The organism is Mesorhizobium sp. M7A.F.Ca.MR.245.00.0.0 (assembly GCF_003997415.1).
Taxonomy (GTDB): domain Bacteria; phylum Pseudomonadota; class Alphaproteobacteria; order Rhizobiales; family Rhizobiaceae; genus Mesorhizobium.
In genome coordinates, this window is sequence record NZ_RZTE01000017.1 from 1 (window position 1) to 45,366 (window position 45,366).

The 45,366-nt window shown below is 64.2% G+C and carries 38 protein-coding genes and 2 pseudogenes; 32 read left to right on the plus strand and 8 right to left on the minus strand.

Annotation, left to right across the window (positions count from 1 at the left end; genetic code table 11):
- From EOB80_RS18185 to EOB80_RS18270, 18 genes and pseudogenes are all read left to right on the plus strand, one after another.
- Nucleotides 1–216 (plus strand): annotated as a pseudogene (locus tag EOB80_RS18185) (UDP-N-acetylmuramoylalanyl-D-glutamyl-2, 6-diaminopimelate--D-alanyl-D-alanine ligase); the annotation flags it as partial.
- 19 nt (nt 217–235) lie between these two features.
- Entirely contained in the window at nt 236–1,318 is a 1,083-nt protein-coding gene (mraY, locus tag EOB80_RS18190; RefSeq protein WP_013530954.1) for a phospho-N-acetylmuramoyl-pentapeptide-transferase, read from the plus strand.
- 8 nt (nt 1,319–1,326) lie between these two features.
- Nucleotides 1,327–2,727, plus strand: a complete 1,401-nt coding sequence (gene murD, locus EOB80_RS18195; RefSeq protein ID WP_127328873.1) for a UDP-N-acetylmuramoyl-L-alanine--D-glutamate ligase — start codon at nt 1,327–1,329, stop codon at nt 2,725–2,727.
- Nucleotides 2,727–3,878, plus strand: a complete 1,152-nt coding sequence (gene ftsW, locus EOB80_RS18200) for a putative lipid II flippase FtsW (protein WP_127270939.1) — start codon at nt 2,727–2,729, stop codon at nt 3,876–3,878. The genes murD and ftsW overlap by 1 nt, the downstream gene beginning before the upstream one ends.
- Before the next feature lies 1 nt (nt 3,879).
- Complete coding sequence (gene murG / locus EOB80_RS18205) at nt 3,880–5,007, plus strand: undecaprenyldiphospho-muramoylpentapeptide beta-N-acetylglucosaminyltransferase (protein WP_127328874.1); 1,128 nt, start codon at nt 3,880–3,882, stop codon at nt 5,005–5,007.
- Nucleotides 5,004–6,410, plus strand: coding sequence for a UDP-N-acetylmuramate--L-alanine ligase (murC, locus tag EOB80_RS18210; protein WP_023813140.1), 1,407 nt, complete (start codon nt 5,004–5,006; stop codon nt 6,408–6,410). The genes murG and murC overlap by 4 nt, the downstream gene beginning before the upstream one ends.
- A complete protein-coding gene (gene murB, locus EOB80_RS18215; RefSeq protein WP_127328875.1) occupies nt 6,407–7,372 on the plus strand; it encodes a UDP-N-acetylmuramate dehydrogenase in 966 nt (321 codons plus the stop codon). The genes murC and murB overlap by 4 nt, the downstream gene beginning before the upstream one ends.
- A 313-nt stretch (nt 7,373–7,685) precedes the next feature.
- Nucleotides 7,686–8,612, plus strand: a complete 927-nt coding sequence (locus tag EOB80_RS18220) for a D-alanine--D-alanine ligase (RefSeq protein ID WP_127328876.1) — start codon at nt 7,686–7,688, stop codon at nt 8,610–8,612.
- Complete coding sequence (locus EOB80_RS18225) at nt 8,600–9,541, plus strand: cell division protein FtsQ/DivIB (protein ID WP_127328877.1); 942 nt, start codon at nt 8,600–8,602, stop codon at nt 9,539–9,541. Before EOB80_RS18220 ends, EOB80_RS18225 begins: the two co-directional genes overlap by 13 nt.
- Complete coding sequence (ftsA, locus tag EOB80_RS18230) at nt 9,538–10,845, plus strand: cell division protein FtsA (RefSeq protein ID WP_127328878.1); 1,308 nt, start codon at nt 9,538–9,540, stop codon at nt 10,843–10,845. Before EOB80_RS18225 ends, ftsA begins: the two co-directional genes overlap by 4 nt.
- 67 nt (nt 10,846–10,912) lie before the next feature.
- Nucleotides 10,913–12,600, plus strand: a pseudogene (gene ftsZ, locus EOB80_RS18235) (cell division protein FtsZ).
- A 281-nt stretch (nt 12,601–12,881) separates the two neighbouring features.
- Nucleotides 12,882–13,832: a UDP-3-O-acyl-N-acetylglucosamine deacetylase gene (gene lpxC / locus EOB80_RS18240; protein ID WP_023813134.1), complete on the plus strand. Its 951-nt coding sequence runs from the start codon at nt 12,882–12,884 to the stop codon at nt 13,830–13,832.
- 263 nt (nt 13,833–14,095) lie between these two features.
- Nucleotides 14,096–14,965, plus strand: coding sequence for an outer membrane protein assembly factor BamD (locus EOB80_RS18245; protein ID WP_127328879.1), 870 nt, complete (start codon nt 14,096–14,098; stop codon nt 14,963–14,965).
- 118 nt (nt 14,966–15,083) lie between these two features.
- Nucleotides 15,084–16,757: a DNA repair protein RecN gene (recN, locus tag EOB80_RS18250; RefSeq protein WP_127328880.1), complete on the plus strand. Its 1,674-nt coding sequence runs from the start codon at nt 15,084–15,086 to the stop codon at nt 16,755–16,757.
- A gap of 111 nt (nt 16,758–16,868) precedes the next feature.
- A complete protein-coding gene (ligA, locus tag EOB80_RS18255) occupies nt 16,869–19,073 on the plus strand; it encodes an NAD-dependent DNA ligase LigA (RefSeq protein ID WP_127328881.1) in 2,205 nt (734 codons plus the stop codon).
- Nucleotides 19,073–19,762: a TIGR02453 family protein gene (locus EOB80_RS18260; protein ID WP_127328964.1), complete on the plus strand. Its 690-nt coding sequence runs from the start codon at nt 19,073–19,075 to the stop codon at nt 19,760–19,762. The genes ligA and EOB80_RS18260 overlap by 1 nt, the downstream gene beginning before the upstream one ends.
- A gap of 115 nt (nt 19,763–19,877) precedes the next feature.
- Nucleotides 19,878–20,606, plus strand: a complete 729-nt coding sequence (locus EOB80_RS18265; RefSeq protein ID WP_127328882.1) for an AzlC family ABC transporter permease — start codon at nt 19,878–19,880, stop codon at nt 20,604–20,606.
- Nucleotides 20,603–20,899 (plus strand): AzlD family protein, encoded by a 297-nt coding sequence (locus tag EOB80_RS18270; protein WP_127296001.1) that lies wholly within the window; start codon nt 20,603–20,605, stop codon nt 20,897–20,899. The genes EOB80_RS18265 and EOB80_RS18270 overlap by 4 nt, the downstream gene beginning before the upstream one ends.
- Before the next feature lie 94 nt (nt 20,900–20,993).
- Here the strand turns inward: EOB80_RS18270 and EOB80_RS18275 are convergent, their stop codons facing one another.
- From EOB80_RS18275 to EOB80_RS18285, 3 genes are all read right to left on the minus strand, one after another.
- Entirely contained in the window at nt 20,994–22,838 is a 1,845-nt protein-coding gene (locus EOB80_RS18275) for an aminopeptidase P family protein (protein ID WP_127328883.1), read from the minus strand.
- Between the two features lie 138 nt (nt 22,839–22,976).
- Nucleotides 22,977–23,849, minus strand: a complete 873-nt coding sequence (locus EOB80_RS18280; RefSeq protein ID WP_127328884.1) for a 50S ribosomal protein L11 methyltransferase — start codon at nt 23,847–23,849, stop codon at nt 22,977–22,979.
- A 10-nt stretch (nt 23,850–23,859) separates the two neighbouring features.
- Nucleotides 23,860–24,438 (minus strand): SCO family protein, encoded by a 579-nt coding sequence (locus EOB80_RS18285; RefSeq protein ID WP_127328885.1) that lies wholly within the window; start codon nt 24,436–24,438, stop codon nt 23,860–23,862.
- Between the two features lie 188 nt (nt 24,439–24,626).
- Between EOB80_RS18285 and EOB80_RS18290 the strand changes: the two genes are divergently transcribed.
- From EOB80_RS18290 to EOB80_RS18300, 3 genes are all read left to right on the plus strand, one after another.
- Nucleotides 24,627–25,145 (plus strand): CreA family protein, encoded by a 519-nt coding sequence (locus EOB80_RS18290; RefSeq protein ID WP_127269254.1) that lies wholly within the window; start codon nt 24,627–24,629, stop codon nt 25,143–25,145.
- A 126-nt stretch (nt 25,146–25,271) separates the two neighbouring features.
- Nucleotides 25,272–25,913, plus strand: coding sequence for a DapH/DapD/GlmU-related protein (locus EOB80_RS18295; protein WP_127328886.1), 642 nt, complete (start codon nt 25,272–25,274; stop codon nt 25,911–25,913).
- 303 nt (nt 25,914–26,216) lie between these two features.
- Nucleotides 26,217–26,642, plus strand: a complete 426-nt coding sequence (locus tag EOB80_RS18300; protein ID WP_127320442.1) for a low affinity iron permease family protein — start codon at nt 26,217–26,219, stop codon at nt 26,640–26,642.
- 3 nt (nt 26,643–26,645) lie between these two features.
- Here EOB80_RS18300 and EOB80_RS18305 read toward each other — a convergent pair whose 3' ends face one another.
- A complete protein-coding gene (locus EOB80_RS18305) occupies nt 26,646–27,512 on the minus strand; it encodes an SDR family NAD(P)-dependent oxidoreductase (protein ID WP_127328887.1) in 867 nt (288 codons plus the stop codon).
- A gap of 188 nt (nt 27,513–27,700) precedes the next feature.
- Between EOB80_RS18305 and EOB80_RS18310 the strand changes: the two genes are divergently transcribed.
- Together EOB80_RS18310 and EOB80_RS18315 are read left to right on the plus strand one after the other, a co-directional pair.
- A complete protein-coding gene (locus EOB80_RS18310; RefSeq protein ID WP_127320440.1) occupies nt 27,701–27,985 on the plus strand; it encodes a hypothetical protein in 285 nt (94 codons plus the stop codon).
- Nucleotides 27,986–28,246: 261 nt separating this feature from the next.
- A complete protein-coding gene (locus tag EOB80_RS18315; protein WP_127328888.1) occupies nt 28,247–28,645 on the plus strand; it encodes an SH3 domain-containing protein in 399 nt (132 codons plus the stop codon).
- An 84-nt stretch (nt 28,646–28,729) separates the two neighbouring features.
- On the opposite strand, the gene EOB80_RS18320 is transcribed toward EOB80_RS18315, so the two are convergent.
- Nucleotides 28,730–30,232 (minus strand): MATE family efflux transporter, encoded by a 1,503-nt coding sequence (locus tag EOB80_RS18320; protein ID WP_245466375.1) that lies wholly within the window; start codon nt 30,230–30,232, stop codon nt 28,730–28,732.
- Between the two features lie 143 nt (nt 30,233–30,375).
- Here EOB80_RS18320 and EOB80_RS18325 point away from each other — a divergent pair, with 143 nt between their 5' ends.
- Nucleotides 30,376–31,161 (plus strand): L,D-transpeptidase, encoded by a 786-nt coding sequence (locus tag EOB80_RS18325; RefSeq protein ID WP_127328889.1) that lies wholly within the window; start codon nt 30,376–30,378, stop codon nt 31,159–31,161.
- A gap of 85 nt (nt 31,162–31,246) precedes the next feature.
- Here EOB80_RS18325 and EOB80_RS18330 read toward each other — a convergent pair whose 3' ends face one another.
- Nucleotides 31,247–32,731 (minus strand): esterase-like activity of phytase family protein, encoded by a 1,485-nt coding sequence (locus EOB80_RS18330; RefSeq protein WP_127328890.1) that lies wholly within the window; start codon nt 32,729–32,731, stop codon nt 31,247–31,249.
- 244 nt (nt 32,732–32,975) lie between these two features.
- On the opposite strand from EOB80_RS18330, the gene EOB80_RS18335 reads away from it, so the two are divergent.
- Nucleotides 32,976–35,387: an FAD-dependent oxidoreductase gene (locus tag EOB80_RS18335; RefSeq protein ID WP_127328891.1), complete on the plus strand. Its 2,412-nt coding sequence runs from the start codon at nt 32,976–32,978 to the stop codon at nt 35,385–35,387.
- Nucleotides 35,388–35,399: 12 nt separating this feature from the next.
- The gene (locus tag EOB80_RS18340; RefSeq protein WP_127270069.1) at nt 35,400–36,953 is read left to right on the plus strand and encodes a trimethylamine methyltransferase family protein; all 1,554 of its coding nucleotides are present in this window, start codon (nt 35,400–35,402) and stop codon (nt 36,951–36,953) included.
- A gap of 142 nt (nt 36,954–37,095) precedes the next feature.
- Here EOB80_RS18340 and EOB80_RS18345 read toward each other — a convergent pair whose 3' ends face one another.
- Entirely contained in the window at nt 37,096–38,121 is a 1,026-nt protein-coding gene (locus EOB80_RS18345) for a LacI family DNA-binding transcriptional regulator (RefSeq protein ID WP_127328892.1), read from the minus strand.
- Between the two features lie 197 nt (nt 38,122–38,318).
- Between EOB80_RS18345 and EOB80_RS18350 the strand changes: the two genes are divergently transcribed.
- The 6 genes from EOB80_RS18350 to EOB80_RS35880 all read left to right on the plus strand — a co-directional run bounded on the left by EOB80_RS18350 (nt 38,319) and on the right by EOB80_RS35880 (nt 43,302).
- The gene (locus tag EOB80_RS18350) at nt 38,319–39,350 is read left to right on the plus strand and encodes a Gfo/Idh/MocA family oxidoreductase (protein WP_127328893.1); all 1,032 of its coding nucleotides are present in this window, start codon (nt 38,319–38,321) and stop codon (nt 39,348–39,350) included.
- Nucleotides 39,347–40,255 carry a sugar phosphate isomerase/epimerase gene (locus EOB80_RS18355; RefSeq protein ID WP_127328894.1) on the plus strand — a complete coding sequence of 303 codons (909 nt, stop codon included), beginning with the start codon at nt 39,347–39,349 and terminating at the stop codon, nt 40,253–40,255. The genes EOB80_RS18350 and EOB80_RS18355 overlap by 4 nt, the downstream gene beginning before the upstream one ends.
- A gap of 102 nt (nt 40,256–40,357) precedes the next feature.
- Nucleotides 40,358–41,371 (plus strand): substrate-binding domain-containing protein, encoded by a 1,014-nt coding sequence (locus EOB80_RS18360; RefSeq protein ID WP_127328895.1) that lies wholly within the window; start codon nt 40,358–40,360, stop codon nt 41,369–41,371.
- Nucleotides 41,372–41,459: 88 nt separating this feature from the next.
- Entirely contained in the window at nt 41,460–42,257 is a 798-nt protein-coding gene (locus EOB80_RS18365) for an ATP-binding cassette domain-containing protein (protein ID WP_013530993.1), read from the plus strand.
- Nucleotides 42,254–43,216 carry an ABC transporter permease gene (locus tag EOB80_RS18370; protein WP_245466376.1) on the plus strand — a complete coding sequence of 321 codons (963 nt, stop codon included), beginning with the start codon at nt 42,254–42,256 and terminating at the stop codon, nt 43,214–43,216. Before EOB80_RS18365 ends, EOB80_RS18370 begins: the two co-directional genes overlap by 4 nt.
- Nucleotides 43,177–43,302 (plus strand): hypothetical protein, encoded by a 126-nt coding sequence (locus EOB80_RS35880; protein ID WP_281058030.1) that lies wholly within the window; start codon nt 43,177–43,179, stop codon nt 43,300–43,302. The genes EOB80_RS18370 and EOB80_RS35880 overlap by 40 nt, the downstream gene beginning before the upstream one ends.
- Nucleotides 43,303–43,572: 270 nt before the next feature.
- Here the strand turns inward: EOB80_RS35880 and EOB80_RS18375 are convergent.
- Nucleotides 43,573–45,366: 3'-5' exonuclease (locus EOB80_RS18375; RefSeq protein WP_245466377.1), on the minus strand; the 1,794-nt coding region annotated here is incomplete at its 5' end.

Below are 45,366 nucleotides of genomic sequence, written 5' to 3' on the forward strand. Positions count from 1 at the left end.
GGCCCGGAAATGCGGGCGCTGGCCGAAGCGCTGCCGGCTGAGATCAAGACGGAATACCGCGCCGGTATCGAGGAGCTGAAGCCGGTGCTGCTTGCCGCGCTGAGGCCGGGCGATGTGGTGATGATCAAATCGTCGAAGGGCATCGGCTTTGCAAAACTGGTCGATGCGCTGCTGGGCAAATTCCCGGCTGAATCGACAGCCAGAAAACAGACCTAGGTCGGGGGACGAAAAGCGCATGTTCACATTGCTCGTCGATTTTGCGGACAAGGTCTCGGTCTTCAATGTCTTCCGCTACATCACCTTCCGCACCGGCGGGGCGCTGATCACGTCGGCGCTGATCGTCTTCATCTTCGGGCCGACCATCATCAATTCGCTGCGGCTGCGGCAAGGCAAGGGCCAGCCGATCCGCGCCGACGGACCGCAGACGCATTTCAAGAAGGCCGGCACGCCGACCATGGGCGGACTGATGATCCTGTCGGGCATTATCGGCTCGTCGCTTTTGTGGGCCAACCTGTCGAGCATCTATGTCTGGGTGGTGCTGCTGGTGACGCTGGGCTTCGGCTCGATCGGCTTCTACGACGACTATCTGAAGGTGACCAAGCAGTCGCATCTCGGCTTTTCCGGCAAGGCAAGGCTGGCGCTTGAATTCGTCATCGCCGGCATCGCCGCCTGGGTGATCATGCACAATGGCCAGGCGCCGTTCTCTTCGTCGCTGACGTTTCCCTTCGCCAAGGAATTCATCGTCAATCTCGGCTGGTTCTTCATTCCGTTCTCCTGCTTCGTCATCGTCGGAGCAGGCAATGCTGTGAACCTCACCGACGGTCTGGACGGGCTGGCGATCGTGCCGATCATGATCGCGGCGGCCTCCTTCGGCGTCATCGCCTATCTCTCGGGCAATGCGGTATTCGCTGAATATCTACAGATCCATTTCGTGCCCGGCACCGGTGAACTGGCGGTCGTGCTCGGCGCTGTCATCGGCGCCGGCCTCGGCTTCCTCTGGTTTAATGCGCCGCCCGCGGCGATCTTCATGGGCGACACCGGCTCGCTGGCCATGGGCGGCCTGATCGGCACCGTCGCCGTCGCCACCAAGCACGAGATCGTGCTGGTCATCGTCGGCGGATTGTTCGTTGTCGAAATCCTGTCCGTCATCATCCAGGTCGGCTACTTCAAGATGACCGGCAAGCGGGTGTTCCTGATGGCGCCGATCCACCATCATTTCGAAAAGCTCGGCTGGACCGAAAGCCAGGTGGTGATCCGCTTCTGGATCATCGCCGTCATCCTGGCGCTGGTCGGCCTGTCGACCCTCAAGCTGAGATAGGAAGCCCTTTGATCCCCGCCGCATCCTTTTCAGGCAAGCGCGTTTCCCTCTTCGGGCTCGGTGGCTCGGGGATTGCGACGGCGCGCGCGCTGATCGAGGGCGGCGCGGACGTGCTGGCCTGGGACGACAATCCCGACAGCGTGGCCAAGGCCGCCGGTGCCGGTATCGCGACTGCTGATTTGCGCGGCGCCGACTGGGCGAAATTCTCGGCTTTCGTGCTGTCGCCGGGCGTCCCGCTGACGCATCCCAAGCCGCATTGGACGGTGGAGCTGGCGCGCGGTTCAGGCGTCGAGATCATCGGCGACGTCGAGCTTTTCTGCCGCGAGCGGATGCTGAGCGCGCCGACGTCGCCCTTCATCGCCATCACCGGCACCAACGGCAAGTCGACGACGACCGCGCTGACCGCGCATATCCTCAAGGCCGCGGGACGCGACACCCAGATGGGCGGCAATATCGGCCGCGCGGTGATGACGCTCGATCCGCCCGAGCCCGATCGGCACTATGTGGTCGAATGCTCGTCTTACCAGATCGATCTCGCGCCTTCGATCAATCCGACGGCGGGCATCCTGCTTAACCTGACGCCCGATCATCTCGACCGCCACGGCACCATGCAGCACTACGCCGCGATCAAGGAGCGGCTGGTAGCCGGCAGCGAGACGGCGATCGTCGGCATCGACGATTCCTGGTGCGCGCAGATCGCCGAGCGGCTGGAGCGGGCGGGCCGGCCTGTCATCCGCATTTCCAAGCGCCTGCCGCTGACCGATGGATATTTCGCCGATGGCGGCAATCTGATGGAAGCCGTGCACGGCCGTTACAGCCGCGTCGCCTTCCTCGAAGGCATCGGCTCGCTGCGCGGCCAGCACAATGCCCAGAACGCTCTGGCGGCGGTCGCCGCTTGCCTCAAGGTCGGGCTTGAGCTTGGCGAAATCCAGTCCGGGCTGGAAAGCTTTCCCGGCCTCGCGCATCGCATGGAGCAAGTCGGTCGCAAGGACCATGTGCTGTTCATCAACGATTCCAAGGCGACCAATGCCGATGCGGCAGCACCCGCGCTATCCAGCTTTACGCGCATCTACTGGATCGCCGGCGGCCTGCCCAAGGAAGGCGGCATCGAGCCGTTGCGCGGCTTCTTTCCGCGCATCGCCAAGGCCTATCTGATTGGCGAGGCGGCGCCGGCCTTTTCGGCGACGCTGGGCGAGGCAGTTCCCTACGAGATCTCAGGCACGCTGGCCGCCGCGGTCGAGCACGCCGCGCATGATGCCGCTAAGGACGACAGCGGCGAGGCGGTGGTGCTGCTGTCGCCGGCCTGCGCCAGTTTCGACCAGTTCAAGAATTTCGAAGTCCGCGGCGAAGCCTTCAGGCAAGCTGCGAATGCTATCGAGGGTGTGAAACCCATCGGAGGGGCACGATAATGCAAAGCCGTCTCGACAAAAGCCCGGTGGCAACCTGGTGGTGGACGATCGATCGCTGGTTCCTGGCGGCGTTCCTGTCGCTGATGGGGCTCGGCATCGTCTTGTCCTTCGCCGCCAGTCCGGCGGTGGCCGAACGCATCGGCCTCGACAGTTTCCACTTTGCCACCAGGCAGATCATCTTCACCGTGCCCGCGCTCGGTGTGATGCTGGCAGTTTCCTTCCTCGATTCCAGGCAGATCCGGCGCATGGCGCTGGTCATCCTGTGCCTGATGCTGGTGCTGATGGTGGCGGTGCTCTACATCGGCGTCGAGGTGAAGGGTGCGCGCCGCTGGGTGTCGCTTGCCGGCCTGTCGATCCAGCCGTCGGAATTCCTGAAGCCGGCCTTCGTCATCATGTGCGCGTGGCTTTTCGCCGAGCACAAGCGCCAGCCCGATATTCCGGGCAATCTGTTCGCCATGCTGCTGCTGGTGCTGGTCGTGTCGCTGCTGGTGGCGCAACCGGACCTCGGCCAGACCATGCTGACGACCGGCACCTGGGGCATCATGTTCTTTATGGCCGGGCTGCCCTGGCTGTGGATCGTCGCGCTGGGTGCGGCCGGCGTCGGCGGCGTCTTTGCCGCCTATACGGTGTTCCCGCACGTTGCCCTGCGCATCGACAAGTTCCTCACCGGCGAGGGCGACACGTTCCAGGTCGACATGGGGCGCGAAGCGCTGATCAATGGCGGCTGGTTCGGAGTCGGACCGGGCGAGGGCACCGTCAAGCGCGTCATCCCCGACAGCCATGCCGACTTCGTCTTCTCGGTCGCGGGCGAAGAGTTCGGGCTGATCATGTGCTTCTTCATCATGTCGATCTTCGCCTTCATCGTGCTGCGCGGCCTCAACACGGCGCTGAAGGAGCATGACGATTTCACCCGCTATGCGGTCGGCGGCCTCGTCACCGTGTTCGGCCTGCAGGCTGTCATCAACATGTGCGTCAACCTCCAGCTTGTGCCGGCCAAGGGCATGACGCTGCCGTTCATCTCCTATGGCGGCTCCTCGCAGATCGCCATCGCCATCTCGATGGGCATGGTGCTGGCGCTGACACGCAAGCGGCCGGAAAAGCGCAAGCAGGTGGGCTTTGGCCTGTCGCAACGCGCCGTGCCGGCGGAGTGATATGGCCAGAGGCGTCATCCTTCTCGCGGCAGGCGGCACCGGTGGGCATCTTTTCCCGGCCGAGGCGCTGGCGCATGAGTTGAACGAGCGCGGCTGGTCGGTGCATCTGGCAACCGACGACCGTGCGGAGCGTTTCGCCGGCCATTTTCCGGCCGCCGCCGTCCACCCGATCCAGTCGGCGACGATGGGCTCGAAAAACCCTTTTGCCCTGCTTGGTGCCTTCTGGAAAATCTGGCGCGGCGTGCGCCAGGCTTCCGCCGTCATCGGCAGGATCAAGCCGGATGCCGTCGTCGGCTTCGGCGGCTATCCAACCTTGCCGCCGCTCTACGCGGCGACACGGCGCAAGGTGCCGACGCTGATCCATGAGCAGAACGCGGTGATGGGGCGCGCCAACCGGGCGCTGGCCGGCCGTGTCGATGCCATCGCCGGCGGCTTCCTGCCGCAGGACACCAGTGCTGCCGGTGTGAAGACGGTGACGACAGGCAATCCGGTCAGGCCGGCCGTGCTGGAAGCGGCCAGGATGAATTATGCGGCATCGACCGGGGAACAGCCGTTCCGCCTGCTGGTGTTCGGCGGCAGCCAGGGCGCCCAGTTCTTTTCCGATGCCGTGCCGGGAGCCATCGCGCTGCTTTCCGACGCACAGCGCAAGCGGCTGGTGATCACCCAACAAGCGCGCGCGGATGACGTGGCGCGGGTCAAGGCAGCCTATGCCGCGCTTGGCGTCGCCGTCGAGGTCTCGCCCTTCTTCACCGACATGGCGCAGCGCATGGCGGCTGCGCACCTGGTGATCTCGCGCTCCGGCGCCTCGACCGTCTCGGAGATCGCCGTCATCGGCCGGCCGGCGCTGCTGGTGCCTTACCCCTATGCGCTCGACCACGATCAGGCGGCGAACGCGGCGGCCCTTGCCGCTGCCGGCGGCGGTGAAGTGCATCCGCAATCCTCGCTCTCGCCCGAACACATCGCAGCGCTCATTGGCGAGCTGATGGACGACCCCGATCGGCTGATGGCGATGGCGGCGGGTGCGAAATCGGCCGGGAGGCCGGACGCGGCACGGTTGCTCGCTGATCTTACAGAGGCTATTGCGTCCAAAAAAACCGTTTCGGATTTCAGGAAGGGGACGCAAGCATGAAGATGCCGCAGACCATCGGCCTTGTGCATTTCATCGGCATTGGCGGCATCGGCATGAGCGGCATTGCCGAAGTGCTGCACAATCTCGGCTACAAGGTGCAAGGGTCCGACCAGGCCGAAAGCGCCAATGTGCAGCGGCTGCGCGACAAGGGCATCGAATGCTTCGTCGGCCATAGGGCCGAAAATCTCGGTGATGCCGAGGTGGTGGTCGTCTCGACGGCGATCAAGAAATCCAATCCAGAGCTCAAGGCCGCGCGCGAAAAGCTGCTGCCGATCGTGCGCCGGGCCGAAATGCTGGCCGAACTGATGCGCTTTCGCCAGGCGGTGGCGATCGGCGGCACGCATGGCAAGACGACGACGACCTCGATGGTGGCGACCTTGCTCGATGCCGGCGGGCTCGATCCGACCGTCATCAATGGCGGCATCATCAATGCCTATGGTACCAACGCGCGCATGGGCGACGGCGAATGGATGGTGGTCGAGGCCGACGAAAGCGACGGCACTTTCCTGAAACTGCCGGCCGAGATCGCGGTCGTCACCAACATCGATCCCGAGCATCTCGATCACTATGGCAGCTTCGACAAGGTGCGCGAGGCGTTCCGCCAGTTCGTCGAGAACGTGCCGTTCTATGGTTTTGGCGTGATGTGCACCGATCACCCCGAGGTGCAGGCACTGGTCAGCCGCATCGAGGACCGCCGGGTCATCACCTATGGCGAGAATGCGCAGGCCGACGTGCGCTTTACCAATCACCGCATGGCAGGTGCCATTTCGGAATTCGACGTGGTGATCCGCGACCGCAAGACAGGCGGCCAGACTGTCATAGCAGGCCTGCGCCTGCCGATGCCCGGCCGCCACAACGTCTCCAACGCGACGGCAGCGATCGCGGTCGCGCATGAGCTCGGCCTGTCGGCCGAGGCGATCAAGAAGGGCCTGTCGTCCTTCGCCGGCGTCAAGCGCCGCTTCACCCATACCGGTTCGTGGGACGGCGTCGAAATATTCGACGATTACGGCCACCATCCGGTCGAGATCTCGGCGGTGCTGAAGGCGGCGCGCAGCGCCACCCAAGGTCGCGTCATCGCCATTGCCCAGCCGCATCGCTTCACCCGGCTGCATGATCTGTTCAACGAGTTTTCCACCTGCTTCAACGACGCCGACACAGTGATGGTGGCGCCGGTCTACGCGGCCGGCGAAGAGCCGATCGACGGCGTCAGCTCGGACGCGCTGGTGTCGCGCATCCGCGCCGGCGGCCATCGCGACGCACGCTACATCGAGGGTCCGGCGGCGATCGCGCCCGTCATCCGTGATCTGGCAAAGCCGGGTGACTTCGTCGTCTTCCTGGGCGCCGGCAACATCACCCAATGGGCCTATGCATTGCCCAAGGAGCTTGGCGGGACCGTCTCATGATGCACGGCCAGGCCCTGATCGACAGACTGGGCGACCGGCTTGCCGGCCTGCGCGGCCGCCTGACGCCGAACGCCGAGATGGACAAGATCACCTGGTTCCGTGCAGGGGGGCTGGCTGAGGTGCTGTTCCAGCCGGCCGACGAGGAAGATCTTGCAGCATTCCTCAAAGCCGTTCCTGAAGAGATACCACTGACCGTCGTCGGCGTCGGCTCGAACCTTCTGGTCCGCGACGGCGGCATCGAGGGCTTTGTCATCCGCCTTTCGGCCAAGGGCTTCGGCGAGGCCGAGGTGATTTCGCCGATCAGGATCAAGGCGGGAGCCGCGACCCCCGACAAGCGCGTCGCAGCGGTGGCGCTCGAGGCCGGCATTGGCGGCTTTCATTTCTACCACGGCATTCCGGGTGCAATCGGCGGTGCGCTGCGGATGAATGCCGGCGCCAATGGCGTCGAGACGCGCGAGCGCGTCGTCGAAGTGCGGGCGCTCGACCGCAAGGGCAATGTGCAGACGCTGAGCAATGCCGATATGGGCTACGCCTATCGCCATTCAGCGGCGCCTGCCGGGCTGATTTTCACCTCGGCCGTGTTCGAAGGCTTTGCCGAGGACAAAACGGTGATCAAGGCGGCGATGGAAGCCGTGCAGAACCATCGCGAGACCGTGCAGCCGATCCGCGAGAAGACCGGCGGCTCGACCTTCAAGAATCCGGAAGGCACGTCGGCCTGGAAGGAGATCGACAGAGCGGGCTGCCGCGGCCTGATGATCGGCGGCGCCCAGATGTCGCCGATGCATTGCAACTTCATGATCAACACCGGAACCGCGACCGGCTACGACCTTGAATATCTCGGCGAGACGGTGCGCACGCGGGTGCTGGAGAATTCCGGTATCCGGCTGCAATGGGAAATCAAGCGCATCGGCAATTTCCGGCCGGGACATGCGGTTCAGGAGTTTTTGGGACAGCTTCTTTAAAGCGCAGCGTGGCGCGTGTTGAAGTTCATGTGATGCATGAACTTTAACACGGCCGACACGGTCCGCGACCGTTGCCGCAAAGACTCAACGACACGCTTTTCGCATCCATTTTCTCAGAAAGTGAATCTCTCGGAATCGTAAGCACTTGCCAGTGAATCAACTCTCTGATTCTCTGCTCGAAAGCGTTTCCTGATTTGAGTCGTTCGACGCGTTTTCAGCGTTTTCCGTCTGGGGGGCAACCTGCCGGGAGACTCTGACTCAATGTTGCGGAAAATCTGATTTTGGTCCGCCGTGAGAGAGGGGATGCCGGGGAATGAAAAACAAGCATGTGGCCGTCCTGCTGGGTGGTTTTTCGTCCGAGCGGCCCGTGTCTCTATCGTCGGGAAAGGCTTGTGCCGATGAACTCGAGAAGGAAGGCTACCAGGTCACCCGTGTCGATGTCGGGCGCGATGTCGGCTCCGTGCTTGCCGAGCTCAAGCCCGATGTTGCCTTCAATGCGCTGCACGGCCCTTTTGGCGAGGACGGCACCATTCAGGGCATCCTTGAATATCTCGGCATTCCCTACACCCATTCCGGCGTGCTCGCCTCGGCTCTGGCCATGAACAAGGAGCAGGCCAAGCGGGTTGCCAAGTCGGTCGGCATCGTGGTCGCCGAATCGAAGGTCGCCAGCCGCTTCGCCATCCAGAGCAAGCATCCGATGAAGCCGCCCTATGTGGTCAAGCCGGTCAATGAGGGTTCGAGCTTCGGTGTCGTCATCGTACATGAAGGCCAGTCGCATCCGCCGCAGGTGATCGGCTCGTCCGAGTGGAAATATGGCGATACCGTCATGGTTGAGCGCTACATCCACGGCAGGGAGCTGACCTGCGCGGTGATGGGCGATGTGGCGCTGGGGGTCTGCGAGATCATCCCGACCGGCCATTCCTTCTATGACTATGATTCAAAATATGTCGCCGGGGGATCAAAGCACGAATGCCCCGCAAAAGTTTCACCGAATATTTACCAAAAAATACAAACACTGGCGCTCAAGGCTCACCAAGCGATCGGCTGTCGCGGCGTTTCCCGTTCGGACTTCCGTTACGATGATCGTCATTCCGAAAACGGCGAGATTGTCTGGCTCGAGGTCAACACCCAGCCGGGTATGACGCCGACGTCCTTGGTGCCTGAAATCGCCGCCCAGGCCGGGCACTCGTTTGGCGATTTGTTGAGTTGGATGGTGGAGGACGCTTCGTGCCTGCGTTGAAATGGAGACAAGGTTGGGAGAGGGGCGCGGCGGGGCCGGCGCTGTTCGGCCTGCCATTGTCGTCGGGCCATTTCGTGCTGCCGCGCATGCTGCGCCGCCCGGTGCGCATTCTGGCGCGCCTGGGCGTCGGGGAATTCCAGGCGCCGCGCTTTTCCGCGGCCATGATGTCGGCCGTGCTGATTTTATCGAGCAGCGCCTATGGCGCCTATCTCGGCGGTCATGTCGAGGGTATCGTGCAGAGCATCACCGCCCGTACCGGATTTGCCGTCGATCAGGTTAAGGTGGTCGGCAATCGGCAGACCTCGGAAATCGACATACTCGACAGGCTTGAGCTCGACGGTTGGACGTCGCTGATCGGCTTTAATGCCGAGGCCGCGCGGGAACGAATTGCGACATTGCCGTGGATCGAGGTTGCGGCCGTCCGCAAGGTCTACCCGCATACTCTGGAAGTGCGCGTCGAGGAGCGTGAGGCTTTCGCGCTCTGGCAGCAGGGTGACGCGCTTTCGGTCATCGAGAGGAATGGCGACATGATCGCGCCGTTCTCGGGCGGCAAGCAGGCGCTCCTGCCGCTGCTGATCGGCACCGGCGCGCCGGCGAGCGCGCCCGATTTCCTGGCCAAGGTCGAGAAATATCCCGAGCTCGCGAGCCGGATCAAGGGTTATATCCGTGTTGGCGAACGGCGCTGGGATCTGAAGCTAGACAATGGCATCACCATCAAGCTTCCCGAGGATGACGAGGAACTGGCGCTCGCCGAGCTCGTCAAGATGGATCGTGACAATGGCTTGCTGTCGCGCGACATCGCCGCCGTCGACATGCGCCTGACGGACCGGCTGGTTGTGCAGTTGACGGCCGAAGCGGCGACGCAGCGCGAAGCCGCCCTCAACGAGAAACCCAAGAGCCTGAAGCGCAAGCCGGAGACGAAGATATGAGCTGGCTTGGCGGTCCTGGCGATGCCGCGTCGCGCCGGTCCGGCACCCTGACGGTGCTGGATGTCGGTTCGAGCAAGGTCTGCTGCATGGTGGCCAAGCTGAAGCCATGCGATGACGGCAAGCTGCTGCGCGGCCGCTCGCACCGGATCCAGGTGATCGGCATCGGCCATCAGAAGTCGCAAGGCGTGAAGTCGGGTGTCGTGGTTGACCTCGATAGGGCGGAACATGCCATCCGCCTTTCCGTCGACGCGGCCGAGCGCATGGCCGGGCTGACGGTCGATTCGCTGATCGTCAACATGACGGCCGGCCGGCTGAAGAGCGAAGCCTTCTCCGCCACCATCAATCTAGGCGGCCACGAGGCCGACGAGGCCGACATCAAGCGCGTTCTCGGCGCCGGCGCCAAGCAGGCGCTGAAGGCCGAGCGCGAGGTGATCCATTCGCTTCCCGTCGGTTTCTCGCTGGATGCCGAACGCGGCGTGCGCGATCCGCGCGGCATGGTCGGCGACGCCCTCGGCGTCGACATGCATGTGCTGACCGGCGACGCCGCGCCGATGCGCAATCTGGAGCTTTCCATCAACCGTTCGCATCTGTCGGTCGAGCGCATGGTGGCCACTCCCTATGCCAGCGGTCTGGCGGCCCTGGTCGACGACGAACTGGAAATGGGCGCGGCCTGCATCGACATGGGCGGCGGCACGACGACGATCTCGGTGTTTTCGGAAGGCAGGTTCGTCCATGGCGACGCCATCGCCATTGGCGGCAACCATGTCACGCTGGACATGGCCAAGGGGCTGTCGACCTCGCTCGATGCCGCCGAACGGCTGAAGGTGATGCATGGTTCGGCGCTGCCGGGCAGCGCGGACGACCGCGACCTGGTCTCGATCCAGCCGATCGGCGACGATGGCGACGTGCCCTTGCAGATCCCGCGCTCGGTGATGACGCGCATCGTGCGTGCCCGCATCGACGAGACGCTCGAACTGCTGCGCGACCGGCTGAACAAGTCCGGCTATGGCAATGCAGTGGGCAAGCGTGTGGTTCTTACCGGCGGCGCCAGCCAGCTTGCCGGCCTGCCGGAGGCGGCGCGCCGCATCCTGGGACGCAATGTGCGCATCGGCCGTCCGCTCGGCGTGGCCGGCCTGCCGGAAGCGGCGAAGGGGCCGGCCTTCTCGGCTGCGGTGGGGCTTCTGATCTATCCGCAGATGGCGAGCTTCGAGAGCCATCCGGCGAAAGGAATTTCCGGTCTCAAAATGACCGGAACGGGCGGAAAACTGCATCGCATGAGTCAGTGGTTGAGAGACAGTTTCTAAATTGACGGGGACAGCCCCATAGGCGGCCGCGGCGGCGAAGCGGCGTGAAAGGCAAAGGACGGAGACAATGACCATCAATCTGCAGAAGCCGGACATCACCGAGCTTAAGCCGCGCATCACCGTGTTCGGTGTCGGCGGCGGCGGCGGCAATGCCGTCAACAACATGATCACCGCCGGTTTGCGCGGTGTCGAGTTCGTGGTGGCCAACACCGACGCGCAGGCGCTGACCATGTCGAAGGCCGGCCGCCTGATCCAGCTCGGCGCGCACGTCACCGAAGGCCTTGGCGCAGGCTCGCAGCCGGAGGTCGGCCGTGCGGCGGCGGAAGAGTGCATCGATGAAATCCTCGATCACCTGACCAACACCCATATGTGCTTCGTCACCGCCGGCATGGGCGGCGGCACCGGTACGGGTGCTGCTCCGGTCGTTGCCCGCGCAGCGCGCGAAAAGGGCATCCTCACCGTCGGCGTCGTGACCAAGCCGTTCCACTTCGAAGGCCAGCGCCGCATGAAGACGGCCGATTTCGGCATCGAGGAATTGCAGAAATGCGTCGATACGCTGATCGTCATCCCCAACCAGAACCTGTTCCGGCTGGCCAATGACAAGACCACCTTCGCCGATGCCTTCGCCATGGCCGACCAGGTGCTCTATTCCGGTGTCGCCTGCATCACCGACCTGATGGTCAAGGAAGGCCTGATCAATCTCGACTTCGCCGACGTCCGTTCCGTCATGCGCGAGATGGGCAAGGCGATGATGGGCACCGGCGAGGCTTCCGGCGAGGGCCGCGCGATGGCCGCCGCCGAAGCGGCGATCGCCAACCCGCTGCTCGACGAGACCTCGATGAAGGGCGCCAAGGGCCTGCTGATCTCGATCACCGGCGGCCGCGACCTGACGCTGTTCGAAGTCGACGAAGCCGCGACCCGTATCCGCGAGGAAGTCGACCAGGACGCCAACATCATCCTGGGCGCCACTTTCGACGAGGAACTCGAAGGCGTCATCCGCGTCTCGGTTCGGTGGTTGCCACCGGCATCGACAAGTCGGCGGCTGAAATCGCCGCCGCACCGATCTCGATCCGCACGGCGCCTCCGAAGCCGGCCAGCCGCCCGGTGGCTCAGATCGCGGAGGTTCGTCCGGCGCCTGTCCAGCAGGCGGCATACGAGCCACGTGCCCTTGACCCGGTCGCGGAAGCCATCCATCTGGCCGAAGCCAATGCCGCAGCCATGGCGCAGGCGCGCCCGGCCCCGGTCGCCCACGCTGAAGATTTCCGCCCGCAGAGCAAGATCTTCCAGGCACCGCCCGCCCAGCCGATGCCGCAGCCCGTGGTCCAGCAGATGCAGCCGGCCCCGCAGCCGCGCGAGATGCTGCAGCGCGAGGCGCCACAGCCGGTTGCCATGGCGCCGCAGCGTATGCCGCGCGTCGAGGACTTTCCGCCGGTCGTCAAGGCCGAGGTGGATGCCAAGAGTCGCCCGGTCGACCACGAGAACAACAGCGGACCGATGGGCCTGCTGAAGCGCCTGACCAATGGCCTGACCCGCCGCGAGGAAGAACCCGCACGGCTGCAGCCGGCGCAGCCGCGCGAGCCCAAGCTGCGCCAGGCCGCGCCCGAAGTGCGCCGTCTCGCCAGCCAGGATGCGCAGCTCTATGCGCCGCGCCGCGGTCAGCTCGACGATCAGGGCCGCCTGACGCCGCAGGTGAGGACGACTCAGGAAGACGATCAGCTGGAGATTCCGGCGTTCCTGCGCCGCCAGGCCAACTGATTGGTAAACGGACTGTAACATTTGTTAACAGGCAAGCGAGGAATCGCTTGCCTGTTAATGTTTTAAATGATGTGATTTCAATGACTTACCAAGTCGCACTCGTTCCATTTTGCGGTTACACAGAGTAAGAAACCGTGATTTGGAGTCTCCCTGACGGGACATTATCTTCGCTGCCTACCATCATCGGTTTGCCGGGATTTCGGGGGAAGTCACCCTGCCAGCCGATTCACACAAGAGCCGCGCCCTCGGGCTGGAGAAGCGGACCTAGGCATTACGGGCTTATGGGGATTGTCTTGCACGACTATCAGACGACATTGAAGACGCGCGCGTCGCTTACCGGCACCGGCGTCCACAGCGGCAAGGAAGTGTCCATCAGCTTCGTGCCCGCGGATGCCGACACCGGCATCGTTTTCCAGCTTTTCAACGGTGCGGAGCAGGGCCGCGAGTTTCGTGCCCTGGTTTCGGAAGTCGGCGCTACCGACCTGTGCACCATGCTTGGTGATCCCGCCGGCGAGCATATCGCCACGGTCGAGCACATCATGGCGGCGCTGTTTGGGCTCGGCATCGATAATGTCGCTGTCGAGATCGATGGTTCCGAGGTTCCTATCTTCGATGGCAGCGCCATGGCGTTCGTCGAAGCCATCGATCAGGCGGGTATCGAGACGCTCTCGGTCAAGCGGCGCTATATCAGGGTCATCAAGCCGGTCCGCATCGAGAACGGCGCCTCGTGGGCGGAGTTTCGGCCCTATGACGGGACCCGTTTCGAGATCGAGATCGACTTCGAAAGCCCGGCGATCGGTCGTCAGCTGTTTGCCTCCGACCTCAATGCCGATATTTTCCGTCGTGACATCGCGCGCGCCCGCACCTTCGGCTTCATGAAGGATGTCGAGCGGCTGTGGGCCGCAGGCTACGCGCTCGGCTCCTCGCTGGAGAACTCGCTGGTCATCGGCGACGACAACCGGGTCATCAATATGGGCGGCCTGCGCTACCCCAACGAATTCGTGCGACATAAGACGCTGGACGCCATGGGCGACCTGGCGCTGGCCGGCGCCCGCTTTATCGGCTGCTTCCGCTCCTATCGCGGCGGCCACAGGATGAATGCCGCGGCCCTGCGCCGTCTGCTCTCGGACCGCACGGCGTTCGAGATAGTCGAGACGACGCGCCGTGAGCGTGGCCGCAGCGCCGAGATGAACGCCGTCAATGCGCCACTCTACGCACCCTGGATGATCTGATTTCCCAGGGTTTTTTCGGGTTCCATGGTGATAGCGAATGTTGCAGGAATGCACCACCCGCCAGTGAAATTGCATTGATGTCCAAGTGGCGTCCGGCCGCCACAAAAATGCGCGATTGGCCGGAGATAGCGTTGCCGGGCAAGGCGGTTATGGTTTATGGCTGCTGCCGTCGATTAATGCATGTCATTCAAAAGTGGGGACCAGTTTTGAAACAATGGCGTGCAACTGGCATTGAAATAGCGCCGAAAGGGCGAGATCCAATCATGTTCTTCAAGCGAGTTGGTCAATTGAAAGCACCGCAGAGGGCTGTTTTCCTGGCGCTTTCAGTAGTTGTTCCATCGCTCTTTCTGTCGGCCTGCATGTCGTCGGAGAAAGATATCGACCTGTCGACCTATGTCGAGCAGACCGAGCCGGCCGATGTTCTCTACAATCAGGGCCTTGCCAATCTCAATGCCGGGCGCCTGCAGGAGGCGAGCCGGAAGTTCGACGCCGTCGACCGTCAGCATCCCTATTCGGAATGGGCCCGCAAATCGATGGTGATGGGCGCTTTCGCCGACTATCGCCAGGGCAATTACGATGAGGCGATCGGCTCGGCCAAGCGCTATCTCACGCTTTACCCGTCGACCGATGACGCCGCCTATGCGCAGTACATCATCGGCTTGAGCTACTACCGTCAGATCAAGGACGTGACGCAGGACCAGAAGGAAGCGCGTCAGACCGTCCAGACGATGCAGGATCTGGTCACGCGCTGGCCAACATCGGAATATGTCGACGACGCCAAGGAAAAGATCCGCTTCGCCAACGACCAGTTGGCCGGCAAGGAAATGCAGATCGGCCGCTACTATCTTGAGCGGCGTGAATACATCGCTGCCGTGAAGCGCTTCCGCACCGTGGTCGAGAACTATTCCAACACCCGCCATGTCGAGGAGGCGCTCGCCCGCTTGACCGAAAGCTATTACGCGATGGGTCTGACCTCGGAGGCACAAACCGCCGCCGCCGTGCTCGGCACCAACTACCCCGACAGCCCATGGTACAAGGATTCCTACAAGCTCTTGCAGAGCAATGGGCTTGCACCGCGCGAGAATGCCGGGTCGTGGATATCCAAAGCCGGGAAGATGATCACCGGCGCCTGACGTATGAGCATCGACTGAAGCGCCACAGCGCTTTTCGGATTGATCCGGTGCTCAAACAAAAAGATAGTGCGGCGCTGCGACTGCAAATGGTCGCGTGCCGTTCTAGATTCGGGTTCTGATGCTTTCCAGACTGTCGATCCGCGATATCGTCCTGATCGAGAAGCTGGATATCGACTTCCAGCCGGGCCTTTCGGTGCTGACCGGCGAAACCGGTGCCGGCAAATCCATCCTGCTCGATGCCCTGTCGCTGGCGCTCGGAGCGCGCGGCGACGCGTCGCTGGTGCGCCATGGCGCGGCACAGGGCCAGGTCATCGCCGTCTTCGACGTGCCGCGCAATCATCCGGCCCGTACGCTGCTTGCCGACAATGCGATCGAGGATGATGGCGACATCATCCTGCGCCGCCTGCAGACGGCGGACGGCCGCACCCGTGTTTTCGTCAACGATCAACCTTCAAGCGTCACCCTGATGCGCGATGTCGGGCGCGCGCTGGTCGAGATCCACGGCCAGCATGACGAGCGCGCGCTGGTCGATCCCGGAGCACACCGCGAGGTGCTCGACGCTTTCGGGGGCCATCTCGGCGCCGTCCGCTCGACCGGCGAGGCATGGCGGCACTGGCGCGCCTGCGAGCAGGAGCTGTCGCGCCACCGCGCCAAGGTGGCGGCGGCCGCGCGCGAGGCCGACTATCTGCGCGCGGCGGTGGCGGAATTGACCAAGCTCGATCCGCAGCCGGGCGAGGAGACCGACCTTGCCGAATTGCGCGCGTCTATGATGCGGGCCGAAAAGATCGCTTCCGAAATCCATGACGCGCAGGATGTGCTGTCGGGCCCATCTTCGCCCCTGCCGCAACTGGCCAGCCTGTTGCGGCGGCTGCAGCGCAAGGTGACGGAGGCGCCCGGCCTGCTCGACGATGTCGTCAAATCGCTCGACGAGGCGATGCTGTCGCTCGACGCGGCGCAATCGGGCGTCGAGGCAGCATTGCGCGCCACCGAATATGATCCGCAGCGGCTGGAGAAAGCGGAGGAGCGGCTGTTTTCGCTGCGCGCCGCCTCGCGCAAGCACAGCGTCGCCGTCGACGATCTGGCGCAGCTGCGCGACACGATGTCGGCCGATCTCGCCGATCTCGATGCCGGCGAGGAGCGCCTGCATGGGCTGGAAAAGCAGGCCACCGCTGCGCGCGAGACCTACGACATTGCCGCCGCGCAGCTGTCCTCGCTGCGTCATGCGGCGGCGGTAGGCCTGACCAAGGCCGTGATGGCCGAACTGCCGGCCCTGAAGCTCGAACGCGCCGCCTTTATCGTGGAAATGAAGAGCGAGGCCGAGAGCCGTATGGAAGAGGGGATCGACCAGATCGAATTCTGGGTGCGCACCAATCCAGGCACGCGGCCCGGGCCGATGATGAAAGTGGCCTCCGGCGGCGAGCTTTCGCGCTTCCTTCTGGCGCTGAAGGTGGCGCTGGCCGACCGCGGTTCGGCGCCGACGCTGGTGTTCGATGAAATCGACACCGGTGTGGGCGGCGCTGTCGCCGACGCCATCGGCCAGCGGCTGGCGCGACTGTCGAAGCGCGTCCAGGTGCTGTCGGTGACGCACGCACCGCAGGTGGCGGCACGCGCGGCGACGCATTTCCTGATCTCCAAATCCGGCACCACCGACCGTGTCGCCACTGGCATCGCCGAGATGGACCGGCCGGCGCGGCAGGAAGAGATCGCTCGCATGCTGGCCGGCGCCACCATCACCGATGAAGCGCGCGCGGCCGCCGAACGGTTGCTGCGCGAGAACACCACAGCTGCATAAGAACGGCTGATGTCAGGGATCGAGTCAGGATATGGCTCCATCCTGCTGTTCAGGAATGATTTTCCTAAAATCCTGATCTATTGTGTAGCGCCACCGTTCGGGGAAGAAAGCATGTCCGAAAAACCCGTTGATGCCCTGACCGAAAGCGAGGCCGAAGCCGAGCTGAAGCGGCTGGCGGAAGAGATCGCCGAGCACGACCGGCGCTACCATACCGAAGATGCGCCTGTTATCACCGATGCGGAGTATGATGCGCTGGCACGGCGCAACCTTGCCATCGAGGAGCGCTTTCCGGCGCTGGTGCGCGAGGATTCGCCATCGCTCAGGGTCGGAGCCGCTCCGGCGGAAGGCTTTACCAAGGTGCGCCATGCCGTGCCGATGCTCAGCCTTGCCAAGGCCTATACCGACGATGACGTCACGGATTTCATCGAACGCGGGCGGCGGTTCTTCGATCGCGACAAGGAGCTCGACATCGCCTTCACAGCCGAACCGAAGATCGACGGGCTGTCGGCTTCGCTGCGTTACGAAAACGGTGTGTTCGTGCAGGGCGCGACGCGTGGCAACGGCGCCGTTGGCGAAGACATCACCGCCAATTTGAAGACCATCGCCGACATCCCTGCGAAGCTGAAAGGCTCGGGCTGGCCCGAAACCATCGAGATCCGCGGCGAGGTCTACATGACCTATGCGGAATTCGAGGCGCTGAAGCAGCGATCGGCTGCGGCCGGCGGCCAGGACTACGTCAATCCGCGCAATACGGCGGCCGGATCGCTGCGCCAGAAGGATCCGTCCGTCACCGCCAGCCGCAACCTCAAATTCTTCGCCTATGCCTGGGGTTACACGACGGCTGATCCCGCTCCGACCCAATATGATTCGGTGCAGAAATTCGCCGAGTGGGGGTTCAAGATCAGTCCGCTGATGGTGCGGGCGAAATCGGCCGAGGAGCTGATCGCGCATTATCATCGGATCGAGGAGCAGCGCTCGGCGCTCGGCTACGATATCGACGGCGTCGTCTACAAGGTCGACCAGCTGGAGTTGCAGCGCCGCTGGGGTTTCGTCACCGGCGAACCGCGCTGGGCGGTCGCGCATAAATTTCCGGCCGAACAGGCGATGACGACCGTGCAGAAGATCGACATCCAGGTCGGCCGTACCGGTACGCTGGCGCCGGTTGCGCGGCTGGCGCCGGTCACTGTCGGCGGCGTCGTGGTCGAGAACGTCACGCTGCACAATGAGGACTACATCAAGGGCCTGGACTCGACCGGCGAGCCGATCCGAGATGGCATCGACGTGCGCATCGGCGATACGGTCGTGATCCAGCGGGCAGGCGATGTCATTCCGCAGATCGTCAGCGTCGTCATCGACAAGCGGCCTGGCGATGCGGTGCCTTACGAGTTCCCTCACACTTGTCCGATCTGCGGCTCGCCGGCGACGCGCGAGATCAACGAAAAGACCGGCAAGGAAGATTCCCGCCGGCGCTGCACCGGCGAACTGATCTGCCCGGCGCAGGCGGTGGAGGGATTGCGCCACTTCGTGTCACGCGGCGCCCTGGACATCGAAGGCCTCGGCGCGGAGAACATAGACACCTTCTTCAATGCGGGATTGATCAAGACCGCCGCCGATATCTTCACGCTCAGGGATCGCCGTCCGGCCGTCACCAGGGCGCTGGCCGAGCGCCGTGAGGAGCAGGCAAGGCAGCGCGAGGCCGCATCGGGCAAGACGCGCAAGAATGTGCGCAGCGTCGAGGATCGCAACTATGAGGGCCTCGACAAGCTGTTCGCCGCCATCGACTCGCGCCGCGAGCCGGAGCTCGACCGTTTCATCTTCGCGCTCGGCATCCGCCATATCGGCGAAACGACGGCCGCCGTGCTTGCCCGCACCTTCTCGACAATCGAGGAGCTGATCCGCGTCGGCAAGGAGACAGCGGCAGCGGAGGATCCACACACGGTTTTCCCCTCGGTCAACGGCATCGGCGATACCGTGATCGACGCTTTGCGCGACTTCTTCGGCAATGAGCGCAATGACGACGTGCTTGACGCGTTGCTCCGCCAAGTCAAGCCGAAGCCCTATATCGTCAACGTGTCGGCCGACAGCGAGGTTGCCGGCAAGACGGTCGTGTTCACGGGCTCGCTGGAGAAGATGACACGCTCCGAAGCCAAGGCGATGGCGGAGCGCCTCGGCGCCAAGGTCGCGGGCTCGGTTTCGGCAAAGACGGATCTGGTGGTCGCCGGGCCGGGTGCCGGCTCCAAGCTCAAGCTCGCCAGCGAACTCGGCATCGAGGTGATCGACGAGGATGCCTGGCTGGTACGGATCGGCAAGGCGTGATGGAAGGCGCATTCAAGGGTTTCGGCCCGAAAGCCATTCCGTTCCTGAAGGCGCTGGATTTCCACCAGAGCCGAGAGTGGTTTTTGGAGAACCGTGACCTGTTCGAAAAGGAGCTGCGTGATCCGCTCAGTGATCTGGTCGACACGCTGACCGAACGCTTCCAAGAGGCCGGGCTCGGCCTGCGCGGTGATCGCAAGAAGTCGCTGTTCCGCATCAATCGCGACGTGCGCTTCGCCAAAGACAAGCGGCCCTACAACAGGCATTTGTCGGCCATCCTGTCGCCCGACGGCACCAAGATGGAGCAGGGTGTGTTCTACGTGCATATCGGGCTTGAGCGCTGTTTTGCCGACATTGCCTGGTGGCAGCCGGAACCGGCGCTGCTGCTGGCGATGCGCAAAGCCATCGCGACCAAGCCGGACAATTTTCGTGGCCTGGTGGCGGCGTTGAAGAAGAACCGGCTTGAACTCGAGACCGAAGGCCGTATGAAGCGTACGCCACGCGGCTTCGAGGAAATCAGCGATCCCGATCTGGTCGCCGCCATCGGCCACCGGCATTTCTATGTCCAGCATGTCATCGATCCGGCCGGAATCCATACGGCTGATCTGGTCGACGAACTCGTCGATTTCACCTTGCGCGCCAAGCCGCTGCTCGACTGGGGCAGGGCGATCGAGGGCAAGGGTTTCGCTTGACTAGTCTCCGGCTCCGGTAACCCGACGATCATTTCCGCTGATCGTTTGGCTCAAGCGAATTCGTGTGACAAGGCAGGCAGCGCTTCCTACATCAGGCCCTGATCAAGGAGAGGCCATGTCGGCGCAAGCAATTTCCGAGAGCGGCGATAAAAGCGATTTCTGGCAGGGCGTGCGGCTGTCGATGCCTGTCGTGGTGGCGTCGGCGCCGTTTGCGGTGCTGTTCGGTGCGCTCGCCGTCGACAATGGTTTCTCGGTCCTGGAAGCCTTCCTGATGAGCGCGCTGGTCTATGGCGGCGCCAGCCAGATGGTCGGCATCCAGCTGTTCGGCCAGCATGTGGCGCCGTGGCTGATCGTGCTGTCGATCTTCGCCGTCAATTTCCGCCACGTGCTCTATTCCGCCGGCATCGGCCGGCGCATCGCGCACTGGCCTGTCATCCAGCAGGCACTTGGTTATTTCATCCTCACCGATCCGCAATTCGCGGTAGCTGAAGCGCGGGCGCAATCAGGCCAGACGGTCGGCTTTGCCTGGTATCTGGGGCTTGGCTTGCCGGTCTATCTGTTCTGGATCGTCGAAAGCGCGCTGGGCGCACTGTTCGGCAAGCTGATCCCCGACACGCATGCGCTCGGCATCGATTTCCTGCTGCCGATCTATTTCCTCGGTCTCGTGCTGGGCTTCCGCAAGCGGCCGCTGTGGCTGCCGGTGGTCATCGCCAGCGCCGCCGCCTCGATCATCGCCTACAAGACGGTCGGCTCGCCCTGGCATGTCTCGATCGGCGCTGTTGCCGGTGTGCTGCTGGCGGTCATTCTGCCTCCCCATCACAGCGGCGTAAAGGCACAGCCATGAGCACGACCTTCTGGATCATCATCGCCGGTGCGATCGCGACCTATCTGACGCGCATCGGCGGCCATCTGGTCATCTCCCGCTTCGAAACAATCCATCCGCGCGTCGAGGCCGGTCTCAACGCCGTGCCGGCGGCGGTGCTGACGACGCTGGTGGCGCCGGAACTGTTGAATGCCGGACCGGCGGAGTGGGCGGCTCTGGTGGTTACGGCTGTGGTTTCGTTGCGCGGTGGGTTGATGGCGATGTTTCTGGCGGGCGCGGCCGTTCTGATTTTGGCGCGGCAGTTCGTCGGATAAGGCTCTGCCGCAGCAATTACCTCGAACGGAGGCGCTGCCCCTCATTGCCCTGCCGGGCATTTCTCCCCGTGAACGGGGAGAAAGAAAGCTCACCTCAAATCTTCGCGTCGTGCGGCAATGGCGCCGTGGCCTTTTCCAGCCAGGCCAGCGTTTCGCCGTCGAGCATCGGGCCGATCTCGGCCAGCACGCGCGCATGGTACGAGTCCAGCCAGTGCAACTCGTCGCGCGTCAGGAGGTCCGACTGCACCAGCCTGGTATCGATCGGCGCCAGCGTCAGCGTCTCGAAGCCGTGCATGGCGATGTCTCCGCCCTCGATCTCTTGCGCCGGCGTCACCAGGATCAGGTTCTCGATGCGGATGCCGTAGGCGCCTTCCTTGTAGTAGCCCGGCTCGTTGGACAGCATCATGCCTTCGAGCAGCTTTTCGGTGCCGGTGCGGGCGATGCGCTGCGGCCCTTCATGCACGGCCAGATACGAGCCGACGCCATGGCCGGTGCCGTGGGCGAAGTCGCAACCGTGCTTCCACAGCGCCATGCGCGCGACGGCATCGATCTCGGAGCCGCGCGTGCCGGCGGGAAAGCGCAAGGTGGAAATGCCGATCATGCCTTTCAGCACCAGGGTGAAGCGTTCGCGCATCTCCTGCGTCGGCTGGCCGATCGGCACGGTGCGCGTGATGTCGGTGGTGCCGTCCTGATACTGCGCACCGGAGTCGAGCAGGAAAAGCTCGCCGGCCTGCAGCTTGCGGCTGGTGGCGCGCGACACGCGGTAATGCATGATGGCACCGTTCGGACCGGCGCCCGAAATGGTGTCGAAGGAGACATCGCGCAGCGGCATCTGCGTTTCCTCGCCGGTCTGCCGCCGCGTCTCCTCCAGCCGGGTGACCACCGATATTTCATCGAGCGATCCGGGTTTTTGCCGCTCCAGCCAGCACAGAAGCTTCGCCACGGCCGCACCGTCACGCCGATGCGCGGCGCGCGAGCCGTTGATCTCGGCCTGGTTCTTGGTGGCGCGCGGGATGCGGGCGGGGTCGGCTGCCGCAATCACCGTGCCGCCATTGGCCTCGACCAGCATGCGCAGCCGGTCGGCCGCCAGCACCGGGTCGAGCGCGATTTTCGCGCCACTCTTGGCAAGGGCGACGATCGCGGCTTGGAATTCGCCGGGCCCATGCGGCTCGGCGAGCTGGGTGAGATAGGCCGCGACCTGGCGCGAGAATTTGCGCTTATCCATGAAAAGCTGGTGCGACCCATCGGCGGCAAGAATGGCGAAGCCGAGCGCCAGCGGCGTGTGCGGCACGTCGCCGCCGCGGATGTTGAAGGCCCAGGCGATGGAGGAGGGGTCGGTCAGCACCGCATGGGTGGCGCCGTCCCTTGCGATCGCCGCCGCCAACCGCGCGAGCTTGTCCTTGGCGAGCTCGCCGGCAAAGCCGATCGGGTGAAGTTCGACCGGGGCCACCGGCGCGTCGGGCTGATCCTTCCAGATGATGTCAATCGGGTTCTTGTCGAGCGGCACCAGCACGGCGCCTGATTTGTCGGCCGAGGCCTGCAGCGCCTTGACCTCGCTGATCGTGTGCAGCCATGGATCGAAGCCGAGCCGTGCGCCCTTGCCAAGATTGTCTTTCAGCCAGACAGCCGGCGGATTGTCGACCAGGCTTTCGATCGAAAAGACGTCCAGGTCGACCTCGCTGCGCACCTGCAGCGTGTAGCGCCCGTCGACAAAGACGAAGGCGCGGTCGCGCAGGACGATGGCGGCGCCGGCCGAGCCGCTGAAGCCGGTCAGCCATTTCAGCCGCGCCGAGCGGTCGGCGACATACTCGCCCTGATGCTCGTCGGCACGCGGCACGATGAAGCCGTCCAGCCCGTTGGCTTCAAGCCATTGGCGCAGGAGCGCCACGCGCGGTTTGCCGACGGCCGGGTCGCCGGCGGAATCGAAGGTCTGGAACATTGTGGGCCTCCTGATATCGGCGGGACCGTAGCCTATGGACTGGGAAATCGGAATCGATTTCCGGCTGCGCGCAACCTGCTACAGCATCGCTGGACTGACAACCGGGGGAACTTGGTCCAAGCTCGGTCGGTCCCGGGCTCAATGCTTGAGGTGGATCGTCACCCAGCCCTCGCGGTGCAAGGTTCTGACGTGGCGAAAATTCTGGCCGACATAGGCCGAGATGACCGCGTCGCGCTGGCGGTCGAGGATGCCTGACAGCACGATCGAGCCGCCGAGCGCGATGTGGCCAGCCATTTGCGGCGCCAGCCGCATCAGCGGCCGTGCCAATATGTTGGCGACGATGAGATCGAAGGGCGCGCGCTTGCCGAAGACCGGGTGGTGAAAGCCCGGCGCGGTCACCGTTTCCACCAGTGCCTTGACGTGGTTGAGCCGCGCATTGGCGGCAGCCACCCGCACCGCCACCGGATCGATGTCGGTGGCCAGCACAGGAATATGCGCCAGCTTGGCGACGGCGATCGCCAGCACCGCGCTGCCGGTGCCGAGGTCGAGCGCATTGCGCGGATGCTCGCGCCGGACCACTCTTTCAAGCATTTCCAGGCAGCCGGCGGTCGTGCCGTGGTGGCCGGTGCCGAAGGCGAGGCCGGCCTCGATCTCGATGGCGATCTCGCCGCTGTGGCGCTTGCGGCGGTCATGCGCGCCGTGGACGAAGAAACGTCCGGCACGCACCGGCTTCAGCTCTTCCAGTGAATGCGCCACCCAGTCGATGTCGGGCAGGGCCTCGCGCTCGATCGGCTTCGACAGGGAAAGGCCGGCAAGGATGTCGTTCAAGCGGTTCTCGACCGCATCGACGTCGCCATCGGCATAGAGCGACACTTCGTGGATGTCCTTGTCCTCGTCGACCTCCAGGACGGCGATCGGCAGCCCTTCTTCCTCGAAGGCTGCCTCAAGCGCCGCGAAAATGCTGACGGACTCGATCTTTCCGGTGGTGAAGTAAAGGCGCGTCTGGGTCATGAAATGGTAATCAGCCTTTCGCCGCCAGCCGCTTCAGCTTGGCGATGGCCGTATCGGCGCTTTCGCCGTAGGCGATGGTGCCGGCAAAGTCGCCATTGGCGTTGAGCAGCAGCACCGAGGCGGTGTGGTCCATCGTGTAGTCGCCGTCGCCGGTGTCGACCTTCTTCCAGTAGATGCCGAACGACTTGGCCATGGCATGGACCTTGTCGGGAGCGCCCGTGATGCCGACGATGCGGTCGGAGAAATTGCTGACATAGGCGTTCATCACTTCCGGCGTGTCGCGCTCGGGGTCGACCGAGACGAAATAGGCGTGCAGGTTCTTGCCGTCGTCGCCGAGCGTCTTTAGCCAGCCGGCCAGTTCGAACAGCGTGGTCGGGCAGACCTCGGGGCAATGGGTGAAGCCGAAGAAGACGACGCTGGGCTGACCCCTGAAGGCAGCCTCGGTGATCGGCGCGCCTTTCTGGTCGACCAGGGTGAAGGCAGCGCCGAAGGGCTCGCCGCCATAATGGCCGCGATACCAGTCGAAAGTCAGCCAGCCGATACCGGCGGCCATCAGGACGAGAATGCCGACCAGGATAGAACGCATCATCAGAAAAGTCCGTCTGCAGAAATCGCCGCGCCGGCTCAATGCCGCGCCTGTGCGACAGTCTTAGCGGTTCGGCCTCGCACAGGCAAAGTGCCGCGTTGCCGCAACCGCAGTGGTGTCGACCTATCTGCTTGCAAAGCCGGGCTGCTCGCCCCACCTGTGACCGGCAACTCGAACCGCGGGAGGCTCCCTTGCCACGACTGATTGGGCACGGACTGATTGGGCGAAAACTGATCGGCGGCGCGTTGGCCGCGTGTGTTGTCGTTGGCGCCGGTGCCGCGGTCGCCGAGGAAGTCGGCAAGGTCGGAGTCGACTGGCTCGGCAACGACATCATCGTCGAAGCGATCAAGGATCCGAAAGTGGAAGGCGTGACCTGCCACGTCTCCTATTTCGACCGCGGCATCATCGATCGCCTGCACAAGGGCAACTGGTTCGAGGATCCGTCCGATTCCTCCATCTCCTGCCGCCAGACCGGCCCGATCACGATCGGCGACATCGACATGAGCGAGGGCGGCGAGGAGGTGTTCAAGCAAGGCATCAGCCTGATCTGGAAGAAGCAGGTGGTGAACCGCATCTACGACAAGCCCAATGAGACGCTGATCTATCTCTCGCATTCGCGCCAGGTGCAGAACGGCTCGGCCAAAATGTCGGTCACCACCGTGCCGCTCTACGGCCAGAACGTGGTGTGGAGCAAAGGCAAGCCGCAATAGGCTGCTTAGTTCCTTCGGGAGCCGGCGTTGCGGGACCATTCGCTCGGCGAATCCTTGCTGGGAGACGATCTGAGGGACGATTGGTCCCGCTTGCGGGACCAATCGCCTAGGCGTAAAGCCGCCGGCATGGAGCGTTCCGAAAACCTCGTCCCGAAAGACCCCGAGCCGCGTATCCATCCGACCGCGGAATTGAAGGCGTGCAAGCTCGGCCGCTATGCCTCGATCGGCGAGCGGGTGGTGCTGCGCGAGGTGAATGTCGGCGACTTCTCTTATTTTGAACGCCACTGTGAAGCGATCTACACGACGATCGGGAAATTCTGCTCGATCGCCGCCAACAGCCGTATCAATGCGCTGGAGCATCCCATAGAGCGGCTGACCCAGCACAAGCTCAGCTACCGGCCGAACGAGTATTTTCGTTGGCTGGGCGTCGATGCCGCCTTCCGCGAGCGGCGGCAGGCAAAAGCCGTGACCATCGGCCATGATGTCTGGATCGGCCACGGCGCGGTGATCATGCCTGGGGTCGCCATCGGCAACGGTGCCGTCATCGGCGCCAACGCCGTGGTGACGCGTGACGTGCCGTCCTATGCGATCGTCGCCGGCGTGCCGGCGAAGGCTCTCCGGCCACGCTTCACTCCGGATATCGCGGCGCGGATCGAAGCTCTCGCCTGGTGGGACTGGCCGGTCGAAAAGCTGGCCAGAGCGGTTCCCGACATGCAGGCCATGCCGATCGAAACGTTCCTCGATCGCTGGGAAAACGACGCCGTCTGACCAGTTCAAGTGCGTAGCGTTGAGACGGAGTCGGGCGACGCGCTTCAAGGCCCGCCGGACTGAAACCCCTTCCGCCATGCGGGGGTGGCGCAGCGGAAGGGGTGGAGTTAAACCGCTGTGAAGCGGAAGGAACAGGCACTCTCGCCTGCAGGGTCATTGTGACATTGGACCCATAAGGTGTGTTTTCCAGGCTATTCTCCCTATGCGTGTAGGCAATTGTACCTGGAGGTATTTGCTTGCATCGGGAACCTGAAACGGTCGCTGATTGTTCTCATCGCGCCGCAGCGTTGAGGATTTCGATAGATGGAAAAGCATTTCACCAAGGTCGCCAACTGGGTCGCCCGCATAGCCGGCCTGCCGCCGACATTCGCCCTCTGTTGCCTGATCGTCATCGTCTGGGCGGTGAGCGGTCCGTTCTTCGGCTTTTCGGACACCTGGCAGCTCGTCATCAACACGGGCACGACCATCATCACCTTCCTGATGGTCTTCCTGATCCAGAACACTCAGAACCGCGACGGCGCGGCGATCCAGGCCAAGCTCGACGAACTGATCCGGGTCGGCAAGGGCCACAACCACTTCATCGGCATCGAGCATCTGACCGAATCCGAAGTCGAGGAAATCCGCGCCAAATGCGAGCGTGCTGCAAAGCGGCATGACGAACAAATCGCCGACATGGCGGCGAAGAAGGTTGTGGCGAAAAAGCGCGGGTCGAAAAAGCAGGCGGCCTGAAGATCAGTTCTTCATGAACGCCGCGAAACTGTCCTTGTGGTCCGGGTGCCAGCGCGACAGGGCTGGGCGGTTCTCGATGATGTCGCCGATCGCCCAGGCCATGCGCTTTTCATCCAGCGGGCGGGCCGCCTCATTGTCCGGGCACAGGATGTAGAAATCGCCTCTGGTCAGGGATTCCAGCATGAAATCCACAACCTGTTCGCCGGTCCAGGCACCGGCCGGTTTTTCCGTCGCGCCCTCGGTCAGGCCGGTAAAGGTGAAGCCGGGGATCAGAAGATGGGCAGCGACATGGGCGCCGGGTTCGTTGCGCAACGCATGCGACAGACCCTCGGTGAAGGTTTTCACCCCAGCCTTGGAGACATTGTAGGCAAGATTGCCGGGCGGCGTGGTGATGCCTTGCTTGGAGCCGGTGTTGACGATCAGACCCGGGCTGGCCGAGGCCAGCATACGCGGCGCGAAGGCCTCGACGCCATGCACGACGCCCCAGAAATTGATGTCCAGCAGCCGTTTCCAGGCATCGCCGTTTTCCCATGGCTTTCCGGGATTGTCGCCGATACCGGCATTGTTCATCAGCAGCGACACGCCGCCGAAGGCGCCGAACGCCCTTTCGGCCAGGCGGTGTACCTCATCCGCCTTCGAAACGTCGGCGGCGACGGCAAGCACGGCATCGTCGCCGGCAATCGCGGAAACGGCGCGCGAGGCGTCGTCCAGCCGCGCGCCGCCAATGTCGGCCAGCACGATCTTCATGCCCATCAGTGCAAGCCGCTTGGCGGCCGCCAGACCGATGCCGCTGGCGGCGCCGGTGATAACGGCGGCATTGCCTGGGGCAAGCGCGGGCAGGGCGGTCTGGATCTCGGCGTCGGTGATCATGGGCGATGGGTTCCTTGTTCGATGGCGCCGAACTTAGCGCCGGAACCGGCCGGCGCAAGCCTCTGCCCGTCTTGTCGGGTTGACCAGTTCGGTCGAGGCTGCGCATGTTGCCCTTTGCCTCCGCAAAAGAGATTTTGCCCTGGGGACAAAACAAACTTTAGCCTCGGGGACAAACGGAGATTTCCTGATTGACGGACTGGGTTGCAATCCTGAAAGAACAGACCGCCATTGGCGACCAGATGGGCCGCGAGGTGCCGCAGATGCTGGCCAACCCCGATATCAGCGAAACGCAGGTGAAGACGCTCTTTTCCGCCCTGGAGAAACAAGCCGAGTTCGTCGAGAAGCTGCGTATGGCGCTGGAAAAGTTCGGCCATGATTTCTCGATCATCAAGGCCGCGGAACGGCTGGAGGAGCGCTATGCCGACCTTGCTGCATCGGTGGCGGAAAAACTGAAAGCGATGCGCCGTCGGTGAATGCCTCGACCCTGCCTTTGCCCATGGATCCACCTTTGCCCGCGGTGATTGTCGAAAGACAGTAAACGTCAGCGGGTGTTGAAGAGCAATAGGCGGCAACCGGGAAATTCCTCAACCATGTCCAAGAAAAATCCGGCATCAGTCCCGCTGGCCAGAACAGTTACGCCGCCCACCTGTTGACTTTTCTTGGCTTGGCCGCTCCCCCTTGCAGGGCAGTCTTGGCCGAAGCAGATGAACGGCCGGATTCGAATGGAGGGACTGATGAGATTTCGTTTTCTGCTTGTGTTCGCGACCATAATGGCCGCGGTCTTCGGGACGTCCGCCGTAGCCTTCGCTTACAGCGCCCACACCACGACCAATCTCAATGTCCGTAGCGGGCCGGGAGCGGGATATGCCAGGGTCGGAACGCTGCCCGGCGGCTTCAGGGTCAATGTCACCGGCTGCCAGCCGGGCTGGTGCAGAATCCATGGCGGCGGCGTGAGCGGCTGGGCCAGCTCCGGTTATCTCGAACGCTCCCAAATCGTTCGCCCTCCAATCATCATCGTGCGTCCGCCGCATCGGCCGCCACACTGGCACAAGCCGCACCGTCCTCCGCACCATCGGCCGCACAGGCCACGTCCCGGCAAGTGCAAGATCGCGCCCGGCTTCTCCTGCAAATAGGTTCATTTGCGCCGGGTCTGGCGTGACGGGCAGGGCGGCAATCAATTGCGGCCCTGCCGCCATGTCCATGGCCTGACGGGTACTTCAGCCGTTCGGTGTTTCAGGCGAAAGATGCGCGCGTCCGCGTGGCACCCCAAGACCGGTGTCCGGCGGCTCGCCGGCTGCCGGTCTGTTCTCGATCATGTGCGTGGTGCGCCAGCGGCCGAAACGGTAGTAGGCCGCCGCCAGTACAAGCGAGCTGATCGAACCCACCGGGAAACTCCACCACAGCGCTTCCTCGCCGATCACGCCACGCATGAAATAGGCGAAGCCGGTGCGCACGACCAGCACCGAAATGACCAGGATGATCAGCGGCGGCATCACGGCACCCGTGGCTCGTACGGTGGCAAACAGCACGATGGTTATGCCGAACAGAATGAACGACCACGAGGCGACATTGTTGATGTGGACGGCGATGTCGATCGCCGCGCTGTCGCTGCTCAGGAACAGGCTCAGCACCGAACGGTCGAAAACCGACAGAACTGCAACCAGTGCGCCGGTCAGGACCAGGTTGAAGCCGACACCGGAGGCGGCGATGCGGCCGATCCGGTCCCGGCGCCCGGCGCCGACATTTTGCGCCGCCATCGAGGACACCGCGGCGCCGATGGCGAGCGCCGGCATCTGGATATAGGTCCACAGCTGGGCAGCGATGCCGTAGGCGGCGGCGACCTGTGAGCCGTAGGAATTGACGATGCCCATCACCGTCAGTGCCGCCGCCGAAATGACGATCATCTGCAAACCCATCGGCACGCCCTTGACGACGACGATGCGAAGCAAGGTGGGATCGGGCCGCAGCAGGGCGAGGTTGGCGCCGGCCAGCCGCAGCGGATGCTTGCGCACATAGAGCACGATCAGGATGGCGATCACGCTTACCGTCTGGCCGATCAGCGTGGACGTGGCGGAGCCCGCGATGCCGAGTTCGGGAAACGGTCCGATGCCGCGGATGAGCAATGGGTTGAGCACGATGTCGAGGACGACGGCCAGAGCCATGAAGAAGAAGGGCGTGCGTGAATCGCCGGCACCGCGCAAAACGGTCATGACGAAGGACAGAAGGTTCATCATCGGCACGGCGACGAAGATGATGCGCAGATAGGAGCGCGCGAGCGGCAAGGCATCGGCCGGTGTGCCGAGCGTGTTGAGAATGGCGTCGACCCAGATCCAGCCGCAGACCGCGAGGATAACGGAAACAAGGAAGAAGAACGTCGCGCTGGTGCCGACGATGCGGCGCGCCTCGGGCAGGTCGCGGGCACCGACCGACTGGGCCACCAGGATGGTGGCCGCCATGCCGATGCCGAACACGGTGCCGAGGATCAGGAACAGGACGAGGTTGGCGTTGGAGGTGGCGGTCAGCGCCGATTCGCCGAGGAAACGGCCGACCCAGACGGCGTTGATCGAACCGTTGAGCGACTGCAGCACGTTGGAGCCGAGCACCGGCAGGGCGAACAGCAAGAGCGTGCGCGGGATCGGGCCGCTGGTCAGGTCGCCGGTGCGCCGGCGCGGGGGATTTTTTTCGTCCATGGCGGGCAGCTCGGCGAAGGTTTGTTTCAAGTCGCGTCCGCGATGATTGCCGATACAACCGAACACAGGTTGTGCCTTGATCTAATCATGTTCTCAAAGCTTCCGGAATGGGATATTGATCCTCGATGCGTGGGGCCGCATTCCTATCAGATCTTGGATAAGCCGGGGGGGTCATGTCCGATATTCCGCTGTTTTCTGTGCACCTGAACCGGCGCGCATTTCTCGGTGCATCCGCTTTGGGCGCCCTGGCTGTTTCGGCGTGTACAACAACAGACGTGGCGCCGCCGCCGCCGGATGCAGCACCGCCGAGCGATCCGGCTTTCGGCGATGCCGCAAGCATGTATGCGGCGCGTGTCGACGAGGGCTATCAACTGCCGGCAATCCCGGTTGCCAAGGTCGATCCGAAATTCGTGCGCCAGATCGTGGCTGATCCGACCGGGGAGAAACCCGGCACGATCGTCGTCGATACGTCTGAGCACTTCCTTTATCTGGTGCGCGACGGCGGCACAGCTATTCGCTATGGCGTCAGCCTTGGCAAAGCCGGTTTCGGATGGACCGGCAGCGCCGTGGTCCAGGCGAGGAAGAAGTGGCCGGTCTGGACGCCGCCGCCGGAGATGATCCAGCGCCGGCCGGAACTGGCGAAATACAAGGACGGCATGCCGCCCGGCCCGCAGAGCCCGTTGGGCGCCCGCGCGCTGTATCTGTTCCGCGACGGCAAGGACACGATGTACCGGCTGCACGGCACGCCGGAGTGGGATTCCATCGGTAAGAACGCTTCGTCGGGCTGCGTGCGCTTCATGAACCAGGACATCATCGACCTCTACAGCCGCGTCAACGGCCCCGCTCAGGTCTTCGTGCGTCCCAACCTGTTGGCCGCCGGCAAGATCATGGCCGTGTCGAGCAGAACCGCCGAACCGATAGATGCGGGCGTCCCGAAGGGCGCGGAGTTCTTGAAGTAAGCCTTCTCAATCAATCTGCCTGGAAAAACACCAGCAATAGTGCTCCGGGCGGACGCGCCAAGCGCGCCCGTCCGTGCAGTGGTCGTTACTTCTTGGCCAGTCCCGGCAGCGTGACCTGATAGACCAGGAACATGGTGTCGACATTGGCGCCGTCTTCGGCCTTGTAGGGCGCGCCGACCTGAAAACCGTCCTGGGCGAGGAAGTCGTTGTCGTTGGCGACGAACAGGAAGTAGTCGTCGGGCAGCTTCGCATCGAGCACGCTGACCACCGACATCGCCTCCCACTTCTCCGACAGGTTATCCTGGTCATTGGGCGCGCCATTGTGCAGGCCGAAGCGGCCGAGCTCGGCACTGTCGTTGATGTCGATGAATGGCGTCAGCTTGGCCGGTGTCACCGATGGGTCGACGACGCCTTTGGGGGCGACCGGCCTGTCAGCGCTGTCGAAGGCGCCGCCGGCGATGTCGGTCGCGGTGGATAGGTCGACGACGTTGACCTGCCGATAGAGCGAGGCGTCGCCCTTCAGGCCCTGGCCGTTGCCGCTGTCGCGCGCCAGCATCAGGAAGCTCTTGTCGGAGAGCGCCACGATCTCGCTCTGCGCGGCGACCTTGGTCTTGCCCTTGGCATCCCTGAACACCGGCAGCGGCACGACATATTCGTGCGTCAATTTGAGGTGGGCGAGGTCGGACGCGTCATAGACCAGCGCCCTGGTGTTCTGGCGGGTCGAGCCGGAATCGCCGCCGTCCTGCCTGGCCGCCGACTGCAGCACGGCGATCAGGAACTTGCCGTCGGGCGTCATCGCCATGCCTTCGAGGCCTTGATTGTTCTGGCGGCCGGTGTCGGGATCCTTCGGATCGGGCTCGGCGGCACCGGGTCCCGGATTGTCCGAGGCGAAGTTCGGCGTGCCGTGGCGCATCGGCACCAGCGCGGCCGGTGGCTGGGTTGCCGACAGCAGATGCCCGTCGGCGGAAAACCGATAGATGTTCGGGCCGTATTCGTCGGAGATGAACATCGAACCATCGGGCAGCCGCACGATCGCCTCGTTGTCGAGCGCCAGCTTGCCATTGTCGGCTTGCGGCAGGATCGGCATGTCGCCGCTTGCCGCGCGCACGCCGTTGAGCGGATCGAGGCCTGTGGCATCAGCCCCCTTGTCGTCGGTGAGAAGCATGGTGTCGGCGAGCGTTGCCTTGACGCCGGTCTGCTGCTGGCCGGCAGCAGGTGCCGCACCTGGTGCCACCGGGGTAAACTCGATGGCGACGGTGTTGAGGCGCGGCCGGTAGTCGGTGGTGCCGACGACATTGTAGCCGCGATCCGGCAGCAGCCAGAGCGAACCTTTGTAGCCGGCGGCCTCATGCGTCCAGCCTGATGTGTCGATCGACATGCCCGAGCCCGAACCAAACGTCTCGCCGAACTTGTCGCGCTGAGCGGCCGGGATGCGGCCGACGCCGACCAGCCCTTTGTTGACAAAGCTCGTGCCGCCGACGGTCGCGGTGCTGTCGGCGAGCGCCGGCGTCAAGGCGGTGAACAAGGCCAGCGCGACGCCGAGCGACGCGGTTCGATATAGGTGTTTCATGGATAATCCTCTTTGTGACGGATGTGCCGGAGCGGCCGCGGGACGAAAAACTGAAAGAGGTGCGACATCGATGATGCCGCGCAAGCCTCCCCGAAACGCGGTCTACGGCGCGAACATGATGCTTGCGTGACAGCGCGCAGTGCATGCCGGCGGTCGACGAAAAACGATGCGCGCGCACGGCACTAGACACTTATGTCCAGTGCATATATGCTCCAGCCTTCGGACTAAACGTGGAGGGGAAGCCTTGAAATCGCACTACCGCGCAGTCGTCATCGGGGGTGGCGTGGTCGGGGCCTCCGTCCTTTATCATCTGACCCGATTTGGCTGGAGCGATGTGGCGCTGATCGAGCGCGCCGAACTGACGGCCGGTTCGACCTGGCACGCGGCGGCAGGCTTCCATGCGCTCAACGCCGACCCCAACGTGGCGGCGCTACAGGACTACACCATCAATCTCTACCGCGAGATCGAGGCCGAATCCGGCTGGGATATCGGCCTGCACATGACGGGCGGCGTCAACATCGCCAGCGATCCCGCGCGCTGGGAGTGGCTGAAATCGGCCTGGGCGGTGTTCCAGTCGGTCGGCATCGAGACCGCGCGCCTGGTCACGCCCGACGAGATCAAGGCGATCTGCCCGATCGTCGACGTCACCGGCGTGCTAGGCGGCCTGCATGATTCCAACGAGGGGCACCTCGACCCGTACGGCACGACGCACGCCTATGCCGGCGCTGCAAAAAAGCGCGGCGCCGACATCATCCTGCGCAACCGGGTGGTCGAGTTGAAGTCGCGCGCCGACGGTCGCTGGGATGTCGTCACGGAGCAGGGCACCATCATCGCCGAGCATGTCGTCAATGCCGGCGGGCTGTGGGCTAAGCAGCTCGGCCGCATGGCCGGCGTCGATCTGCCGGTGACGCCGATGGAGCACCATTATTTCATCACTGAGGACATTCCCGAGATCGCGGCGCTGGACAGGGAAATCGGCATCGCCGTCGATCTCGACGGCTTTTCGTATCTCAGGCAGGAGCGCAAGGGCGTGTTGCTCGGCGTTTACGAGCAGAACCCGAAGCACTGGAACATGGATGGCGCGCCATGGGACTACGGCATCGAGCTGATCCCGGAAGACATCGACCGCATCAGCCCCGAACTCGCCAAGGCGCATGAGCGCTTTCCTTGCCTGGCGACGGCCGGCATCCGCAAATGGGTCAACGGCGCCTTCACCTTCACGCCGGACGGCAATCCGGTTGTCGGGCCGGTGCGCGGGCTGAGGAACTACTGGGTTGCCTGCGGCGTCATGGCCGGCTTCAGCCAGGGCGGCGGCGTCGGCAAGTCGCTGGCCGAGTGGATGATTTTCGGCGAACCGCAGGCCGACATCTTCGGCATGGACATCGCTCGCTACGGCGCCTTCGCCGCCAGCCGGGAATATCTCAGGCAGACGACGCGCCAGTTCTATTCGCGCCGCTTCGTGATGACCTTTCCCAATGAACGACTGCCCGCCGGCCGGCCGCTGAAACGTCCGGGTGCCTATGACGGCATGAGCGCGGCGGGATGCGAATGGACGGCTTCCTGGGGGCTGGAAATCCCGGCCTATTTCGCGCCGATGGAATTTGCCGAGAACACGACGCTGCGGCGCTCCAACGCCTTCGACATCGTCGGCGACGAGGCGCTGCAGGTGCGGCGCGCCGCCGGTCTCGTCGATATCTCGGCCTATTCGCGCTATGCGGTGGCGGGGCCAGGTGCGGAAGCCTGGCTCGACCGGCTGCTCGCCTGCAGACTGCCGAAGCCGGGGCGGGCCGGCCTGGCGCCGATGCTCGGTCATGACGGACGGCTGAAGGGCGACCTCACCGTCTTCAACTGGGGCGGCGGCAGCTATTGGCTGATGGGCTCCTACTATCTCCGGGAATTCCACATGCGCTGGTTCGAGAGCCATGCGGCTGAAGGCGTCACCGTAGACGACCTCTCCGACACGATGAGCGGCTTCCTGCTGACGGGGCCGAATGCGCGCAAAATACTGGAGCGAACGACGCATCAGGATGTGTCCGGCGCAGCGCTGCCGTTCATGGCCTGCGGCACATTCGACATCGGCATGGTGCAGGCCCGTGTAGCGCGGCTGTCTATATCAGGCGAGCTTGGCTTCGAAATCAGTTGCCCCGTGACCATGCATGCCACTCTGCGCGAAACGCTGCTGGCGGCGGGCGAGGATCTCGGCCTTGCCGAAATCGGCTATTACGCGCTCAATGCACTGCGGCTGGAGAAGAGCTTTGGCATCTGGTCGCGCGAATTCACGCAAGGCTACACGCCGGGCCAGACCGGTCTCGACCGCTTCATCGCTTTCGGCAAGAGCGGCTTCATCGGCCGCGAAGCAGCGTCGAAACAGCGGGAGGCCGGCAGCGGCCAATGCCTGGTGACGCTTGAAGTCGACGCGCTCGACGCCGATGCCAGCGGTTTTGAGCCTGTCTGGCATCGGGGCCGACGCGTCGGCTTCGTCACCTCGGGCGGCTATGGCTATACGGTCGGCAAGAGTCTGGCGCTGGCTCTCGTCGACCGCGATTTTGCGGGCGAGGGTACCGCGCTCTCCGTGCATGTCGTGGGTGAGGAGCGGCCGGCGCATGTCGTCGCGGCCTCGCCCTATGATCCCCTGGGCAAGGCAATGCGGCAATGAGGAGGATTTCCGATGGTCGATGACGCGGCACGGGACGGCAGGCGCGAGCGCCGGCGTGGACGCACGGGCGAGGCCGGCAGCGAAAGCAGCCGCCGTCCCAATTACCATTCGCTGAAGAACCCGTTCCTGCCACAGCCGATCTTTTCTGATGATCAGGTGGCCGCGATTCACGAAACGGCGCTGCGGGTGCTGGAAGAGCTCGGCATCAAGGTGCTGCTGCCGCAGGCGCGTGAGCACTTCGCCAGCGCCGGCGCGCTGGTCGATCCGGACACCGACATGGTGCGCATCGGCCGCGACATGGTGACGGCGGCACTCGCCTCGGCGCCGAGATCGATCCACGCTCACGCCGGTTCGCGCGCCCGCGATCTGACGCTGGAGCTCGGCTCGATGACCTTCCTCGCCGGATGCGGGGCGCCGAACGTCACCGATCTCGAGCGCGGCCGGCGGCCGGGAACACTGGCGGATTTCGAGGACCTCATGCGGCTGGTGCAGCATTTCGACGTGCTGCATATGCTGGGGCCCTGCATCGAACCGCAGGATGTCGACAACCGCTTTCGGCACTATGCCGTCAACCGCGCGCAGCTGACGCTGTCGGACAAGCTCCCGTTCGTCTTCGCGCGCGGCACCCCGCAAGTCGAGGACGGGTTCGAGATGATTCGTCTGGCGCGCGGCCTGTCGCAGGACGAGTTTCTGGCAAATGCATATTGCTACACCGTCATCAACACCAACTCGCCGCGCCAGCTCGACATCCCGATGGCGCAAGGCATCATCGATTTCGCCCGCGCGGGCCAAATCTCCGTCATCACGCCGTTCTGCCTGGCTGGCGCGATGGCGCCGATCACGGTCGCCGGCGCGCTGACGCTGCAGCATGCCGAGGCGCTCGCCGGGCTGACGCTGGCGCAGATCGTGCGGCCCGGCGCACCGGTCGTCTACGGCTCGTTCTCCTCCAATGTCGACATGAAATCCGGCGCGCCGGCCTTCGGTACGCCCGAGCACGTCAAGGCGACGCTGGGCGCCGGTCAGCTGGCGCGCTTCACCGGACTGCCGTGGCGATCGGGCGGCGGCAGTGCGGCCAACATCTCAGACGCGCAGGCCGCGCACGAGACGCAGTTCGCGCTGTGGGGCTCGGTGCTGGCCGGGGCGACGATGTGCATCCATGCCGCCGGCTGGCTGGAGGGCGGCCTCAGTGTCTCCTTCGAGAAACTGATCACCGACATCGAGGCGCTGCAGACGGTGGCTGAACTTTGTGCCGCGACGCCCGGCGACACCGATACGATCGGCTTCGAGGCGATCGCCGAGGTGCAGCCGGGCGGCCACTTCTTCTCGGCCGGTCACACCATGGCGCGCTACCGCACCGCCTTCTACGAACCGCTGGTGGCCGACTGGTCGAATTTCGGCAACTGGACGCAAAGCGGCTCGAAGACAGCGAGCGAGCGCGCCACCGGTGTCTGGAGGCGGGTGCTTGCCGATTTCGCGCCGCCGGCAACGGCTGCCGCCACATCAGGCGTGCTGGATGAGTTTATCGCGCGGCGCACGGCAGAGGGCGGAGCGGCGCCGGTGTCTTAAGGCCGGCTTTCGCTGATCGCCCTGGTTGTGGCGCGATCCGGAACCTGCAGCGCCTCCCGCGCATTCAAGGTTGCGGCCGGTTCACTGCGGCACCGGTGTGCTGTTTGAGGGGAGGACGACATCGGCGGCCCTGCTGCCACCATCAATCGCTGTCGCGCGCCACCAGTTCCAGCGGCCAGACTTCGCGGATGATCCGCGGCCCCTCCGGGCCGGCGAAGGCGGGAAGCGACGCCAACAGCATTTCAGCAAGCCGTTGTCCCATTGGCTCCAGCGCCGGGCGGAAGGCGGTCAGCGCCGGGGAAAAATAGCGGCAGAGCGGCGTGTCGACGATGACGGTTACCGCCATGTCCTGGCCCGGCCTGATGCCCATCTCGGCCAGCGACTTGCAGCCGCCCAGCGCCATTGCATCATTGTTGAAGATGATGGCGGTCGGCGGGGCCTTGGAGCGCATGACCTGGGGCGTCACCTTGTAGCCGCCGGCCTCGTTGATGAAGCCGGACGCGATCAGCTCCGGGTCGACCTCGATGCCGTGCCGCTTCAGGGCCTTGCGGTAGCCGGCGAGGAACAGATAGCCGAAATTGAGGTCGAGTGAGGGACGGATAGCGGCGATACGGCGGTGACCGCGCGCCACCAGGCGGTCGACGGCATCGGCTCCGGCCTTCTCGAAATCGAGGTCGAGGGAAGGATAGGACTTGGCTCCGGAGCGACTGCGGCCGAGCGTGGCGAAGGGAAAGCCGGCTTGCGTGAGATAGTCGATGCGCTCGTCCTCGCGCCGCGTCCAGGCCAGCAGCACCGCATCGGCGCGGCGCGTCTCGACGACGCGGCGCAGGCGCTCCTGCTGGTAGTCGCCCGGCGCCCCCATGACCACGGTCAGGTCGAGCCCGCTTTCGGCGAGCCTGGCCTGCAGCCCGATCAGAAACGGAATGAAGAACGGCTCGCCATATTGCTGGTCGCCGGGATGCGGCTGCAGCATGAAGGCGATCGAACGGGTGGCGCCTTGCCTCAGGCTGCGGCCGGACTGGTTCGGCGAATAGTTCAGCGTCCTGGCCGCCTCGAGCACGCGCTGGCGCGTGTCGGCATTGACGTCGGCGCGGCCGTTCAGCGCCCGCGACACCGTGCCGATCGATATGTTCAAGTGACGGGCAAGGTCGTGAATGCTGGACGCCAAGAGACTGTTCTCCCCCTTGCTTGGCTAGCACCGGTAGCCGCTCAGGCCAAGGCGGTAAGACGAATTTCGCCAAGGGCCGATTGACATTCTACGCCTTCGGGTGTGTTCTCGTAAACGTTTACGGAAAAACGTTTACGGTCCTGCCGTGGATGCCGTGACGATCGGTCTGGAGGGACCGAGCGGAGGAGGAGCGCTGGATGATCGATGTCGTCCTGGTCGGCTGCGGAGCGATGAGCAAGGCCTGGCTCGATGCCATCAGGCAGATCCACGGGCTCACCCTTATCGGCCTCGTGGATCTCGATGCCGACAGGGCACGGGCGAGGGCGCGCGAATACGACCTCACCAATGCCGTCGTCGGCAGCAATCTCGACGCCGTGCTCGACCAGACCAAACCGCAAGCGGTGTTCGACGTGGTGGTTCCAGCCGCCCGGCGCGAAGTCGCTATTTCCGCTTTTGCCCACAATTGCCATCTGCTGACGGAAAAGCCGCTCGCCGACAGTCCGGAAAATGCGCGCGCCATCGTCGAGGCCGCTCGCCGCGCCGGGCGCATTCACGCCGTCGTGCAGAACCGCCGCTATGTCGCCAATGTCAGGCGCATCCGCAGGTTCCTGGATTCCGGCGCCATTGGTACGCCGACCAGCATCCACGCCGACTTCTTCGTCGCGCCGCATTTCGGCGGCTTTCGCGAGGAGATGGCGCATGTGCTGTTGCTCGACATGGCGATCCACACATTCGACGCCGCCCGCTATATGGTCGCCGGCGAGCCGGCCGGCGTCTATTGCCAGGAATGGGAGCCGGCCAATTCCTGGTACCGGCAGGGATCGGCGGCCAGCGCCGTCTTCGATCTCGGCCGCGGCAAGGTCTTCACCTATGCCGGGAGCTGGTGCGCCGCCGGCTTCCGCACCAGTTGGGAAAGTACATGGCGCATCGTCGCCGAGCGCGGCAGCCTGCTCTGGGACGGCAATGACGAGCTGAGGGCAGAAGCAGTGATGCCGGGCCGCGACGGAATGTTCGACAAAACCCACCCGATCGCGGTGCCGCCGCTCGATGCGTCCGATCGCGTCGGCGGCCATCTCGGCATTCTCCAGGATTTCGTGCACGCCATCCAGACCGGCACCGAGCCGGAAACGCGCGGCGCCGACAACATCAAGAGCCTGGCCATGGTTTTTGGCGCCATCGAAAGCGCCGAGACCGGCCGCCGCGTGACAATCGCAGAGGACGCACAATGACGCCGAACCCGCTTCTCGACATCCGGATCGGCACCATGGTGCGGGCCAATCTCGACGACCCGGCGGCTTACGTCAAACAGATCCTGCCGCTCGGCTTCGAGAGCATTCAACCCTTCTTCTGGCAGACGCTTGGCGGCAAGGACCTGCCGCTTCTCGCCGGCCAGATCGGCGAGGCGATCGGCGATGCCGACGTCACCGTGTCCTCGCTCGGCGTCTTCGGCAACCCGCTGGAAAGCGGCGAGGTCGATCGCGGCGTGCTCAAGGCCTGGGAGACGGTGATCGACAACGCGCATCTGTTCGGCACCTCGATGATCAGCGGCTTCACCGGCCGCCTGCGCGGCAAGAAGCTGACCGACAGCCTGCCGCGCTTCAAGGAGGTCTGGGGACCGTTGGCCAGACGCGCCGCCGACAACGGCGTGCGCATCGCCTTCGAGAATTGCGCCATGGACGGCAACTGGGCCGCCGGCGACTGGAACATTGCCCACAATCCGGACGCCTGGGAGCTGATGTTCAACGAAGTGCCCGACGACAATCTCGGACTGGAATGGGAGCCCTGCCACCAACTCGTCTATCTGATCGACCCGATACCGCAGATCCGCAAATGGGCGCCGCGCATCTTCCACGTGCACGGCAAGGACGCGACGGTGCGCTGGGACGTCATCCGCGAGCATGGCGTGTTCGGCCGGTTGCCCTTCGTGCAGATGCGCACGCCCGGTTTCGGCGACAGCGACTGGACGCGGGTGATCAGCGAATTGCGGCTGGCCGGCTACAAGGGGGCCATCGATATCGAAGGCTGGCACGACCCGGTCTATCGCGGCGACCTCGAGATCACCGGCCAGGTGCGGGCGCTTGAATATCTCAAGCAATGCCGGGGAGGGGCCAGCTACCTGCCGAACCCGATGTGAGGATCGGCCGGCGGGAGGAGCCGGCCGGGATGTCTGCAACGCACATTGCCGAAGCGAATGTCGAACTCCTCGCTTGCGAGGACAAAAAGGGAGGATAAGTGCATGAGCATGACGATGAGAAGGACAGTTCTGCGCTCGACCGTCGTGGCCGCCGCCACGATGCTTGCCGCTGCGATCTCCACCTTGCCCGCGCGGGCGCTCGACGCCAAATGGTGCAAGGACGTCCACATCCGCTTCTTCGTCGGCGGCGCCGAGGGCGACGCTTTCGGCACCATCGTCTACAATGGCGCCAAGCAGGCAGAGGCCGATCTCGGGCCGAAGGTCGACTACATCTTCTCCCAGTGGGACATCGAAAAGATGGTGCAGCAACTGCGTGAGGCCGTCGCGGTCAAGCCCAACGGCATCGCCATGATGGGCCATCCGGGCGACGCGTCCATCATGCCGCTCGCCGAACAGGCGCACAAGGACGGCATCAAGATGATGTACCAGAACGTGCCGGTGCCGAAGGTGGTGGAAGCGTTCGGCGGCGGCTATGTCGGCGCCCAGCAGGAACAGCAGGGCCGCGCGCTCGGCGCCGAGGCGTTCAAGCTTGGCAAGCTGAAGGCCGGCGACAAGGCGATCATGATCGGTCCGTTCGAAAACGAAAGCCGCGGCGCGCGCGAGCGCGGGACGGTGGCCGCGCTCAAGGAGGCCGGCGTCGAGGTCATCCAGTTGTCCTCACCGCCGAGCGGCGAATGGGCCTCCGATCCCAATCTGGCCATTCCGGTGATCACCGCGGCGCTGCTCAACAATCCCGACGTCAAGGCGGTCGGCTATCCCGGCGGGCAGATGCTCGGCAATGTCTCGACCTACATGCAGGCGGCGGGACGCAAGGCGGGCGAGATCTTCAACTTCGGCTTCGACACCAGCCCGCAGATCGTCGAGGGCTTCAAGGGCGGCTGGGTGCAATTGACCGCCGACCAGCAGCCGTTCCTGCAGGGCTATCTGCCGATCCTCAGCCTCTGCCAGCAGGTTGTGCTGGGGCTGGCGCCGATGAATGTCGACACCGGCGCCGGTTTCGTTACGCCCGAAAATTACGAGATCGTCGCTGAGCTCGCCAAGCAGGCGCTGCGCTGACCTCCCAAGCCGCCGGCCGGGATCTCAGGCCCCGGCCGGCGGGACCGCTGGCGACGAAGCCGGCAACAGACAATCAAGCGAGGATCCGATGGCAGAACGCCTCATCGAATTGCGCGACATCAGCAAGTCCTATGGCCAGGTCTATGCGCTGGGCGGGGTCAATCTCAGCGTCGACCGCGGCGAGGTCGTCGGCCTGCTCGGCGACAATGGCGCCGGCAAGTCGACGCTGATCAAGATCCTCTCGGGCGTGGTCAAGCCGACCAGCGGCGAGATCCTCGTGCGCGGCAAGCCGGTGACCGGGTGGAGCGCGGCGCGTTCGCGCGAGGCCGGCATCGAGACGGTGTTCCAGGACCGGGCGCTGGCCGTGCAGCAGACCATCGTTCGCAACATCTTCATGGGCCGCGAACTGACCGGCTTCATGGGCTTTCTCAGGGTCAACAAGGAGATCGAGGAAGCGAGCCGGCTGATGCGCGAGATCGGCTTCACCTCGAAAGTGTTCACGCCGCAGTCGATCGTCGGCCAGCTTTCGGGCGGCGAACGCCAGGGCGTGGCGATTGCCCGCGCCATCTACAAGCAGGCCGAGCTGATCGTCCTCGACGAACCGACGACGGCGCTTTCGCTGACCGAAACCGCCAAGGTGTTCCATTTCGTGCGCCAGGTGCGGGCGAGCGGCCGCTCGATCCTGTTCATCGGCCACAACATCCATCATGTCTTCGACATCGCCGATCGCTTCGTCGTGCTGGACCGCGGCAAGGTCGCACTGACGACCGACCGCAGCGAGGTCAAGTCGGCCGAAGATCTCATCAACTTCATGGAAGAGGTCGCGCATCCCGGCGGATTGGCCGGGCTGCACGATGCCGGCGACGCGGAGCAGAGAGCACGATGAGCAAGACCATGGAGCCCGACCTGCACGAGCCGTCCGCCGGCATTCCCCGCCCCAGTGCCCAGAAAGAGTGGAAACACCCATCCGATCACTGGATGCGCGGCTTCATCCTCGACAACCGTGCCGCGCTCGGCACGCTCGCCGTGTTCATCGTCATGATGACGGTGTTCCTGATCGCCAACCCGACCGTCTTCACCACCTGGTATCTCTACCGCTCGGTGCTGACGACGCTGCCGGTTGCGCTGTTCGTGGTGGTGCCGCTGGTCTTCGTCGTCACCTGCGGTGAGATCGACCTGTCGTTTCCGGCGACGATGGGTTTTGCCTCATGGGTTTTCGCGCTGGTCGTGCAGGCCGGCTACGATCCGTTCCTCGGCATCGCCGCCGCACTCGTCACCGGCATGCTGCTCGGCTTCCTGGTCGGGTCGCTGGTGGTCTATGGCGGGCTGTCGTCGCTGATCGCCACGCTCGGCATGAATTTCCTGCTGCGCGGCCTGATCCAGATCATCAACGAAGGCAAATCGATGGCGCTGACCAGCCTCAGCGACAGCTGGGCCTATACGATCTTCTCCAGCCAGCTCCTGGGCATTCCGGTGCAGATCTTCTGGGCCATCGGCTTCGTCGTGCTGTCGGCGATGCTCTACAACCGCCACCGCTTCGGCGCGCAGGTGAGGGTGGTCGGCGACAATCCCGACAGCGCCCAGCAGATGGGCATCGACGTCAAGCGCGTGCGGGTGAAAGTGTTTGTCTTCGTCGGCATCGGGGCCGCGATCGCCGGCACCTTCTCGGTGATGATCAACTTCACCTGGTGGCCGACCGCCGGCGACGGTTATCTCCTGCCGGTGCTGGCTCTGTGTTCGTCGGCGGCACGCCGACCTGGGGCGGCATCGGCACCGTGGTCGGCGGCGCCATCGGCGCGGTCACCGTGTCCTTCATCCAGACCGGCGTCGTGGCGGCAGGCCTGAGCGGCTTCTACGTGCAGTTCTTCAACGGCCTGATCATCATCCTGTCGCTGCTGGGGCATAAGTGGAACCAGGCAAGGTACAGGTGAGGGTTTCGTTGGCGGATCGCATGCCTTGACGATTGGCGCCGGCGCTCATCGTTTTCGTCATCCACGGGCGAAGCAAGGAGCGTAGCGACGCAGCGCAGACCCGAGGATCCATGCCGCGACTTCAACGCGTCACTACGGTGGAGAATTCTGCTCAGCTGCACTCCACGGCCAAGGTCACGGCATGGATCCTCGGGTCTCCGCGACGTCGCTTCGCTCTTGCTCCGCCCGTGGATGACGAAGGTGGGAGCTGTCCGCGGGAAAACGCCATCTTCACACCGCCGCGACAAACCCGTCCAGCACGCGTTTCTGGCCGGCCTTGTCGAAGTCGATGGTCAGCTTGTTGCCCTCGATGGCTGAGATGTTGCCGTTGCCGAATTTCTGGTGGAAGACGCGGTCGCCGACGCTGAAGGCTGACGGCGTGTCGGAGACGGATTTGGCGACCAGTTCGCCGTCGATGGTGCGGCCCTTGACCGAAGTGCGGCCGGCGCCGTAGCCGCTGTCCGTCTCGCCATAGCCGATGCGCTCGACCTGATGGCCGGAGCGCGAGCCCCAATTGCGGTCGGTGGCCTCGGTGCGGTTGGCCTGCGCGCGCTGCCAGCCCGGTGTCGCATAGGTGTTGGAGAAGGCGCCGGATTTTTCGGTATCGGCGCCGACAGTGTCGAAGCGCGAGGCGCCATAGGGGTTCTGCCGTCCGGCGCCCTGGCCGCCGCGGCCGGAGGCAAAGGAACCGCCGCCATAGGAATTGCCGTAGCCGCCGTAGCTGTTGCCGCTTTCAGCGGCCTCGATATGGGCGTTCGGCAATTCTTCGAGGAATCGCGACGGGATGGTCGACTGCCACAGGCCGTGGATGCGGCGGTTGGATACGAACCAGAGATGCAGGTTCTTCTTGGCGCGGGTCAGGCCGACATAGGCAAGGCGGCGCTCTTCCTCGAGCCCGGAGCGGCCGCCTTCGTCGAGCGCGCGCTGATGCGGAAACAGGCCTTCCTCCCAGCCGGGCAGGAAGACGGTCTCGAATTCGAGGCCTTTCGCCGAATGCAGCGTCATGATGTTGACGGCGTCGAGCCCGGCGTTCTGCTCGGCGTCCATGACCAGTGCGACATGTTCGAGGAAGGAGCGCAGCGATTCGTACTCTTCCATCGAGCGGATCAGCTCTTTCAGGTTTTCCAGCCGGCCGGGGGCTTCGACCGAGCGGTCGTTTTTCCACATGTCGGTGTAACCGCTCTCTTCCAAGATGGTCTCGGCGAGTTCGGTGTGCGGCGTGGTTTCCAGCGCCTTTTGCCAGCGCTCGAAATTGGCCGCCACTTCACGAAGTGCGGCGCGCGGCTTCGGCTTCAACTCGTCGCTTTCGGCCAGCTTGGCGGCGGCCTCCAGCATCGGGATGCGCAGCGCACGCGCCGTGTCGTGGATCTGGCGGATGGTGGCTTCCCCCAGGCCGCGCTTGGGCACATTGACGATGCGCTCGAAGGCGAGGTCGTCGGCGCCTTGCGCGACGACGCGGAAGAAGGCCAGCGCATCGCGGATCTCCATGCGCTCGTAGAAGCGCGGACCGCCGATGACGCGGTAGTTGAGGCCGAGCGTGACGAAACGGTCCTCGAACTCCCGCATCTGGAACGAGGCGCGGACCAGGATCGCCATGTCGTTGAGATTGTGCTTTTGCCGCTGGTAGGTCTCGATGGTCTCGCCGACGGCGCGCGCTTCTTCCTCGGAATCCCAGGCGGCGTGGACATGCACCTTGCCGTCTTCGGGATCGTTGCGGTCCGTGAAAAGCGTCTTGCCGAAGCGGCCCTCATTGTGGGCGATGAGGTGGGAGGCAGCGCCAAGGATGTGCGCGGTCGAGCGGTAGTTGCGCTCCAGCCGGATGATGGTGGCGCCGGGAAAATCCTTGTCGAAACGCAGGATGTTGTCGATTTCGGCGCCGCGCCAGCCATAGATGGATTGATCGTCGTCGCCGACGCAGCAGATGTTTACGGTGGCGCGGGTGTCAGTCGAAGAGCGCCCGATCTCCCCCCTAGAGGGGGAGATGTCGCCGGAGGCGACAGAGGGGGGCGCTGTCCCTCCAGCCTG

Bases quoted from the DNA above. Each gene is read 5' to 3' on its own strand.
- murC (WP_023813140.1), top strand. From the start codon at position 5,004: ATGAAGATGCCGCAGACCATCGGCCTTGTGCATTTCATCGGCATTGGC.
- EOB80_RS18265 (WP_127328882.1), top strand. From the start codon at position 19,878: ATGTCGGCGCAAGCAATTTCCGAGAGCGGCGATAAAAGCGATTTCTGG.
- EOB80_RS18275 (WP_127328883.1), bottom strand. From the start codon at position 22,838: ATGTTCCAGACCTTCGATTCCGCCGGCGACCCGGCCGTCGGCAAACCG.
- ftsW (WP_127270939.1), top strand. From the start codon at position 2,727: ATGCAAAGCCGTCTCGACAAAAGCCCGGTGGCAACCTGGTGGTGGACG.
- EOB80_RS18300 (WP_127320442.1), top strand. From the start codon at position 26,217: ATGGAAAAGCATTTCACCAAGGTCGCCAACTGGGTCGCCCGCATAGCC.
- mraY (WP_013530954.1), top strand. From the start codon at position 236: ATGTTCACATTGCTCGTCGATTTTGCGGACAAGGTCTCGGTCTTCAAT.
- recN (WP_127328880.1), top strand. From the start codon at position 15,084: ATGCTTTCCAGACTGTCGATCCGCGATATCGTCCTGATCGAGAAGCTG.
- EOB80_RS18220 (WP_127328876.1), top strand. From the start codon at position 7,686: ATGAAAAACAAGCATGTGGCCGTCCTGCTGGGTGGTTTTTCGTCCGAG.
- EOB80_RS18295 (WP_127328886.1), top strand. From the start codon at position 25,272: ATGGAGCGTTCCGAAAACCTCGTCCCGAAAGACCCCGAGCCGCGTATC.
- EOB80_RS18360 (WP_127328895.1), top strand. From the start codon at position 40,358: ATGAGCATGACGATGAGAAGGACAGTTCTGCGCTCGACCGTCGTGGCC.
- EOB80_RS18325 (WP_127328889.1), top strand. From the start codon at position 30,376: ATGTCCGATATTCCGCTGTTTTCTGTGCACCTGAACCGGCGCGCATTT.
- EOB80_RS18350 (WP_127328893.1), top strand. From the start codon at position 38,319: ATGATCGATGTCGTCCTGGTCGGCTGCGGAGCGATGAGCAAGGCCTGG.
- EOB80_RS18285 (WP_127328885.1), bottom strand. From the start codon at position 24,438: ATGATGCGTTCTATCCTGGTCGGCATTCTCGTCCTGATGGCCGCCGGT.
- ftsA (WP_127328878.1), top strand. From the start codon at position 9,538: ATGAGCTGGCTTGGCGGTCCTGGCGATGCCGCGTCGCGCCGGTCCGGC.
- EOB80_RS18245 (WP_127328879.1), top strand. From the start codon at position 14,096: ATGTTCTTCAAGCGAGTTGGTCAATTGAAAGCACCGCAGAGGGCTGTT.
- EOB80_RS18315 (WP_127328888.1), top strand. From the start codon at position 28,247: ATGAGATTTCGTTTTCTGCTTGTGTTCGCGACCATAATGGCCGCGGTC.
- EOB80_RS18370 (WP_245466376.1), top strand. From the start codon at position 42,254: ATGAGCAAGACCATGGAGCCCGACCTGCACGAGCCGTCCGCCGGCATT.
- EOB80_RS18280 (WP_127328884.1), bottom strand. From the start codon at position 23,849: ATGACCCAGACGCGCCTTTACTTCACCACCGGAAAGATCGAGTCCGTC.
- lpxC (WP_023813134.1), top strand. From the start codon at position 12,882: ATGGGGATTGTCTTGCACGACTATCAGACGACATTGAAGACGCGCGCG.
- ligA (WP_127328881.1), top strand. From the start codon at position 16,869: ATGTCCGAAAAACCCGTTGATGCCCTGACCGAAAGCGAGGCCGAAGCC.
- EOB80_RS18330 (WP_127328890.1), bottom strand. From the start codon at position 32,731: ATGAAACACCTATATCGAACCGCGTCGCTCGGCGTCGCGCTGGCCTTG.
- murB (WP_127328875.1), top strand. From the start codon at position 6,407: ATGATGCACGGCCAGGCCCTGATCGACAGACTGGGCGACCGGCTTGCC.
- murG (WP_127328874.1), top strand. From the start codon at position 3,880: ATGGCCAGAGGCGTCATCCTTCTCGCGGCAGGCGGCACCGGTGGGCAT.
- EOB80_RS18270 (WP_127296001.1), top strand. From the start codon at position 20,603: ATGAGCACGACCTTCTGGATCATCATCGCCGGTGCGATCGCGACCTAT.
- EOB80_RS18305 (WP_127328887.1), bottom strand. From the start codon at position 27,512: ATGATCACCGACGCCGAGATCCAGACCGCCCTGCCCGCGCTTGCCCCA.
- EOB80_RS18340 (WP_127270069.1), top strand. From the start codon at position 35,400: ATGGTCGATGACGCGGCACGGGACGGCAGGCGCGAGCGCCGGCGTGGA.
- EOB80_RS18355 (WP_127328894.1), top strand. From the start codon at position 39,347: ATGACGCCGAACCCGCTTCTCGACATCCGGATCGGCACCATGGTGCGG.
- EOB80_RS18365 (WP_013530993.1), top strand. From the start codon at position 41,460: ATGGCAGAACGCCTCATCGAATTGCGCGACATCAGCAAGTCCTATGGC.
- EOB80_RS18260 (WP_127328964.1), top strand. From the start codon at position 19,073: ATGGAAGGCGCATTCAAGGGTTTCGGCCCGAAAGCCATTCCGTTCCTG.